Raw genomic sequence first — 41,581 nt, forward strand, 5'->3', positions numbered from 1 at the left:
CACCAGCGCCTGACCAAGGCCCAGATGCGCCATCAGCCCGGCGCTCAGCCGCAGCCGCCCGTCGCGCTCCAACTGCCAATAGAGCGCATCGCCCCGGCGGATACGCTGCGCCCGCTGGCTATGCTTGGCCCCGCCGCCCAGCCGCTCGACCAGCCGATGCGCCGACGCCAGCGCGGCGCGCAACGCCGCGTCGGCAATGGGGGCCAGCAGGAAATGTGTCGCTCCCGCTTCCATCAGCGCGGGCACCCGGCTCACATCGCCCGGATCGACCAGCACGATCAGCGCGCCGCCGCCCGCCTCCATCGCCGGGACCAAAGGGGCCATCAACCGCGCGGCATCGCCGCCCTGTCGCATATCGACCAGCGCCACCTGCGCCTCGCTGCGCAAAAAGCGTTGCGGCGCATCGCCTGGACGCCGTGCGCCGATCGCGCGCCATCCTGCCAGCCGCGCCGCATGGCACAGCCCGTCGCGGTCGTCCGGCGACAGGATGAACAGGCTGCGCTGGCCGTCTGCGGCACTCTCTCCGCTCACTCTATTCGTCCCCCGGTGCCGTGCATCGAAACGGCATAACAAGAATGCGTTACCGACCTCTTGCCCCCTCTGCAACCGGGGTGCTTGCACGGCTCCTGCCCATCGCCTACCTATGCCCCATGCTGCCAGCCGATCCCCCGCGCACGCCGCTGACCGACGGCCTTGGTCGCCGGATCAGCTATCTGCGCATTTCCGTGACCGACCGGTGCGACCTGCGCTGCCGCTATTGCATGGCCGAACGGATGCAGTTCCTGCCCAAAAGCCAGGTGCTGACCCTCGAAGAGATCGCGCTGCTGGCCGACCTGTTCATCGCGCGCGGCATCACCCGTATCCGCCTGACCGGCGGGGAACCGCTGGTGCGCCGCGACATTGGCGATCTGGTGCGGCGGATCGGGCGGCATCTGGGCAACGGGCTGGACGAACTCACCCTCACCACCAACGGCACCCGCCTCGCCGATCATGCCACCATGTTGTTCGACGCCGGGGTCCGCCGCATCAATGTCAGCCTCGACAGCCTCGACCCGGCGCGCTTTGCCCATATAACGCGCGGCGGCGACATCGCCACCGTCTTCCACGGCGTCAGGGAAGCCCGCGACGCAGGCCTCGCCATCAAGATCAACATGGTCGCGCTCAAGGATTTCAACGAGGATGAAATCCTCCCCATGCTGCGCTGGTGCGATGCGGAGGGGCTGGACCTCACCCTCATCGAAACCATGCCGCTGGGCGACACCGGCGAAGACCGCACCGACCAATATCTCCCGCTGACGCAGGTCGCCGCCGCGATCGACGCCGCCCACCCCTTGACGCCCGTGCCCGACCGCACCGGCGGCCCGGCCCGCTATCACCGTGTCGATGGCCTGCGCGCCAAACTCGGCCTCATCACCCCGCTCACCCAGAATTTCTGCGCCGACTGCAACCGCATCCGCATGACCTGCGAAGGCAAGATCTTCATGTGCTTGGGGCATGAGGATCATGTGGATTTCAAGGCAGCCCTGCGCGACGGTGGCCTGGACGCAGTCGAACCGCTGATCGACCGCGCGCTGCGCTTGAAGCCCGCCCGCCACGACTTCCGCATCGGCGCGGGCGAAACCGGCCCCGCCACCCGTCGCCACATGAGCGTTACCGGCGGATGATCGACGAACCCCGGCGTGCCCTCGTCGCGTCCCCGACCCAGGCCGCCAGAGCCGCCGAAGAGCGGCTCCGCGCCGCCTATGACTTCGTCCCCATCGAACAGGCCGACATGGTCATCGCGCTGGGCGGCGATGGCTATATGCTGCAAACCCTCCACGCCATGCTGGAGGCGCGGCGGATCGTCCCCGTCTTCGGCATGAACTTGGGCACCGTCGGCTTCCTGATGAACGAATGGCGGCTCGAACGGCTCGACCAGCGGCTGGACAAGGCCAAGAGCTTCAAGGTCCACCCGCTGCGCATGGTCGTCGATACCGTCGATGGCGAACAATTTTCCATCCCCGCCATCAACGAAGTCTCGCTGCTGCGCGAAACCCGCCAGACTGCCAAGCTGGAGGTGCAGGTCAATGGCCGCGCCGTCCTGCCCGAACTGGTCTGCGACGGCGTACTGGTCGCCACCCCGGCCGGCTCCACCGCCTACAACCTCTCCGCCCATGGCCCCATCCTGCCGCTGGGGTCGGGCCTGGTTGCACTCACCCCGATCAGCCCCTTCCGCCCCCGCCGTTGGCGCGGCGCGATCCTGCCCGAAAACACCGTTATCCGCTTCACCGTGCTCGACCCGGTCAAGCGCCCGGTCAGCGCCGTCGCCGACCAGCGCGAAGTGCGCGACGTCGCCCAGGTGGAGGTCCGCATCGACCGCGCGACCCCGCTCACCCTGCTGTTCGATCCCGAACATACGCTCGACGATCGTATCGCCGCCGAGCAGTTCATCGCCTGATCGCACCGTAAAAAAATCATCAGATTAACCCTTGCCATTGCGCAAAACCCGCTGCTATAGGCGCGCTCTGCCCGGTGAGAGCCGGGCTGCTCCCTGATAGCTCAGCGGTAGAGCATTCGACTGTTAATCGAATGGCCGTAGGTTCGAATCCTACTCAGGGAGCCAAATTTTTCCCGCCGCAATGGCGCAGGATCATACCGGCGCACTGGCAAGCCAGACCCTCTCAGGCCCGATCGCCTCAGGCAATCCCTGCCCCGCCGGTCACACCATAAACCTCCCCTGTGATATAGCTGCCCTCCTGCGACGCCAGCAGCACATAGACAGGCGCGATCTCGACCGGTTGGCCGGGGCGGCCGAACTGGCTTTGCGCGCCGAATGTCGTGACCTTCTCCTGCGGCTGGCCGCCCGTCGATTGCAGCACCGTCCAGAAAGGACCGGGGGCCACGACATTGGCGCGAATGCCCTTCTCGATCAGTTGCTTGGCCAGCGCCTTGGTATAAGCGACGATGCCCGCCTTCGTCGTCGCATAGTCCAACAATATCGCCGATGGATCATAGGCCTGGATCGACGCGGTGGTGATGACCGACGCCCCGGCCGGAAGATGCGGCACCGCCGCCTGCGCGATCCAGTGCAACGCATAGAGGTTGGTCTTCATCGTGCGGTCGAAATCCGCCGAACTTACCGCCAGCACATCGTCCCGAAACTGCTGACGCCCCGCATTGACGACCAGGATGTCCAGGCCGCCTAGACCCGTCACGGCATCCTCGACCAACTGTCGGCACCAGGCTTCCTCCATGACGTCGCCCGGCAGCGCGACGGCCTTGCGCCCCTCCGCTTCGATCAGCGCGATCACCGCCCGCGCATCCTCCTCTTCGCTCGGCAGATAGGCGATGGCGACATCGGCCCCTTCCCGCGCGTAGGCAATCGCCGCCGCCCGACCGATACCGGAATCGCCGCCGGTGATCAGCGCCTTGCGCCCCTTGAGCTTGCCGGACCCGACATAGCTTTCCTCGCCATGGTCCGGTGTCGGATCCATCTGTGCCGCGATGCCGGGGGCTGGCTGGGGCTGTTTGGGAAAGGGCGGCTGGGGATATTGATTGCGGGGATCCTGCAGGGTGAGACGATCGGTCATGATGGGTCCTTGCTGATGAATGGCGGGCGGACGCGTTCGTCCTCGCCCGCAGCTTGTCGGGCAAACTACGAGCCGCAAAGCCCGCAAGTTCCGACGCCCGGCGTGGCCTTGCCCCGGTTCACCGATCAGCATTGGTCCAGCCCCGCTCGCCGATACGGAACAGGCAAGGCCGCGCTCCGTTTCATGGGAAAGGAAAATTGCATGACCGATAGTATAGCGGCCGATAATGCCGAGCCCTTCCCCCTACCATCGCCGGAACGCATCCAGGCGCTGTTGTTCGACGCCGCAAGGCTGGGCCGGGTCGACGTCATTCCCGCCTTGCTGCAAGGCGGGGCCGATATCGCGGCCAGGGACGCCAAAGGGCATACGGCCTTGATCCTCGCCAGCTACAATGGACAGGAAGACGCGACAGCGCTGCTGCTTCGCCTGGGTGCGCCGGTCGATCAGCCGGACGAAGGACGCGGCAACACCGCGCTGATGGGCGTGGCGTTCAAGGGCTATGATGCGATCGCCGACCTTTTACTGGGTGCGGGGGCTTACCCCCATGCCGTCAACCGCGCAGGCCAGACGGCGCTGATGATGGCATCCTTGTTCGGGCATTATAAGATCGTGGACACCCTGCTTGCCCTCGGCGCTGATCCCTATGCGATGGACGTCGCGGGCAATAGCGCCATCTCGGTGGCGACCGATCAAGGCAATGACGGGATGGCATCGCACCTTGCCACCCATGCGATCCTAGCCAAACCTTAGTCCTGCATCCCCATCAGCCTTGCTTGCCGCGTTTGCGCCGGGGTTGGCCGCCCGTCATCGGATCGGGTTTCTTGGGCGGCGTCCAGCCTGGCGGGGGCGTCATGCGCTGGCGGCTGCTGCCCAATCCCATTGCTCCGGGCTTTTGGCGGACCAGCCCGGTCGGATCGAAGTCGCGCGTTTCGGCACCCGATGCCGCCCCGCGCAACAAACTGATCCGGTCCCGCCACTCGGCCGCCTTTTCAAAATCGCCCCGCGCCGCGGCCTCTTCCATCGCCAGACGCATGGCCTCCAGGCTCATGCCGCTGTCAGCGGTCATCGACCGCCCCGTCGCGCGGTCGGCGCGTCGCTTGCCGCGATGCCACCGACCCCGCGAGGTTCGACTGGACGGATGCCTTTATGCCGCCTGCAGTTCATCGAACACGGCTTCGATCAAAGCGACCTGGCTGTCGTCGTGCAGTGCGATCGACACGGCGATAGGCCCATTATCGGCCGCTTCGTCGCTGTTGGCTTCGCCCGCGCTATTCTGCTCGCCCCGCGCCGACACGAAGATATCGTCGCGTTCGAATCCATGCTCCTGGACCAATCGCTCCACCGCGAGTTCGGCCTGCTGGCGCGTCGCGAAACTCCGCTCGATCGTCTGTGTCATATCATCTCCTGTTGGTAGCATGCCGAACGGCGTCAGGCGGCCGCGATGGTCTTTTCAATGTCGGACGCCGACTGGCCGGTCAGGTCTTTCGCGATCTCGCCGACAAGGATCGCCGACAGCATCTTGTGATAATGTTTGCGCAACTCCCCCAATGTCCGGGGCGCAGCGACGATGATCAGGCTTTCGATCTTGCCATCGAGCACCTGCTTGTTGAGGAACGCGGCAGTGCCGGCGGCAAAACTATCTTCCTCCAGCTGGCTTTCCGACGGGTTCGCCGAACTGCTGTGATGACGGCCGCCCGACCCCTTATTGTCGGACGAAATCGCCGCATCGGGCAACGCGCTCAGCCTGGGTGCCGACTCATCGCCGCTATTCTGAAACAGGTTCAGCAATTCACCATCGGCAACTGCGACGGTCGTACCCTTGGGGATCTTCATGCTATTTCCTTTGACGTGATGGCGCATCAACGTCCGAACCGCGCGGAAGGGGCCGAACAGTTTGCGCGGCCCGAGCGAAAGAACGCTCCGCCCACCGCCTCTCCCGAGTTTGCGCGAGGCCGGCTAAGCCGCCGGGCCGCTGCGACCTGCGCTTCCACCCGATGTCGCGATCAACCGTTCGCGCAGCCAGGACAGGCCCCGATCAGCGGCCCGCGCGCTGTGAAACTGCATCATCTCGCGCATCGAGGGCAGCGGAAAGGGCGGCTCGCACAGGACCAGCGATAATTGCGGGGCCAGTTCGCGCGCCAGCCGCTCATGCATCAACGCCAGCCGCGTGGTGCCGGGCAGCATCCAGGGCACCTGGGTAAAGGCCGCGCAGATGATTTCGATCCGCCGCTGCCGCCCATGATCGCGCAGCACATCGTCGATGAACGTCCCGTCGCGCGACACGCTCACCACGATATGCCCGCTATTGTAGAAGGTGTCGGCATCCAGCGGCTTTTGCAGCACCGGGTTATTGGTACAGCCCACCACCACATGCCGTTCCTCGAACACCAGTTCGCGGGGATGATCGGGGCTGAGATATTTCTCCGGCGAGATGATGAGGTCGATGTCGCCATCGTCCAGCCGCTCCAAAATGTCCGATCGCGGCAGCGTGATCTCGATCTGCACGCCCGGCGCTTCCGCCTGCAACGACCGCAGCGCCGGACCCAGCAGCACGGTCGTGATATAATCGGACGCAACGATGCGAAAGCGCCGCCGCGATTGGGCGGGATCGAAATGCATCCCGCTCGCCAATATGCCGCGTAAATTCAGCACCGCCGCCGCGACATGCGGGGCCAGTGACAGGGCTCCGGGCGTCGGCACCATCCGCTTGCCATGCTGCACCAATATGTCGTCGGAAAAAGCCTCGCGCAGCCGCTTCAGCGCCGCGCTCATCGCCGATTGGGTCAGGTTCAGCCGCTCCGCCGCCCGCGTGACGCCCCGCTCCTGGATCAGCACGTCGAAGGCGATGAGCAAATTCAGGTCAAATTGGTCGAGCCGCATCCATCAATCCTATTTGTGGAAAGCCATTGAAACAAATCGTTATGATAATTTTACTGAACTTGCCACATGTCAATCCGAAGGCGCGGTCGAACACAACGCGCCGCATGGGGAGGATAGCATGAAAAAATTGCTTCTGGCGGGAACCGCCATAATGTTGACGTTGAGCACGCAGGGCGTATCGGCCCAACAGGCTGGCGCGGACGCGCCGGATACCGCCGAAGCCGCCAATGAAGGCCTGGCCGACATCGTCGTCACCGCCCAGCGCCGCTCGGAATCACTGCAGCGCGCCGCGCTCGCCGTATCGGCCGTGACCGGTGACGATCTCGCCAAGTCGGGCATCACCGAAACCGCCAATCTCGGCAAGCTGGTCCCCTCGCTGGTCGTGCAGCCCACCGGCGGCACCACCAGCTTCTTCCTCCGCGGCGTCGGCACCAATTCGCAGAACAGCTTCTCCGAAAACGCCATCGCCTTCAACTTCAACGGCGTCTATGTCGGCCGCCCGACCGCACCGGCGGGCGTCTTCTACGATCTGGAACGGGTCGAAGTGGTCAAGGGGCCGCAAGGCACCCTCTATGGCCGCAATGCCACGGGCGGCGCCATCAACGTGCTGCCGAAAAAGCCGGAACTCGGCAAATTCGGTGCCGAAGGCCTGTTCGAATATGGCAATTACGACAGCAAGAAGGGCTTTCTGGCGCTCAACGTGCCGATCGGCGACACCGTCGCCCTGCGCGTCGCTGGCCAGATCGTCGATCGCGACGGCTATATCTCGGACGGCTATGATGACGACAAGGGCGAAGCCGTCCGCGCCTCGCTGCTGATCGAACCGTCCGACATGTGGTCGATGACGCTGGTCGCCGACTATTATCGCCAGCATGGCAAGGGGTCGGGCGCCGTCCTGCTGCCCAGCGCCGCGTTCGCCGTGCCGGACCTCAATGACCGCGTCAGCATCTCCGATCCGCGCGCCCAGGCCGCGATTGCGGGCTATGCCGCCACCATCTTCGCGCCGCCCTTCTGCGGTGGCTTTGGCGGTTTCGTGCGCAGCGGCTGCGTCGCGCAGGCCGGCACCGACGGTTTCCTCGACAATAAATTCTACGGCCTCAGCGCCACGATCGTCGGCGACATGGGCTTTGGCACGCTGACCGTCGTTCCCGCCTACCGTAAGTCGGACGTGAAGTTCCGCACCTATCTGCCGGGCTTTGCAGGCGACTTCACTGATCTGGCGGAACAGGCGTCGCTCGAAGTCCGCTTGTCGTCGAAGGAAGATCAGCGGCTGCGCTATGTGCTGGGGGCCTTCTACTTCGGCGAAAACCAGTCGACCGAAAACCTCTTCCGCCAGGGTACTATCTCGACCACCCGCTTCACCCCCCGGCTGGACACCGAAAGCCTCGCCGCTTTCGGTCAGCTGACCTTCGACGTGACCGACGCCCTGCGCCTGGTCGCAGGTGGTCGTTTCACCCGCGAAGACAAGCGGCAGCTGACCTCGACCGCTGCTGGCGGCCTGCCCGGCCCGGTCAACCCGCCGCTCAGCGCGCCCTTCACCGGCGACCTGAGCTTCGAGAAATTCACCTGGAAGGCAGGCGTGGAGTTTGACGCAGGTCCGGCCTCGCTGATCTACGCAAACGTCGCGACCGGCTTCAAATCGGGCGGCTTCTTCGTTGCCCAGCCGCCAAACAACACCTTCGCGCCCGAAACGCTGACCGCTTATACGGTCGGTGCCAAGAACCGCTTCTTCGACAACAAGCTGCAGCTGAACTTCGAAGCCTTCTACTGGGATTATAAGGACCAGCAGATCACCTTCGTCGGCGGCGTCCCCACCGGCAATGGCTTGTTCGCGCAAGGGTCCACCACCGTCAATGCGGGCAAGTCGAAAATCTATGGTGCCGAATTCGAAGCCCGCTTCGCGCCGAGCCGCAACGATCTGTTCAACCTGAACGTCCAGTTCCTCAAGGGCAAATATGACGAGCTGGTCACCGCCAACTTCTCGCCCACCGGTGCGCCGGTGACGACGGGTTGCACCACGCTGGGCAGCCGCCTCGCCAATCCCGGCGTCAATGGTGCGCGCTTCTACGACATTGATTGTTCGGGCAAGCCGACCGTCAATTCGCCCAAATGGGCGATCAATGTCGGCTATGAGCGGACCTTCCCCCTGTCGGACGAGCTGTCGCTGGTTGCGGGCGCCCGCGCCAATATCGAAACCAGCCGCTTCATGAACACCAACTACCGGCCGGAAGAAAAGCAGGACGGCTTCATGATGGCGGACGCCTTCCTGACGCTCGACAGCCGGGGTGGCTGGAACATCACCGGCTTCATCAACAACATCACCGACAAGGAAGTGTTGGCCCGCGCCGGAACCCGGCCGATCCTCGACTTCCCGGTCGGCACCCTGCGCCCGCCGCGCACCTATGGCGTCCGCCTCGGGTTCGACTTCTGATGCGCGCGCGTCTCTCCCGGCTGGCCCTTGCGGCACTGATGGCGACCTCTCCCGCCGTCGCGCAGCAAGCGCCATCCGGGGGAGACGCTTTCGTCACACTCGGCACGATGGGCGGCCCGGTCCCCAGCCGGGACCGGTCGCAGCCCGCCAATGCGCTGACCCATGACGGCCGCGTCTATCTGGTCGATGTGGGTGACGGCACGGTGCAGCAGATGGCGCGGGCGGGCATCGCCCTCCCCACCGTCAAGGCGGTGTTTCTCAGCCACCTTCATGTCGATCATACCGGCGGTCTGTCGGCTGTGCTGGGCCTGCGCAATCAGACCAACGTCGCCGATCCGCTCACCGTCTATGGCCCGCCGGGCACGCGCGAACTCGTCGCGGGCATGGTCGCCTCGATGCAGCCCGCCGCCCGCGTCGGCTATGGCATTCCCGGCAAGCCCTGGACCCCGCCTGCGCAGACCGTGGACGTGATCGAACTCACCGATGGCGAGCGCATCAGCGTCGATGGCATGACCGTCACGGCGGCGCAAAATACCCATTATGACTTCGCCCCCGGCAGCGTCGATGACCGCAACTACAAGTCGCTGTCGCTGCGCTTCGACCTGCCCGGCCGGTCGATCGTCTATACCGGCGACACCGGCCCCAGCGCGGCAGTGGAAAAGCTGGCCAAGGGCGCGGACCTGCTGGTCAGCGAGATGATCGACATGGACGGCACGCTCGCCACTGTCGCGCGCAATTCGCCCAACATGCCAGCGCCCGCGCGGCAACAGCTCGAACAGCATCTGTCCACCCACCATCTGACCCCGGACGCGGTCGGACGGCTCGCGGCCAGCGCCGGCGTCAAGTCGCTGGTGGTCACCCATTTCGCCGCAGGCACGCCCGATCCGGCGCGCACCCGCAGCTATGTCACCCAGATCCGCGCGCATTTTCGCGGGCCGATCGCCATCGCCAATGATCTCGACCGTTTCTGAAAGGCACCTCATGCAAGCCTGTAATATCCTTGTCATCGGTGGCGGCATCGGTGGCCTGACCGCCGCCATCGCCCTGCGCGCGCGCGGCTTCGCCGTCACGGTGATCGAACGCGATCCCAACTGGTCCGTCTATGGCGTTGGCATCATCCAGCAATCGAACGTCATCCGCGCCATGTCGCAACTTGGCCTCATCGACGAATATGTCTCGTCAGGCGTCGGCTTCGACGCGGTCGAAATCTATACCCCCACCGGCGTGCGCGTGGCGCGTGTGCCCACGCCCCGGCTGGTCGATGGCTATCCCGCCAATATGGGCATCGGCCGTCCCGCTCTGCACAAGATGCTGGGCGACCGCACCATCGCCAGCGGCGCGCATGTGCTGCTCGGCGTCACCGCGACCGAACTGAACGACGATGGCGAAGGCGTGGACGTCCGCTTCTCGAACGGATCGTCCGAACGCTATGATCTGGTGATCGGCGCCGACGGCGTCTATTCGCAGACCCGCGCGATGCTCTTCCCCGACGCCCCGCGCCCGGAATTCACCGGACAGGCGGTATGGCGCTACAACCTGCCACGCCCGGCTGATTTTGACGCCTTGCACGTCTATAACGGACCCACCGGCGTGGGACTGGTGCCCATCTCCGATGACCTGATGTATATCTATGTCACCACCCCTGAACCCGGCAACCCGCGCTACCCGCGCGAGGGGCAGGCGGCGCTGATGCGCTCGAAGATGACCGGCTGCGCGCCCTTCATTCAGGAACTGGCCGAACAGATCGTCGATGACGCAGGCGTCGTCTATCGCCCGCTCGAAGCGATGATGATCGACGGTCCCTGGCACAAGGGCCGGGTCGCGCTGCTGGGCGATGCCGTCCACGCCACCACCCCGCATCTGGGCCAGGGCGCAGGCATGGCGATCGAGGACAGCCTGGTGCTGGCCGAGGAACTCGCCACCCATGACGATATCGAAACGGCGCTGAGCGCCTATCATGACCGTCGCCTGGAGCGCTGCGCCTATATCGTCCGTTCCAGCGTCGCCATCTGCATGGGCCAGATCGGCAAGGGGCCACCGGTCGACAATGCCAAGGCGACCCAGGAAATGTTCGACGTCGTCGCTCAACCGATCTGACATCGAAGCAGGAGCAGGCCGATGCGACAAGCGACAACCCGCCATGGGGTGATCCTCATGCTGACGGCGGTGATGCCGACCATGGCGATCATCGCGCTGGTCCCCGTCCTGCCCCTGCTGTTGCGCGAATTTGCCGACGTGCCGGGCGCGGCCGTGCTGGTGCCGATGGCGCTGACCGTGCCCGCCCTGTGCGTGGCATTATTCTCGCCGCTCGCGGGTTGGCTGTCCGATCGGGCCGGGCGCAAACGCCTGCTGATCGGCGCGCTGCTCGCCTATGCGGGCTTTGGCCTGCTCCCGCTCCTGCTCGACAGCCTCTATGCCATCTTCGCCGTGCGCGTCGCGCTGGGATTGGCGGAAGCGGTGATCATGACCGTCGCCACCGCCATGGTCGGTGATTATTTCGAAGGCGAACGGCGCGAACGCTGGGTCTCGATCCAGATCGCGACCGCCAGCGTCAGCGCCATCGCGCTGATTGCCATGGGCGGCGCGCTGGGCGAAATCTTCGGCTCGCGCGGGCCGTTCTGGATGTATCTGCTGGCGCTGCCGGTGGCTGCCGCCGCCGCCATCATCCTGTTTGAACCCCACAAGGTAACCAAGGCACGGTCTGGACTGCCCGACCCATCGGTGCTGCGGAGTATTGGTGGCCTTGTCGCCATCACCTTCGGCATCGGCCTGCTCTTCTACACGATCGTCGTGCAACTCGGCCCGGTGATCGAAGCGACCGGCGTGACGTCGCCCGCGCTGATCGGCGTCGCCGGTGCCGCCGCCAATGTCGGCGTCATGCTCGGCTCGCTGCTGTTCGGACGGGTCAAGGCCCGGCCTGCCCCGCATCTCCTCGCCTGGGGCCTGCCGCTCGTGGCGCTTGGCTATGTCGGCGTCGCCCTCTCAACGGCCTTCGCCCTGACGGTCGCGTCCGCCGTCGTCATCTGCATCGGCAACGGGCTGATGCTGCCGACCATGCTGGCCTGGGTATTGCGCCGATTGCCGCCCGCCACGCGCGGGCGCGGCACGGGCGTATGGACCGGCGCTTTCTTTCTGGCCCAGTTCATCGCCCCGATCGTAGCGACCGCCCTGTCCAGCCTGTTTGGCGGGATGGCGGGCACCTTCCTCTTCTTCAGCGCAGCCGCCGCGATCGGTGCCGGTGTCGCCCTGCTGCGCTACCGCCATGCACAGCCCAATGTTCAAGGAGTACCATCATGACAACCCCCATCCGCCGCGTCGTGACCGGCCATAATGCCCAGGGCCTGGCCATCATTCAGGAAGACGGCCCCGCGCCACGCGTGCAGCAGATCGGCGGCCCGGCCGGGCCGATGTTCCACGAAATCTGGAACACGCAAGCCACCCCCGTGCCGATCGATGCTGCGTCGGGCGAACCGGCCGAAGACGGCATCAAGCTCGCCCCGCCCAAGGGCGGCACCCGCATCCGCGTGCTCGACATCCCGCCCGAAGGCGACACCATCCGCACCATGTCGCCCGAAGAGGCGCGCGCCCATTTCGCCGAAGTCGGTGCCGGCGACGCCTCCGCCCATAGCGGCGAAACCACCCGCCACGCGCTGATGCACCGCACCGAAACCATCGACTATGGCATCGTGCTCGAAGGCGAACTGGTGCTGATCGTCGATGAAGGCGAAACCACCGTCCGCGCCGGCGATATCGTTATCCAGCGCGGCACCAACCATGGCTGGTCCAACCGCTCGGACAGCAATTGCCGCATCGCCTTCATCCTGATCGACGGCACGTTCGAGCCAGACCTGCAGCAATAATGCGGATCGCCATCACCGGGGCGGCCGGGTTCGTCGGCCAAGCGGTCATCCGCCAGCTGCGCCAGAGCCGCCCCGATGTGGATCTGCTGCTGGCGGATCGCGCCTTCGCCGCGCCGTCGCCCTGCGCGACACTCGTCGGCGACCTGACCGACCCGGCGATCGTCCGCGCCCTATGCGGCCCGGAAACCGACATCCTGCTGCATCTCGCCGCCCTCCCCGGCGGCGCAGCGGAACGCGATCCGCAGGCATCGCGCGCGATCAATCTGGACGTGCCCCTGGCCCTTATCGAGGCGATGGCGGGCCGCCGCCTGATCCTTGCCGGGTCGATCGCGGTGTTCGGCGGTTCGCTGCCGACGCCCGTCGATGACACCACCCCGCCCGCCCCGGCCAGCGTCTATGGCGCACACAAGCGCATGGTCGAAATCGCCTTTGCCGATGCCGTTCGGCGCGGTGCGATCCAGGGCATGGCGCTGCGCCTGCCCGGCATCGTCGCCCGCCCGGCGGCCGCTGGCGGCTTTGGCTCGGCCTTCCTCAGCGACATCTTCCACGCGGCAAAGGCGGGCACGCCCTATGCCATCCCCGTCGCCCCCGATGCGACCAGTTGGCTCCTGTCCGCCCGGACCTGCGCGGCCAATCTCGTCGCCGCCGCCTTGAGCGACGCAACCGCGCAACATGCCGTCACCCTCCCCGCCTTGCAGGTCAGGATCGGCGATCTGGTCGATACACTCGGCCGCTTCGGCGACGTTGGCGCACTGACCTTCCAGGAGGAAGCCGCCACTCGCCGCACCTTTGGCAGCTATCCGCCGCTGACGACCCGCCGCGCCGATGATCTCGGCTTCCAGCATGACGGCAGCTTGACCCAGTTGGTGGAGACCGTGCTTGCCGACCTCTGATCCGCTTGGCGCCTTCCGACTGGAGGGCAAGACCGCGCTCATCACCGGCCCGACGCGCGGCATCGGCCTCGCCATCGCTCGCCTGTTCGCAGGCGCGGGCGCAGGCCTGGTCCTGGCCGATATCGACGCCCCGGCCTGCGACGCGCTCGCCGCAACGCTCGGCGCGATATCGCTGCCCACCGATGTCAGCGACGCTGCCGCGCTCGCACGTCTGGCGGACCAGGCCGAAGCCCAAACCGGCGGCATCGACATATTGGTGTGCAATGCAGGCATCGCCGGAACGCCAGCGCCGATGCACGCCATGGCAGAGTCCGACCGCGATACGCTCTACGCCGTCAACCTGCTCCACCCCCTCCGCCTCACCGGCCTCATCGCGCCCTACATGGCCGCGCGCGGACGCGGCAGCATCGTCCTGCTGTCCAGCATTGCGGGCCTGCGCGGCAACGCCATGCTCGGCCATTATGGCATGACCAAAGCGGCGCTGGCGCAACTCGCGCGCAATCTCGCGGTCGAATGGGGACCATCGGGCGTCCGCGCCAACGCCATCGCGCCGGGCCTCATCGAAACCGAATGGGCGGGCGCGATCCTCTCCAGCCCCGACCGCGCCGAACGCCGCCTCGGCCTCACCCCGCTCCGCCGTGCAGGCTCCCCCGAAGAAATCGCCGCCACCGCGCTCTATCTCGCCAGCGACGCGGGCGGCTTCACCACCGGCCAGACGATCGTGGTCGATGGCGGCACGCTGATTTCCGACGGCAGCTAAGGACCAACGCCTCCGGGAATGTCAGCCGATCGGCGCTTCGATCGACACCGGCGGCTTGGAAAACCACGCCGGCCCCCGCGCCGTCATATGGAAACAATCCTCCATCCGCACCCCCATCGTGCCCGGCAGATACAGGCCCGGTTCGTTGGAGAAACACATGCCTACGTCCAGCTTGGTGGTTTCGCCATGGACCAGATTGACCGGCTCATGCCCCTCCATGCCGATGCCATGGCCGGTGCGGTGGGACAGGCCCGGAAGCGCATAGCCCGGACCATAGCCACGGCTCTCATAATGCGCCCGCACCGCGTCATCGACTGCCCCCGCTGGCGTATCCAGTTTCGCGGCGGCAAAGGCGATCGTCTGCCCCTGCGCCACATCGTTCCAGACGGTCCGCTGCTGCGCTGTGGGCGCAGCGCCGTAAACGAAGGTCCGGCTGATATCGGACTGATAATCGCCCACGGTACAGCCGCAATCCATCAGCACGACCTCGCCTGCCCGCACCGCCTGCGGCTTGCCGGAGCCATGCGGATAAGCCGCCGCCTCGCCGAGCAGCACAAGGTTGAACTCACTCTTGCCGCCCAGCGCCGTCGTCGCGGCAGTCATCAGCGCACCGATATCAGCCGGGGTCATCCCTGCCTTCACTTGGCGGTAGGTCCAGCGATAGGCGGCCATGGTGACATCGGCGGCGGTCTGCATCAGCGCGATTTCAGCCGGCGTCTTGCGCATCCGCAGCGCGCGGGTAACGGGGTCAGTCGTCAGCCGCGCCTGTGGCAGCGCCGCCTTGAGGCCATCGACCGCGAAATAGCGCACCGTCTCCTCAATGCCGATCCGTCCCTTCGCCAGCCCTTTTTCGGTCAGGAAGGCGGCGACCAGCGCATGGGGGCTTTCATGCTCCTGCCACACCCGCACCTCCGCCGATATGCCGAGCGATTCGTCGATCGAGGGCTTTTCGAAAAAGGGGCAGAGGATGAGCGGCGCGCCCGTCGCCGGAATGACGAGCGCCGTCAGCCGCTCGCTGCGCCACCAGCGCACACCGCTATAATAAATCAGGCTCGCCCCCGGCTCGATCAACAGCGCGTCGATGCCCTTGGCCTGCATCATCGCCTGCGCGCGGGACAGGCGATCGGCGCGTTCGGCCCGGCGGATGGGCTTGATCCCCTGGGTCAGGGACGTCAGCGCCTCGGCCGCCCGCTCCTGCGCAAACAGGCGCGGAGTGACGGCGGCGGCGATGCCAGCGGCGGCATAGCCCAGCAGGCCGCGGCGATCAGGCGTAAGCATAGGGACCACCCGCCTGCAGCGCGGCCTGATAGGCGGGACGCGCATGTATGTCGCCCAGCCAGCGCAGGATATTCGGCCGGCTATCGTTGAGGCCGCCGCGCGAGCAGGCCGCTTCCAGCGGGAAGCTCATCATCATGTCGGCGGCCGTGAAAGCCTCGCCCGCAAAATAGGGGCGGCTCGCCAATTCGCTTTCGATCCAGTCGAGATGATCGTCCAGCATCCGCTGCACCGTCGGCCGCGCGGGACGACCCAGCAGGCCGAGCTTGCCGATGATCAGCAGCGCGAGCAGCGGCGGCATCATCGATCCTTCGGCATAGTGCAGGAACTGGCGATAGCGGATCGTGCCCTCCGCATCGGCGGGCGCGCCAAAGCGATTACCGGCGCGCCCGACCATATAGTCCATGATCGCGCCTGTCTCGATCAGGCGGTGGCCATCCACCTCCACCACCGGCGACCGACCGAGCGGATGAATGGCGCGCAGCGATGCGGGCGCGCGCATCGTCTTGCGATCGCGTTCGTAGCGGCGCACCTCATAAGCCTCGCCCAATTCCTCCAGCAGCCAGAGGATGCGTTGCGAGCGGCTGTTGTTGAGATGGTGGACGATGATGGTCATGACGGCTCCGATGCTGCGTGGCGGTAAGGGCTAACGCAGCCGGGAACGCGCGACAACATCCGTTCGCTTCGAGCGTGTCGAGAAGCGTTTCTCGACGTAGTTTATCCAGAGCGACGCCGCAGGCGGCGTCGAGGGGCTCGAAACAAACGGGCGTGGGTTAAGCCGCTTCCAACTCTGCCCCCGCCTTCTGCTTAGCGCGATAGGCGTGGAGCAGCGGTTCGGTATAGCCGTTGGGCTGCGCGACACCCTCGAACACCAGCGCACGCGCCGCCTGGAACGCCAGGCTCTCATCCTCGCGCCCACTCATCGGCTGATACAAAGGATCGCCCGCATTCTGCGCATCGACCTTGGCCGCCATGCGCCGAAGCGCGGCATCGACCTGTTCGCCGGTGCAGACACCATGCAGCAGCCAGTTGGCCATATGCTGCGAGGAAATGCGCAGCGTCGCGCGGTCCTCCATCAGGCCGATGTCGTGAATGTCAGGCACTTTGGAACAGCCAACCCCCTGATCGATCCAACGAACAACATAGCCCAATATGCCCTGCGCATTATTGTCCAGTTCCTGCGCGATCTCATCCTCCGACCAGTTGCGCCCGGTGGCGACCGGGATGGTCAGCAGCTTTTCGAGCGGCGCGATACCCTCCGCCGCCCGCTCCGCCTGCCGCGCAAAGACGTCGAAGCGGTGATAATGGGCCGCGTGGAGCGTCGCGGCCGTCGGCGATGGCACCCAGGCGGTGTTGGCCCCGCTCTTGGGATGCCCGATCTTCTGTTCCAGCATGTCGGCCATGCGGTCGGGCGCGGCCCACATCCCCTTGCCGATCTGCGCGCGACCCGACAGGCCGCAGGCAAGGCCGATCTGGACGTTGCGATCCTCATAGGCGGTGATCCAGTCGCTGCTCTTCATCTCGCCCTTGCGGATCATCGGCCCGGCCTGCATCGACGTATGCATCTCGTCCCCGGTGCGGTCGAGGAAGCCGGTGTTGATGAAGACGATACGGTCGCGCACGGCATGGATGCAGGCGGCGAGATTGGCCGAGGTGCGGCGCTCCTCATCCATGACGCCGACCTTGAGCGTGTTGCGCGCCATCCCCAGCATATCTTCGATTCCGTCGAACAGGCGATTGGTAAAGGCGGCTTCGTCGGGGCCGTGCATCTTGGGCTTGACGATATAGACGCTGCCCGCACGGCTGTTGCCGCCCTCGCGGGCCAGGTCGTGCAGCGCGATCAGGCTGGTGACGATGCCGTCGAGAATGCCTTCGGGCGCTTGCGAACCATCGGGCAGCAGGATGGCCGGCGTGGTCATCAGATGGCCGACATTGCGGACGAACAACAGGCTGCGGCCAGGTAGCGTGAAGCCGTTGCCGTCCGGTGCGGTATAAGCGCGGTCGGGGTTGAGCGCGCGGGTCATCATCGTGCCGCCCTTCTCGAACGTCTCGGTCAGGTCGCCCTTCATCAGCCCCAGCCAATTGGCATAGGCCGCAACCTTGTCCGCCGCATCGACCGCCGCGACCGAATCCTCCAGATCGCAAATGGCGGTCAGCGCCGATTCGAGGATGACGTCGGCTATGCCCGCCGGGTCGGTCGCGCCGATCGGGTGGCTGCTATCGAAAACGACTTCGATATGCAGGCCGTTGTGGCGGAACAGGCGGCCCTTCTCGCTGCGGCCTAGATATTGGCTCGGATCGGCGAGGATGATGTCGTCTATAGCCAGGTCGGCCCAACGCCCATTGGCGAGCGGGATGGCATCGTCCAGAAACGCCTTGGCCCAGGCAATGACCTGCGCCCCGCGCGCCGCGTCATAGCCCTTGCCCGCCGCCGCGCCGGGAATCGCGTCGGTGCCGTACAGCGAGTCGTACAGACTTCCCCAACGCGCATTGGCGGCATTGAGCAGGAAGCGGGCGTTGAGGATGGGGACGACCAATTGCGGTCCGGCGAGGCGCGCAACCTCATCATCGACATTCTCGCTGCCGATCGTGAAGGGCGCGGGTTCGGAAACCAGATAGCCGATGGCGCGCAGGAAGGCCTGATAAGCCTGCGGGTCATGCGGCTGGCCTGCGCGCTGCTCATGCCAGTCATCGATCTGCGCCTGCATCGCGTCGCGGGTTTCCAGCAGCGCGATATTGTCAGGGGTGAAGCGTGCGAAAATGTCCGCAGCCCCGGCCCAGAAGGCGGCCGGTTCGATCCCGGTGCCGGGCAGTGCCTGATTGTCGATGAAGTCGGCGAGCGATGCCGCGACCTGAAGGCCGGATTTGTCGATCATGTGGTCGGTCATCAATCTGCTCCTAAATATTTTCGTCATCCCCGCGAAAGCGGGAATGACCATGCTGTATGGAAACATGTACCCCATTCCCATTATGTCGTATATTCACTATTATACGAACATAGTCATTCCCATGGTGAACGAATATGATGGACCCCGACCATGAACTCTTCGTCGCGATCGTGGACGAAGGCGGCCTCGCCGCCGCCGGTCGGCGCCTCCACATCTCGCCAGCCATGATGTCCAAACGGCTCGCGCGGCTGGAGGAGCGGCTGGGCACGCGCCTCGTTCACCGCACGACGCGGCGGCTGGCGCTGACCCCGGCGGGCGAGCGGCTCCATGCCGATCTGCGCGGCATATTGGCGGCGCTGGACGAGGCCGAGCGGCGCGTGTCGGGCACGTCGGCGATCGTCGCGGGGCCGCTGCGCATCACCGCGCCCACTTCCTTTGGCCGGATGCATCTCGCGCCCTGGCTGCCGCGCTTCATGGAGGCCCATCCCCGTGTCGATCTCGCCATCAACTTGTCGGACGATTTCGCCGACCTGATCGACACCCGCGCCGACCTCGCCATCCGCATCACCGGCGATCCGGGGCCGGGCCTGGCCGCACGACGGCTGGCGACCAACCGCCGCATCCTGTGCGCCGCGCCCGCCTATCTCGACCGCTACGGCACGCCCGCCACCCTCGCCGATCTCAAAACCCACCGCCTGCTCGCCGCCGATGGCCAGATGCCCTGGCGCCTCGTCGGCCCGAAAGGCCCGGTGACGGTCGAGGGCCGCAGCCACGTCCGCACCAACAGCAGCGAAGTGGTCCGCGAACTGGCGCTGGCGGGCGGCGGCATCGCCCTGCGCTCGCTCTGGGATATCAGCGACGCGCTGGCGCGCGGCGATGTTCGGCAGATCGTGCCGGACCATGAAGGGTCGGCGGATGTCGGCCTGTTCGCGGTGCAACTGCCACAGCATAATCCGCCCGCCGCCATCACCGCCTTCGTCGATTTTCTTGTCGGACTATATGCGCCAACACCCCCCTGGGCGCGTTCCACCATTGCCCTTGCGGAACGCAGCCCTTAAGGCCCATCGCATGGACGATAATACCCGCCGCGCCGCCCTCGACTATCACCGCTTTCCCCAGCCGGGGAAGCTGCGGATCGAGCCGACCAAACGCATGGTCAACCAGCGCGATCTCGCGCTGGCCTATTCGCCCGGCGTCGCCGCCCCCTGCATGGAGATCGCCGCCGATCCCGACAAGGCGCTCGATTATACCGCGCGCGGCAATCTGGTCGCGGTCATCTCCAACGGCACCGCCGTATTGGGCCTGGGCGCGATCGGCGCGCTGGCGTCCAAGCCGGTGATGGAGGGCAAGGCGGTCCTCTTCAAGAAATTCGCCGATATCGACGTGTTCGACATCGAACTCGACACCACTGACCCCGAAAAATTCATCGAAGCCGTCGCCCTGATGGAGCCGACCTTCGGCGGCATCAACCTGGAAGACATCAAGGCACCCGAATGTTTCGCCATCGAAGCACGGTTGAAGGAACGGATGAATATTCCGGTCTTTCACGATGATCAGCATGGCACCGCCATCGTCGTCGCCGCCGCCGTGCGCAACGCGCTGGTGATTCAGGGCAAGACGCTGGCCGATGCCAAGCTGGTGACGTCGGGCGCGGGCGCGGCGGCGCTCGCCTGCGTCGACCTGCTCGTGTCGATGGGCCTGCCGGTCGACAATGTCACCATGACCGACAAGGATGGCGTCATCCATTCGGGCCGCGAAGGCATGTTGCCCAATATGGCGCGCTACGCCCGCGTCACCAACGCGCGCACCCTGCCCGACGTGCTGCCGGGCGCCAATCTGTTCCTCGGCCTCTCCGCGCCCGGCGTATTGAAGCCCGAATGGTTGCCGTTGATGGCGCCCAATCCGCTGATCTTCGCGCTCGCCAACCCCGAACCCGAAATCCGCCCGGAGGCCGCGCGCGAAGTCCGCCCGGACGCGATCATCGCCACCGGCCGCTCGGACTATCCCAACCAGGTCAACAACGTCCTGTGCTTCCCCTATATCTTCCGGGGCGCGCTGGATGTCGGCGCGACCCAGATCAACGAAGCGATGAAGGTCGCGGCCGCCGACGCGATCGCCAGCCTCGCCCGCATGCCCGCGCATGACAGCGTGGCGCAGGCCTATGGCGGGCGCAGGCTGGTCTTCGGCCCCGACTATATCATCCCCACCCCCTTCGACCCGCGCCTGATCGGCGAGATCGCCGTCGCCGTGGCGCGCGCGGCGATGGACAGCGGCGTCGCCCGCCGCCCGATCGACCTGGACGACTATCGCCGTCGCCTGACGCGGCAGAACACTCGGTCCGGCCAGCTCATGCTGCCGGTGTTCGAGGCCGCACGCGGCGGCGCACGCCGCATCGTCTATGGCGAGGGCGAGGATGAGCGCGTGCTGCGCGCCATTCAGGACGCGCTGGACGAAGGCATCGTCCGCCCGACCATCATCGCACGCCGCCGCATCCTGAACCAGAAGCTGCCCGACCTTGGCCTGCGCTTTGAACTCGGCCGCGATGTCGAGGTGATCGACCCCGAAACCGATCATGAGATTATGACGCAACTGGTCGAGGGCTATCGCGCCGTCGCCTCGCGCCGGGGCGTGCCCGCCGCCGAAGTGCTGCGCCATGTCTATCGCCGCCCCAGCGTCACCGCCGCCATGCTGCTGCGCCTGGGCCATGTCGACGCCGCGCTGATCGGTGGCAATTCGGAATATTGGGGCCAGGTCGAACATGCGCTGCGCATCATCGACCGGGTGCCGGGCCGCAACCGCGTCTATGCGCTGTCGGGGCTGATCCTCGATGCGGGCGCGCTGTTCATCACCGACACCCATATGGTGCCCAATCCGACGCTCGAACAGATTGCGGAAATGACGCTGCTGGCGGCGACCGAGCTGGAACATTTCGGCCTGGTCCCGCGTGTCGCCCTGCTGTCCCACTCCAATTTCGGTGCCTCGCACAGCGACAGCGCGCGCAAGATGCGCGCTGCGCTCAAACTGGTGCGGCAGGCCGCGCCCGACCTCGCCGTCGATGGCGAAATGCATGCCGATGCGGCGCTCAGCCAGGCGCTGCGCGAAAAGCTGATCCCCGATTCGCGCTTCGAAGGGCCAGCCAATCTGCTGGTCATGCCCAATCTCGATGCCGCCAACATCACGCTCACCGCACTGTCCGCCTCGTCCAGTTCGCCGACCGTCGGGCCGATGCTGATGGGCCTGACCAAGCCCATTCATGTGCTGACCCCCGGCGTCACCTCGCGCGGAATCCTCAACCTCACCGCCATCGCAGCGGCGGAAGTCGCCCGCGAAGGCTGAGCTTAACCTTTTGCCGCTATTGTAGAGGATGGAGTTCCTCCCCTGTAAGGGGAGGTGGCTGGCGAAGCCAGACGGAGGGGTGTCCCCCTCTCGATAGGACGCGCGCCCTCCCCCTAAATAGGGAGGATCTTATTCGAGGATGATATGGCAGCTCTGCTCAAAGCATTGGCGAAAAGCGCTGGTCCCAAGCTGGCGATCGGCGCGGGGCTGGCGGGCGTCGCCCTGCTGGTGACCGGCTGGATCGACCGGCCCGCAGCGGAAGAACCCGCGCCGCCTGCACCCATAGCAAAGGCACCACCTGCTCCCGCGCCTGCCCCTGCAAAGCCCGCCGAACGGCGCAGCGATCAACCGATGACGATCGATCCGCGCGCCTTGACGGTCAAGCGCGTCCTCAAGATCGACGGCCCGTTCCGCCATGGCGATTATGCCTGGGACGAAAGCGGCGCGCCGCCGACCGGCCCCGTCATCATCACCGTGGACCTGCGCGCGCAGACGCTATCGGTGTTCCGCGCGGGCTATGAAATCGGCGCGGCGGTCATCCTCTATGGCGCGACCGACAAGCCCAGCCCCTTGGGTGCCTTCCCGATCACGCAGAAGGACGCCGACCATTATTCCAACCTCTACGACAATGCGCCGATGCCCTATATGCTGCGCCTGACCAGCGACGGCGTGGCGATCCATGGCAGCGACGTGCAATGGGGCAAGGCAACCCATGGCTGCATCGGCGTGCCGATCGCCTTCGCGCAAAAATTGTTCGGCGTCACCAAATTGGGTGATGTCGTCGTCATCACCAACGGCAAGCGCCTCGACGTCAGCAAGGCGCAGGTCGGTGCGTAAGCGCCTCCGCCCTGCCCCGGATCAACGCGGCGGCGGCGGTTTGCTCGCCAGCACTTCGGCAAAGGCGGCGACGCCCGCCTTCGGGCCTTCCGGGTGCGCCCAAACCGCGCTGCTGACCGCCAGGAAGTCCGCACCCGCCATCACCAATGGCCCGGCATTGTCAGCGGTCACGCCGCCAATCGCGACGCAGGGCAGTTCGAACAGCGTCGTCCACCAGCCCAGGATCGAGGGTTCGGCGCGATGCTGTGTTTCCTTGGTCGTGGTCGGGAAGAATGCGCCGAACGCGACATAGTCGGCCCCCGCCTCGCCTGCTTCCATCGCCAGGTGACGGCTGTCATGGCAGGTCACGCCGATCTGAACATTGGGACCAAGCTGCTTGCGCGCATCGCGCGGGTCGCCATCCTCCTGCCCCAGATGGACGCCATCCGCGCCCAACCGCTTGGCGAGGCCGATGCTGTCGTTGATGATGAAGGCAACCTCATGCTCGGCGCAGATCGCCTGCAGCGGCGGCGCGAGCGCGGCGATGGCATGGTCGTCCAGCCCCTTGAGCCGCAACTGAAACGCCGCAACCTTGCCGCCTTCCAGCGCCTGCGCCAGGCGCGGCGCAAAATCCGCGTCGATCGCGGGCGGCGAGATCAGATAGAGTTGGCAAGCCGGGCGAAAGCCCGTCTGGAACTGATCGGCAAAATGCGGATCGAGCGCCAGTTCTTCATCGGTAAAATCGGTCATGGCCGGGTGTTAGCCCAGCCAGCCCCGTAACGAAAGCCTGTCGCTTTCCTTCCTGCTCCTCTCCCTGTGGAGGATCGTCGCGAAATTCATCACCCACAGATTTTTACGTCATCCCCGCGAAGGCGGGGACCATCTCCGGGCCTAAAATCAAGACGATAAGGTGGGAGATGGGTTCCCGCTTCCGCGGGAATGACGATGATTTGTACGATCCGCGTTTCGCAACGATCCCCTGTCAGAGGAGGATCAGGCGATAGTCAGGCTACCCCGTTATGCCGCAACCGCCGTCTTGGTGACCGATGCGCCGTGGATTTCGTCGATCGCTTCGCCCAGCGCCGCGTTGAACTCGTCATCGCTCATCTGATGGCGCAGGTCGTTGAGCAGTGCGCGGCTGAAGCTGGCGATGATGCCGCGATTTTTGGCCAGCTCGACGCAGGCTTCGGGACGGGCAAAGCCACCCGATAGCGCAACGACGCGCAGGACGCGGGGATGATCGACCAGCGGGTCGAACAGGCCCGCCTGCACCGGCAGCGACAATTTCAGCATCACCTGCTGGTCGTCGGGCAACGCATCGAGCGCCTTGACCAGTTCGTCGAGCAGGATCGCATCGGCTTGCGCGCGTTCGGGCGACTTGATGTTCACTTCCGGCTCGATGATCGGCATCAGGCCAGCGGCGAGAACCTGCTGCCCGGTTTCGAACTGCTGCTTGACCACAGCCGCGATGCCTTCGCGGTTGGCGAGGTTGACGACCGAGCGTTCCTTGGTGCCGAACACGCCCAGCGCCTTGGCGCGGTGGAGCAGGATGTCGAGATCGGGGTTCGGCTTCATCAGCTGAACGCCATTGACTTCGTCTTCCAGCCCCTTGTCGATCTTGATGAAGGGCACGACGCCCTTGTCGATCAACGCCTGCGGGGTCGGCTTGCCATCGACGGTGCCGTCCATGGTGCGCTCGAACAGGATCGCGCCCAGCACCTTGTCGCCGGTGAACATGGGCGAGGAGATGATGCGGCTGCGCATGGCGTGGATCAGGCCGAACATCTCTTCCTCGGAGCCCCACGCCCCTTCTTCGATGCCATAGCCCTTGAGCGCCTTGGGCGTCGATCCACCACTCTGGTCGAGCGCGGCGATAAAGCCATTACCGTCGGCGATTTTCTGTTTCATGGTCTGATCCAGCATCTGCACATACCTTCTTTTTGATAAAGGCCCCGCCCCCTCGGCGACACCTGGTCAATGTTTGGTCAGCGCTGCCCTCTCCCTGGAAGCGCGAACCAATGCCGAACCGTCAGGCCATCAACGCCTTGACGCCCGGCAAGTCCTTGCCTTCCATCCATTCCAGGAACGCGCCGCCAGCGGTCGATACGAAGGTGAAGTCGGCGGCTGCGCCCGCATGGTTGAGCGCGGCGACCGTATCGCCGCCGCCCGCGACCGAGGTCAACTGGCCTTCCTTGGTCAGCGCCGCCGCCGTGCGCGCCAGCGCGACCGTGGCGGTGTCGAACGGCGCGATCTCGAACGCGCCGAGCGGGCCATTCCATACCAATGTCCGGCAGTTTTTCAGCACATCGGCCAGCGCCTCGACAGCGGCCGGGCCAACGTCCAGGATCATTTCATCCGCCGCGACTTCATGCACGTTGCACGTCCGCACCGATGGCGGGTTGGCGGCGAATTCCTTCGCGACCACCACATCATAGGGCAGATGGATCGTGCAACCCGCCGCTTCGGCCTTGTCGAAAATGGCCTCCGCCGTGTCCGCCAGATCCTTCTCGCACAGCGACTTGCCGACATCGACACCGCGCGCATGCAGGAAGGTATTGGCCATGCCGCCGCCGATGATCAGATGATCGACCTTGGTCACCAGATGGTTGAGAACGTCGAGCTTGGTCGAAACCTTGGCCCCGCCCACGACCGCCGCGACCGGCTTGACCGGCGTGCCCAGCGCCGCCTGCAGCGCATCCAGTTCGCGCTCCATCGCGCGTCCGGCAAAGGCGGGCAGCTTGTGGGCGATGCCCTCGGTCGAGGCATGGGCGCGGTGCGCGGCGGAAAAGGCGTCGTTGACATACATGTCGACGATCGCCGCCATCGCATCGGCCAGCGCCGGGTCATTGCTTTCCTCGCCCGCATGAAAGCGCGTATTTTCCAGGATCGCAATGTCACCCGGGCGCATCACCGCAATGCCGTCGATCGCGGACTGGCCGGCGCAATCGGGGATGAACTGCACTTCGCGGCCCAGCACCTGGGTCAAGGGCCGGGTAATCTTCGACAGCGAAAATTCGGGGTTCTTCTGGCCCTTGGGGCGGCCGAAATGGGCCAGGATCAGTACCTTCGCACCGCGATCGGCCAGTTCCAGCACGGTCGGCATCGCCGAACGCAGGCGGGTATCGTCGCTGACCGACCCTTCATGCATCGGCACGTTGAGGTCTTCGCGCACCAGCACGGCCTTGCCGCTGATGTCGCCCATATCGTCGAGTGTCTTGAACGGCTTGGTCATGTTGGCTTCCTGATTAATCCGTCATCCCAGCGAAAGCTGGGATCACTCTTCCTGTATCGCCGAAGAGAAGAAAAGCGGGATCCGGCGTCCGCCGGGATGACGAAAAAGGGGGCAAGTCGCCCTGCCCCCTCAGTGATTTACAGGAACTTCGCCACCACGCCGCTGGTGTCGATCATGCGGTTGGAAAAGCCCCATTCATTGTCGTACCAGCTCAGCACACGGACCAGCGTACCGTCGATGACGGCGGTTTCCAGGCTGTCGACGGTGGAGCTGCGCGGGTCGCCATTATAGTCGATCGAGACCAATGGTTCGTCCGAATAGCCCAGCACGCCCTTGAGCGGCCCTGCTTCCGAAGCGGCCTTGAGCAGAGCGTTGACTTCCTCGACGCTCGTGGCGCGCTTGGCGTCGAACTTCAAGTCGACCACCGACACATTCGGGGTCGGCACGCGGACCGACGAGCCATCCAGCTTGCCCTTGAGTTCGGGCATGACCTCACCCACCGCACGGGCAGCACCGGTCGTGGTCGGGATCATCGACAGGGCAGCGGCGCGGGCGCGGCGCATATCCTTGTGGATCTGGTCCAGCGTGTTCTGGTCGTTGGTGTAGCTGTGGATCGTCGTCATGAAGCCGCGCTCGATGCCGATCGCATCGTGCAGCACCTTGGCGAGCGGGGCCAGGCAGTTGGTGGTGCAGCTGGCATTCGAGATGACGATATCGTCGGCGGTCAGCGCGTCATGGTTGACGCCGAACACGATCGTCTTGTCCACGCCGGTCGCGGGCGCGGAGATGATGACGCGCTTGGCACCAGCGGTCAGATGCGCGCTGGCCTTGCCCTTGTCGGCGAAGATGCCGGTGCATTCGAGCGCGATTTCCACACCCTGCGCGGCGTGGGGCAGGTTGGCGGGGTCGCGCTCGGCGGTGACGGCAATGCGCTTGCCGTCGATGACCAGGAAATCGCCGTCGACGCTGACGTCACCCTTCCAGTTACCATGAACCGAATCGCGCTTGAACAACAGGGCGTTGGCCTTGGCGTCGCCCAGATCGTTGATGCTGACCAGTTCCAGATCATGGTCGGTGCGCGAGAGGATGGCGCGCGCCACCAGGCGGCCGATACGTCCGAAACCGTTAATTGCTACCTTCGTTGCCACTGCACTAGCCTCCCTTAAGGTGTTGATTGTCGATCAGTTGTCGAGCGCGGCCACGATCTGCGGCGCGATCTTCACGGCGGTCAGGCCGAAATGGTCGTAAAGCGCTTCGGCCGGCGCGGACGCGCCGAAGCTGTCGATGCCAAAGCGCAGGCCACCGATGCCGGTATGCCGTTCCCAGCCAAAGGTCGTTCCCGCCTCGATCGACACACGCAGCACATCATAGGGCAGCACGTCATCCTTGTAGGATTGCGGCTGCGCCTCGAAATGCGCCCAGCTCGGCATCGACACGACATCGGCCCCGATGCCCTGTTCTTCCAGCAGCTTGGCGGTGTCGACGGCGATCTCGACTTCCGAACCGGTGGCCATGATCACCACGCGGCGATCGCCCGTAGCGGCCCGCAAGCGATAGGCGCCCTTGGCGCACAGATTCTCGCTCTTCTCGGTGCGCAACTGCGGCAGATTCTGGCGGGTCAGCGCCAGCACCGACGGCCCGGTCATGTCCTTCAATGCCAGTTCCCAGCATTCCGCCGTCTCGACGATGTCGGCCGGGCGATAGACGTCCAGGTTGGGGATCATGCGCAACGACATGACATGCTCGATCGGCTGATGGGTCGGCCCATCTTCGCCAAGGCCGATGCTGTCATGCGTCAGCACATGGATCACCCGCTGCTGCTGCAGCGCGGCGAGGCGGATGCCACCGCGCATATAGTCGGAAAAGACCAGGAACGTGCCGCCATAGGGGATCACGCCGCCATGCAGCGCCATACCGTTCATCGCGCAGGCCATGCCGAACTCGCGAATGCCATAATAGACGTAACGGCCGGAATAATCATCCTTGGTCAGCGGGCCGGTCGATTTGGTCTTGGTGTTGTTCGATCCCGTCAGATCCGCCGAACCGCCCAGCGTTTCGGGCAGCAGGTCGTTGATCGCGCCCAGCGCCAATTCGCTCGCCTTGCGGGTCGCGACCTTCTGCGGCGCGGCGATCAGCCCGTCGATATAGGCGTCGAGCGAGAAATCGGCGGGCAGGTCGCCGCCCATGCGACGGGCAAATTCGCCGCCCTTCTCGTCACTGGCAAGGCGCGCTTCCCACGCGGTGCGCGCATCGCCGCCCTTGGCGCCGATCGCCTTCCAGGCCGCCGCAATATCCTCGGGGATGACGAAGGGTTCGGCGGTCCAGCCAGAAATTCGCGGGCGGCTGCGACTTCATCCGTGCCCAGCGCGGAGCCATGCACGCCCGACGTGCCCGCCTTGTTGGGCGAACCATAGCCGATCTTGGTGGCGCAGGCGACGAGCGAGGGCCGCGGGTCGGCAATCGCTTCGGCCAGCGCGCGCCGGACGTCGGCGGCGTCATGGCCGTCGCACGACACCACATGCCAGCCGGTGGCGACATAGCGCGCGCGCACATCTTCGCTGCTCGACAGGTCGACCGCGCCGTCGATGGTGATCTTGTTATCGTCCCACAGCACGATCAAACGGCCAAGGTTCAGGTGCCCCGCCAGGCCGATCGCCTCATGATTGATGCCTTCCATCAGGCAGCCGTCACCCGCAATCACCCAGGTCCGGTGATCGACCAGATCGTCGCCGAACTGCGCATTCAAATGCCGTTCGGCAATCGCCATGCCAACGGCGGTGGCAAGGCCCGAACCCAGCGGGCCAGTGGTCGCTTCCACGCCAGCCAGCTCGAAATTCTCCGGGTGCCCGGCGCAGGGGCTGTGCAACTGGCGGAAATGGGCGATATCTTCGATCGTCGGCCGCGCATAGCCGGTCAGGTGCAGCAGGCTGTAGATCAGCATCGAACCATGCCCGGCGGACAGGACGAACCGGTCGCGGTCGGCCCATTTGGGCTGGGTCGGATCGAACTTCAGATAATCGCTGAACAACACCGTCGCCACGTCCGCCATGCCCATCGGCATTCCCGGATGGCCGCTATTGGCGGCCTGCACCGCGTCCATGGAAAGCGCCCGAATGGCGTTGGCGAGCGACGTTTCAGTAACGGTCATTATGGGCGGGCGTCTTTCCTGATCGAATTATGCGCAGTCTATACGCGAGTCGAGGTCGCGCTTCCTTTGTCGCGTCAAGCCCCATGCGTCAACCATAGCAGGCCGCAATGCCCGGTCCATCGGTCAAACTCCGCTTTTGCGCCGCGCCGAATCGGGCTATATGATCGCCATGGCAAGCGAGCGTATGATGCTGGCGATCGGCACGCTGGAGCGGGCGATCGGTCGGCTGGAACAGGATGTGGCCCATTTCGTCGCGGCCATCCCGCCACCCCCGTCGCCCGACACGCCCCAGATCGACCTGCCCGCTGCCCGCGAAGCCTTGCGATCGCTCGATGCGCTGATCGATGAGCTCAAGGCCAAAGCCCATGGCTGAAACCACGCTGCACATTGCCGGGCGGCACTATGACCTACGCTGCCGCGATGGCGAGGAAGCGCATATGGCGCAGCTTGCCGCGATGATCGATGACAAGCGCGCGCGGCGCAGCAGGGCATGGCGGGCATGACCGAAGTGCGCAACCTGCTCTTCGCCGCGCTCTTCCTGGCCGACGAGGTGACCGACCTGCGCCGCGAGCTTGCCGGGCGGCAGGAAAAGCTGGCGCTGGAAACGCAGGATGACGACGCGGCGCAGGCGGTCGAGGCGCTGGCCGCCCGGATAGAAAAGCTGCGCGCCGGACTTGCCGCGCGCGCCACGGACGCCTAGATTGGGGATGACGGGTACTGCCTGGTACGAGCTTTAGCGAACATCCCTGAGGCGATAAGCACATCCTAGGGGGCTGTCCCTGGGCGGGCTCCGGCCCGATCTACATGGTCCCCACCTGACGTTGAGGCGTCAGAGGATCTTCCAGCACACGGCCAAGGTGGTCCCGTCACCCCCCTTTCCCGTCCGATTGCGAAAGTAGGATGATGAGCGACGACCCTAACGCCGCCGATAAAGCCGACCTGCGCGCCCTCGCCCGCGATCAGCGGCGCGCCTTCGTCGCCACGCTCGATCCGCTGGCCCATCGGCTGGCGTTCAAGGTGCTGCCCTCGCCGCTCGCCCGGCGTCTCGCCGACGCCCGCACCGTCGCCCTTTATATGGGCCTCGACGATGAAGCCCCGGCGCAGCGGCTGGCGGCCCCCTTGATCGCCCTGGACAAGCAGGTGGCGCTGCCGCGCGTGCTGGACCGGCTGGGGTCGATGGATTTCCTGCCCTGGACGCCTGACGCCCCGCTCATCCCCGGTCCCTTCCGCACCAGTCATCCCGAACCTGGCGATGGCCCCGTCATCCCCGACGCGATCATCGCGCCGCTCGTCGGGTTCGACCGCGCGCTCAACCGGCTGGGCCAGGGCGGCGGCTATTATGATCGCGCCTTCGCCCGCTTTCCCGACGCGCTGCGCATCGGCCTGGCCTGGTCGGCGCAGGAACTGGACGCTGTGCCCGCCGACCCGTGGGACTTGCCGCTGGACATCATCCTGACCGAAGCCGAACTGATAGAAGGACCGGACGCATGAGCATCGACCCGCGCCATTATCATCAGCCCAGTTGGCGCAAGCCGGTCGGAATGTTCATCATTTTGGCGCTGATCCTGGGCTGGGCCGTGCTCGTCGGCAGCCTGTCGGGACCGATCGGCACCTTGCCGATGTGGCTGCAGGTGCCGGTCTATATCGTGCTTGGCCTTATCTGGATCTGGATATTGCCGCTCAAGCGCCTGCTCGCCTGGATGGAAACCGGGCGCTGGCGTCGCTGGTAACAGCAGAGGCTTTAAGGGGAAAGCGGCATCGGGCTGTTCGATCGGCCCGATCGTCTGCGCGGTCTGCGCCACTTCCCGCATCGGCAGGAAATGGCGCGAGTGACGGGGCTCGAACCCGCGACCTCCGGCGTGACAGGCCGGCACTCTAACCAACTGAGCTACACCCGCGCAGGGTGGCATCTATTCCAAACCTAAGGTTCGCCAGACGATGCTGATCTGGAAACCTTCGCACTTTCCGGTCATGGAAAGTGGCGCGAGTGACGGGGCTCGAACCCGCGACCTCCGGCGTGACAGGCCGGCACTCTAACCAACTGAGCTACACCCGCGTTCGGTGTGGAAGCGCCGTCTATGGGCGTCCGCCAAAACTGTCAACCGTCCGTTTCGGCTGATTTGCCATTCTCGTCATTTTCTTTGCGCGGGGCAACCGTCAACGTCCCCTGCTCGAACAGGAAACCGGCGATATCGGGCGTTCCCGCCGCCTGCACCACGGTCTGGACGATGATCAGCAGCGGCACGCCCAGCAGCGCGCCGGGCGTGCCCCAGACCCACCCCCAAAAGGCGAGCGACACCAGGATCAGCAGCGGGTTCATCGTCAACCGTCGCCCCAGCACGGTCGGCGTCACCACATTGGCCTCGACCATGTGAAACCCCACCTGCAAGGCAGCGGGCAGCAACGCCACCCAGATATCGTCAAACACCATCAGGCCGCCCAGTCCCAGCAGCACGGCGGCCAGCATCGGCCCGAAATAGGGAATGAAGTTCAGCAGCGCGACGATGCCGCCCCACATCCAGGGCGACGGCATGCCGATCAGCCACAGCGAGACGGCGACCGCCAGCCCCAGTCCCAGGTTGATCGTCGCGATGGTGATGACATAGGCCGACGTTGCATCGACCACATTCTGGATCACCCGCGCGACCGCCAGCGCGCCATCGAAACTGTCGCGACTGCTGATCGTGCGACGGCGCAGGCGCGTCCATCCGGCGAGGAAGAAATAGATGATGAGCAGCGCGAACACCATCTGGACGATGGCCGACGGGGCAGAAGCCGCCGCGAACTGCAGCAGCGAGCGCGGCGTGTCGATCGCCGCGGTCTGCGCGGCCGCAACTGGCCCGGTGGCCAGCATCCGCACCGTTTCATCCACGAACCGCTGCAGGTTAGCGTAGAAGTCGATCAGCGGCGCGAGATTGGCCTGAATCTGCGGCAATCGTTCGGGCAGGATGCGGAACCAGTCGGTCGCCGGCACGATGATCAGCACCAGCGCGGTATTGGCGACCAGCAGGAAGCCGATCAACGCCAGCAACGCCGCCAGCCCCGATGGCAGGCGACGCCGCTCCATCCATTCGAGCAACGGCACCAGCGCGATCGCAATCACCAGCGCGGCGGTCAGCGGCAGGAAAAACTCCGCCCCCGCCCGCAACGCGAAGGGGAGCGCGATGATGAGGCCAATGCCCGCCGTCAGCGCGATCGACGCCAGCAGCCGATCGCGCCTGCGGTTGATTTCCTGTTGTTCGCCGACTGTCACGACTGTCCGATTCGCCCCATGTTTCGCCAAGATGTGCGCTGCCCGTCACGAACCGTCAATTTGCAAAGCGACACAGGCGCAGTTGCAGGAAAATCAGCCCCTTAACCAAATATTGGGCGGCGGGGTCTATGTCCGCTTTCGGGCAAGAGACAACGGGGCTTTGGCATGAAGGCAGCCATAGGATCAGCGCTGGGCGCGCTGGCGATCATCATGGGGACGCAGGGCGCGCTGGCGCAGCCTGCGGTGCGGGTCGACACGCAGATGTTCGTCGAACGCGTCAGCACCGACATTAACGGCCGCACCCGGCGCGTTCTGGCCAGCGCCGAACGCGTCGCGCCGGGCGATCAGCTGATCGTCATCGTCCATTGGCGCAATCAGGGCGGGGAACCGCTGCGCGACTATGCGCTCGTCCGGCCACTGCCCAAGGGGGTCGAACTCGACCCGTCCGATCCCGCGCTGCAGGTGTCGGTCGATGGCGGCACGCGATGGGGCCGCATGGCGCAACTCTGGCTACCGACGCCGCTCGGCGGCGTGCGCCGGGCCGTTCCCGCCGACATCACCCATGTCCGCTGGACGCTGCCCGACAGCGTGCCGCCGGGCCAGGCCGGGCGGCTCAGCTATCGCGCGACGATCCGCTGACAGCACCCGCCCGACCCACCATAGGTCCGCTCAATCCACGAACAGAAAAGCGGGCGCTTCCAGCAGCTTGCGCACCGCCTGCACGAAACTCGCCGCGTCGAAGCCATCGACCACGCGATGGTCGCAACTGATCGACAGGTTCATCAGCTTCGCCGCGACGATCTCCTTGCCCCTAAACATCGGCCGTTCGATCACCCGGTTGGGACCGATGATCGCCACTTCAGGCCGATTGATGACCGGCGTCGTGGCGATGCCGCCCAACGGCCCCAGCGAGGTCAGCGTCAGCGTGGAACCGGACAGTTCCTCCGACTTCGCCTTGCCGGTGCGCGCGGCCTCGGCAAGGCGGCGGATTTCGCTGGCAAGCTGCCACACATTGCGATTCTGCGCATCGCGGATCACCGGCACCATCAACCCCGCATCGGTCTGCGTCGCCAGGCCCAGATGCACCGCACCATGGCGCGTGACCACGCCCGCTTCGTCATCATAGCGGGCATTGAGCATCGGAAAGTCGGGCAACGCCTTGCACAAAGCGACGATCAACAATGGCAACATGGTGAGCTTGGGCCGGTCCCCCCGCCCGTCGTTCAACTGTGCCCGCAAGTCTTCCAGCGCAGTCACGTCGATTTCCTCGACATAGGTGAAGTGGGGAATGTGGCGCTTGGACGCGGCCATATTCTCGGCGATGCGGCGACGCATGCCGATCACCTTGATCTGCTCGTCCGGCCGCGTGGCGGACCGCCCCGCCGGACGATAGCCCTGCCCTTCGCCATAGAGCAGGAAGGCATCGAGATCAGCATGACGAACATGCTCGCCACTCGCCTTCACCTGCGCCAGGTCGATCCCCAGATCCTTCGCGCGGGCACGGACTGCGGGGGAGGCGAGGATGGGCGAGGCGTGCGACTCCACCGAACTTATAGGTCCGTTCGGGCTGAGCTTGTCGAAGCCCTGCCCTTCTTCCTTGGCGATTTGCGCGGAAGAAAAGGACGGCTCCCTTCGACTGCCCGCCTGCGGCAGGCGCTCAGGACGGGCTTCGACAGGCTCAGGGCGAACGGGTTGAGAAGGTGTCGGATCGATGACCGCTTCACCGGGAACCTCCGCCTCGATCGCCTCGACCGAAGGCGGCGACGGCGCAGCTACATCTTCGCCCTCCACCTCGATCTCCACCAGCATCGCGCCGATGGGAATCTGGTCGCCCGGCTCACCCGCCAGACGGACGACGATGCCCGCCACTGGGCTTTCCATCTCGACCGTCGCCTTGTCGGTCATCATGTCGGCAATCGGCTGGTCTTCCTCGACCCGATCCCCGACCGCAACGTGCCAGCCGACGATCTCGGCTTCCGAAATGCCTTCGCCGATATCCGGCAGCTTGAATGTAAAAAGGGCCATAAAAAGCTCCGTTCGTGTCGAGCAAAGTCGAGACACTTGACTTGAAACTGCGCTTCCGTTTCTCGACTTCGCTCGAAACGAACGGAAGCTGGGTGAAGGCTTAGTCCTTCATGATCTTGGTAATGGCTTCGCGGATGCGCACCGGGCCGGGGAAATAGGCCCATTCCAGACTGTGCGGATAGGGCGTGTCGAAGCCGGTGACGCGCTCGATCGGCGCTTCGAGATGATAGAAGCAACGCTCCTGCACCTGGGCCAGCAATTCGGCGCCAAAGCCGCTGGTCCGCGTCGCCTCATGCACGATCAGGCAGCGACCGGTCTTCTTCACCGACGCTCGATCGTGTCGATGTCGAGCGGGATCAGGCTGCGCAGATCAACGATGTCCGCGTCGATGCCCATCGCCTTGACCGTATCTTCGACCACATGAACCATCGTGCCATAGCAGAGGATGGTCAGCGCCTCGCCCGGTCGCACGATGCGCGCGGTGCCGAGCGGAATGCGATAATAGCCGGTCGGCACCTGCGCATCTGCATGCCCAGCCCAGCTTTTGGCCGGTGTGTCATAATGGCCGTCGAACGGGCCGTTATAGATGCGCTTTGGCTCGAAGAAGAGCGTCGGATCATTATCCTCGATCGCCGCGATCAACAGCCCCTTGGCATCATAGGGAGTGGACGGAATCACCGTCTTGATCCCCGAACAATGGGTGAAGATGCCTTCGGGACTTTGGCTATGCGTCTGCCCACCGAAAATGCCACCGCCAAAGGGCGACCGCACCGTCATCGGCGCGGTAAACTCGCCCGCCGACCGATAACGCAACCGTGCCGCTTCCGACACAAGTTGGTCGAGCGCGGGATAGATATAGTCGGCGAACTGGATCTCCGGCACCGGCCGCAACCCATAAGCCCCCATGCCCACCGCCACGCCGATGATCCCGCATTCGGTGATCGGCGTGTCGAACACGCGGTTCTTGCCATATTTATCCTGCAGGCCCGCCGTGGCGCGAAACACCCCACCGAAAAAGCCGACATCCTCGCCCATCACCACAACGGTAGGGTCGCGCTCCATCATCACGTCCATGGCGCTGTTGATCGCCTGGATCATGGTCATCTGTTGCATATCTGATGTGTCAGTCATGGGATATCCCCAATGCCGTCATCCCAGCGAACGCTGGGATCTCACTGCCTTCCGGCGCGACGATGAAGAAAAGGGCGATCCCAGCCTTCGCTGGGATGACGGTTGTGCTGATGGTCCCCATCACAACCCCGCCGCCTTCCACTCATCCAGCATCTGTTGCTGCTGGTCCTTCAAATGCCGGGGCATTTCCTCGAACACATCCTCGAACATCGTTTCCATCGGGTGATGGTGCAGGCCGTGGCCAAGAATGCCGTTCTTCTCCGCCTCGCGCGCGGCGTCGCGGACATGTTCGGCCAATTCCTTGTCCATCGCGGCATGCCGCTCCTCGTCCCAGATCCCCAAGCCAATGCAATGCTGCTTCAACCGCGCGATCGGGTCACCCAGCGGCCACAGGCTGCTTTCCTCGGCGGAGCGATAGGCGGTCGGATCGTCCGAGGTGCTATGCCCTTCGACGCGATAGGTGAAATGTTCGATCAGTGTGGGGCCAGCATTCGCCCGCGCCCGGTCGGCGGCCCAGCGCGTGGCGGCATAGACCGCCAGCACGTCATTGCCATCGACCCGCAGGCCCGCAATCCCATAGCCGATCGCGCGCGCCGCGAAGGTCGTCGATTCTGCTCCCGCAAAACCTGAAAAACTACTGATAGCCCATTGATTATTAACGATATTAAGGATCACCGGCGCGCGATAGACGCTGGCAAAGGTGCAGGCCGAATGGAAATCGCCCTCCGCCGTCGATCCCTCACCGCACCAGGTCGCCGCGATCCGCGTGTCACCCCGCGCCGCGCTCGCCATCGCCCAGCCGACCGCCTGGGGATATTGGGTGGTCAGATTGCCGGAGATGGAGAAGAAGCCCGCCTCGCGCGCCGAATACATGATCGGCAGCTGGCGGCCCTTCAGCCGATCGCCCTTGTTGGAATAGATCTGGTTCATCATGTCGATGATGGGCCAATCGCGCGCGATCAAAATCCCCTGCTGGCGATAGCTTGGAAAACACATATCGTCGCGCGACAGCGCCAGCGCCGCGCCGATCGACACGGCTTCCTCGCCGGTCGACTTCATATAGAAGCTGGTCTTGCCCTGCCGCTGGGCGCGGAACATGCGCGCGTCGAACGCACGGGTCAGCGCCATGGTGCGCAACATCCGCAGCAGCGTTTCGGGCGGCAGCTTGGGGTTCCACGCCCCCACCGCCGCGCCCTCTTCGTCCAGCACGCGTACCAGGCCATAGGCCATGTCGCGCATGGTCGCGGGCTGCGCCGCCTCGTCCGGGCGCGGCGCCGCATCGGCGGCGGGAATGTCGAAATGGGTGAAGTCCGCGCTCTCGCCCGGCCGGGCTGGCGGCTCGGGCACATGCAGGCGCAACGGAGGCAGATTGCGCCCCGGCTCGCCTTGCGTGGCTCCGATATCGAGAGGATCGGTCATCCTGCCTCCTATGCTGCGTTGCAATAATATTGCTTAGCTTGGATATTAAATTACAACACAGAGAAAGGCAAGCCTCCCTTACCCAATTTTTCTCAAACCTATGTCCGCCTCGCTGTCCGCTTCACACGGCGACGGGCGCGGAAATATGGGCCTGCGGCGCATAATCGACCACCTCGAAATCCTCGATGGCATAGTCGAAAATGGATGAAGGCCGGTTTTTGATCCGCAATTTCGGCGCACCCGCCGGAATGCGACTCATCTGCTCCTCCACCAGCGCGGCATGGTTCAGATAGAGATGCACATCGCCCCCCTGCCAGACCACTTCGCCCGGCTCCAAGTCGCATTGCTGCGCCAGCATCCGGGTGATCATCGACAGGCCGAATATGTTGAAGGCAAAGCCCAGGCCCAGGTCGCAACTGCGCTGGAACAACAGGCCGTTCAGCTTCCCGTTCGACACCTGGAACTGATAGGTCATGTGGCAGGGCGGCAGCGCCATCTGCGCCACTTCGGCGACGTTCCAGCCGGTGAACAGCAAGCGGCGCGATCCCGGCGTCGCCCGGATCGCCTCGACCAGCGCGGCAATCTGGTTGTGCCCCTTCTCCGCCCGGCGATACAGCCCCTCGCCCGCCGGTTCGTAGCGCGGCCAATTGACCCATTGCGCGCCATAGACCGGCCCCAGATCGCCCCACTCCAGCGCAAAGCCCTCATCCGCGATGATCCGCGCCTCGAACACCTCCCGGTCGATCGCTTCGCCCGTCGCCTTGCGATAGGCGTCGAGCGGCCAGTCGGTCCAGATATGCACCCCCTGCCGCACCAGTTCGCGGATATTGGTGTCGCCGGTCAGGAACCACAGCATTTCGCGCGCCGCGACCTTCCAATAGACCCGCTTGGTGGTGAGCAGCGGCACCGCATCGTCGGCCAGAGAGAACCGCATCGTCGCGCCCAGGATCGACCGGGTGCCGACCCCGGTGCGGTCGATCCGCTCGTCCCCATGCCGCCAGATATGCCGCATCAGGTCGAGATATTGCTGCTCATAATGGGGCGTATCGGGCAAAGCGCTGGTCCTGTCGGAATCGAATCTGTGATCCACAGGCTTTAGCGCATCGGGGCACCGCTACGGCCGTAAAAAAAGCGTCACTGGCCGCTTGCCAGCCCGAAACCCCGTCTCTATAGGCTGCGGCCTGCCTTACGGGGTCGCTTCACGGCGGCGTCGGCATCGGTCGGGGAATAGCTCAGCCTGGTAGAGCACTGTCTTCGGGAGGCAGGGGCCGGAGGTTCGAATCCTCTTTCCCCGACCACATTTTCTTACAGCTTTGAAAAGATCATCCCCTGCTGGGGACGCTCATCCTGTGCGCCTCATATCCTGCGCGGGCTCGCGCGATTGGTGCGCCTGACACCCTATGGCCAGCCGCTTTCGACAGATGTCATATGTCGAAAGCGGCGACCCCCATGTTGTTCGATTGTAAAAGATATTTGACCCGCCGCGTCCACCCGGCGATGATCCTGCGCATCGGACGGCCGACCGGCCGCTTCCCAATCACTATCCGACCCGCATCATGCGGGCGTTCCGCAGGTGGGAGACGAACCTTGCACAGACGTGATTTTCTGGCTTTTGGGGCCATGGGTGTTGGGGGGCTTGTCCTCCCTTCGATGTTCGGCAAAGTCATTGCCGCCGAAGAATTGAACAGCGCGATCGACGTCGCGGCCAAGAAGGCGCTGGCCGACGCGGCGATGAACGCGGCCAAGAGCGCGGGCGCATCCTATTGCGACGTGCGCGTCGGCCGCTACCTGCGTCAATTCGTCATCACCCGTGAACGCAATGTCGAAAATGTCGTGAACACCGAATCCAGCGGCGTGGGCGTTCGCGTGCTCGCCAATGGCGCCTGGGGGTTCGCCGCCACCAATGCGATGACCACCGATGCCGTCGCGAAAGCCGCACAGCAGGCCGTCGCCATCGCCAAGGCGAACGCCCCGACCCAGACCGCCCCGGTTCAGCTGGCCCCGGTCAAGGGCGTTGGCGAAGTATCCTGGCGCACGCCGATCGCCAAGAACAGCATGACCGTGCCAATCAAGGACAAGGTCGACCTGCTGATGGGCGTCAACGCCGCCGCCATGGATGCGGGCGCGGACTTCATCCGCTCCATCCTGTTCCTGGTGAACGAGCAGAAATATTTCGCCAGCACCGACGGCAGCTATATCGACCAGGATGTCCATCGCATCTGGGCACCGATGGAGGTCACCGCCGTCGACAAGAAGACCGGCAAGTTCCGCGTCCGCGACGGCCTGTCCGCGCCGATGGGCCTCGGCTTTGAATATCTCGACGGTCGCGCGGCGGACAAGACCGTCGGCCCCAATGGCATCATCAGCTACGGCATGTCCTACGACATGAAGGAAGACGCGATCGCTGCGACGAAGCAGGCGCGCGAGAAACTGACCGCCAAATCGGTGAAGCCTGGCAAATATGATCTGGTGCTCGACCCCAATCATCTCGGCCTCACCATCCATGAAACGGTCGGCCATCCGCTCGAACTGGATCGCGTGCTGGGCTATGAGGCCAATTATGCTGGCACCAGCTTCGCGACGATGGACAAGCTCAAGGCCAATTTCCAATATGGCAGCGACAAGGTCAACATCGTCGCCGACAAGACCCAGCCAGGCAGCCTGGGCGCGGTCGCCTATGACGATGAAGGCGTGAAGACCAAGAAGTGGGATCTGATCCGCAACGGCAAGCTCGTCGGTTATCAGGCCACCCGCGATCAGGCGCATATCGAGGGCAAGAGCGAGAGCGACGGCTGCTCCTACGCCGATAGCTGGTCCAACGTTCAGTTCCAGCGCATGGCCAACATCTCGCTGGAACCCGGCAAGGACAAGATGAGCGTCGCCGACATGATCGGCAATGTCGAGGATGGCATCTACATATTGGGCCGCGGTTCCTTCTCGATCGATCAGCAGCGCTACAACGCCCAGTTCGGCGGCACTTTGTTCTACGAGATCAAGAACGGCAAGATCACGCAGCCGCTGGAGGATGTCGCCTATCAGATCAGGACGCCCGAATTCTGGGCCGCCTGCTCGGCGATCTGCGATTCCAGCGACTATCGCATGTTCGGCTCCTTCTTCGACGGCAAGGGACAGCCTTCGCAGGTTTCCGCCGTGTCGCACGGGTCGTCGACCACCCGCTTCGACGGCATCAACGTCATCAACACCGCGCGTTCGCTCGGCTGATCGCTCAGGGGAGTTAGTATAATGGGCATCTTTACCGAAGCACAGGCGAAGGACATTTTGACCAAAGTGGTCGCCATGTCGAAAGCCGACGAATGCACCGCGCAACTGACCGGCCAGATCCAGGGCAATGTGCGCTTTGCGCTCAACAATGTCTCGACCGCCGGCCTGACCGACGACACCGACCTGCAGGTCCAGGTCGCCTATGGCAAGCGGGTCGGCATCGCCACGATCAACCAGTTTGACGACGCCTCGCTCGAACGGGTCGTGCGCCGCGCCGAAGAATTGGCCAAGCTCGCCCCGGAAAACCCGGAATTCATGCCAGCCGTGGACAAGCAGGTCTATAAGACCAGCCCGACCTTCAGCGAAGCGACCGCCGCGATCACCCCCGTCTATCGGGCCAAGGTCGCCGCCACCTCCATCACGGCCTGCAAGGCGCAGAATCTGATCGCCGCCGGTTTCCTGGAGGACGGCCAGAGCTTCGTCGCCTTCGCCAACAGCAAGGGCAATTTCGGCTATCAGCGCTCGACCGTGCTGGACTATACCTGCACCGTCCGCACCGAAGACGGGCGCGGGTCCGGCTGGGTCGGCACCGATACGCAGGACGCCACCCGCTTCAAGGTCGAGGATGATATCCAGATCGCAATGCGCAAGGCATCTGCCTCGTCCGAAGCCAGGGCGCTGGAGCCGGGCAAATATACGGTCATCCTCGAACCCATGGCGGCCGCTGGTCTGATCGGCTTCATGTTCAACTTCTTTGGCGCGCGCGAAGCCGACGAAGGCCGCAGCTTCCTGTCCAAGGCAGGCGGCGGCAACAAGATCGGCCAGCAGGTGTTCGGGCCGCAGGTCAATTTCTACACCGACCCCTGGGATCCGATCGCGCCGAGCCTACCCTGGGACGAAGAAGGCCTGCCGCGCCAGCGCCGGGATCTGGTAAAAGGCGGCAAGGTCGTCGCGCTGGATTACAGCCGCTATTGGGCACAGAAACAGGGCAAGGTGCCTGTCGGCCAGATGGGCAATATCCTGATGACGGGCGGCACCAAATCGACCGCCGAACTGGTGCGATCGACCCAGCGCGGTGTGCTGGTCACCCGCACCTGGTATATCCGCATGGTCGATCCGCAGACGGTATTGCTGACCGGCCTGACCCGCGACGGCACTTTCTACATCGAAAACGGGCAGATCAAATATCCGATCAAGAATTTCCGGTTCAACGAAAGCCCCGTGATCATGCTCAACAATGTCGAGGAACTGGGCAAACCTGTCCGCGTGCCGCCAGACGAAGTGTCGATGAACATCATGGTGCCGCCGATGAAGCTGCGCGACTTCACCTTCACCTCGCTCTCGGACGCGGTGTAATATTGGCGCTGATGATGAACAGATGCACGATCCTCCCCCGGCGGGGGAGGTGGCAGCCCGCAGGGCTGACGGAGGGGTTTCACCCTG

35 protein-coding genes, 4 tRNA genes, 1 other RNA gene and 4 pseudogenes are annotated in these 41,581 nt (G+C 64.8%); 23 read left to right on the forward strand and 21 right to left on the reverse strand.

Features of this window, described 5'->3' with window-relative positions; all coding sequences use genetic code 11:
- A pseudogene (locus tag BF95_RS16260) lies at positions 1 to 531 on the reverse strand (putative bifunctional diguanylate cyclase/phosphodiesterase); the annotation flags it as partial.
- Between the two features lie 119 nt (positions 532 to 650).
- On the opposite strand from BF95_RS16260, the gene moaA reads away from it, so the two are divergent.
- The 3 genes from moaA to BF95_RS16275 all read left to right on the forward strand — a co-directional run bounded on the left by moaA (position 651) and on the right by BF95_RS16275 (position 2,602).
- The gene (moaA, locus tag BF95_RS16265) at positions 651 to 1,664 is read left to right on the forward strand and encodes a GTP 3',8-cyclase MoaA (RefSeq protein WP_043152589.1); all 1,014 of its coding nucleotides are present in this window, start codon (positions 651 to 653) and stop codon (positions 1,662 to 1,664) included.
- Positions 1,661 to 2,437, forward strand: a complete 777-nt coding sequence (locus BF95_RS16270) for an NAD kinase (protein WP_043152591.1) — start codon at positions 1,661 to 1,663, stop codon at positions 2,435 to 2,437. Before moaA ends, BF95_RS16270 begins: the two co-directional genes overlap by 4 nt.
- Positions 2,438 to 2,527: 90 nt before the next feature.
- Positions 2,528 to 2,602: transfer RNA gene (locus BF95_RS16275), tRNA-Asn, on the forward strand.
- Positions 2,603 to 2,675: 73 nt separating this feature from the next.
- On the opposite strand, the gene BF95_RS16280 is transcribed toward BF95_RS16275, so the two are convergent.
- Entirely contained in the window at positions 2,676 to 3,569 is an 894-nt protein-coding gene (locus tag BF95_RS16280) for an SDR family oxidoreductase (protein WP_043152593.1), read from the reverse strand.
- Between the two features lie 201 nt (positions 3,570 to 3,770).
- On the opposite strand from BF95_RS16280, the gene BF95_RS16285 reads away from it, so the two are divergent.
- The gene (locus tag BF95_RS16285; protein ID WP_200866990.1) at positions 3,771 to 4,319 is read left to right on the forward strand and encodes an ankyrin repeat domain-containing protein; all 549 of its coding nucleotides are present in this window, start codon (positions 3,771 to 3,773) and stop codon (positions 4,317 to 4,319) included.
- Between the two features lie 13 nt (positions 4,320 to 4,332).
- Here BF95_RS16285 and BF95_RS16290 read toward each other — a convergent pair whose 3' ends face one another.
- From BF95_RS16290 to BF95_RS16305, 4 genes are all read right to left on the reverse strand, one after another.
- Positions 4,333 to 4,635 (reverse strand): UvrB/UvrC motif-containing protein, encoded by a 303-nt coding sequence (locus BF95_RS16290; protein WP_235209808.1) that lies wholly within the window; start codon positions 4,633 to 4,635, stop codon positions 4,333 to 4,335.
- A gap of 78 nt (positions 4,636 to 4,713) precedes the next feature.
- A complete protein-coding gene (locus BF95_RS16295; protein WP_043152598.1) occupies positions 4,714 to 4,965 on the reverse strand; it encodes a hypothetical protein in 252 nt (83 codons plus the stop codon).
- Between the two features lie 32 nt (positions 4,966 to 4,997).
- Positions 4,998 to 5,402, reverse strand: coding sequence for a host attachment family protein (locus tag BF95_RS16300; protein ID WP_043152600.1), 405 nt, complete (start codon positions 5,400 to 5,402; stop codon positions 4,998 to 5,000).
- A 123-nt stretch (positions 5,403 to 5,525) separates the two neighbouring features.
- Positions 5,526 to 6,449: a LysR family transcriptional regulator gene (locus tag BF95_RS16305; protein ID WP_043152602.1), complete on the reverse strand. Its 924-nt coding sequence runs from the start codon at positions 6,447 to 6,449 to the stop codon at positions 5,526 to 5,528.
- Between the two features lie 118 nt (positions 6,450 to 6,567).
- On the opposite strand from BF95_RS16305, the gene BF95_RS16310 reads away from it, so the two are divergent.
- The 7 genes from BF95_RS16310 to BF95_RS16340 are packed head-to-tail and all read left to right on the forward strand — an operon-like array spanning position 6,568 to position 14,393.
- Positions 6,568 to 8,880, forward strand: a complete 2,313-nt coding sequence (locus tag BF95_RS16310) for a TonB-dependent receptor (protein ID WP_043152648.1) — start codon at positions 6,568 to 6,570, stop codon at positions 8,878 to 8,880.
- Positions 8,881 to 8,918: 38 nt separating this feature from the next.
- Complete coding sequence (locus BF95_RS16315; protein WP_235209809.1) at positions 8,919 to 9,851, forward strand: MBL fold metallo-hydrolase; 933 nt, start codon at positions 8,919 to 8,921, stop codon at positions 9,849 to 9,851.
- Between the two features lie 10 nt (positions 9,852 to 9,861).
- Positions 9,862 to 10,977 carry an FAD-dependent oxidoreductase gene (locus BF95_RS16320; protein ID WP_043152605.1) on the forward strand — a complete coding sequence of 372 codons (1,116 nt, stop codon included), beginning with the start codon at positions 9,862 to 9,864 and terminating at the stop codon, positions 10,975 to 10,977.
- A 21-nt stretch (positions 10,978 to 10,998) separates the two neighbouring features.
- On the forward strand, positions 10,999 to 12,177 hold the full coding sequence (locus tag BF95_RS16325) for an MFS transporter (protein WP_043152607.1): 1,179 nt from the start codon (positions 10,999 to 11,001) through the stop codon (positions 12,175 to 12,177).
- Entirely contained in the window at positions 12,174 to 12,740 is a 567-nt protein-coding gene (locus BF95_RS16330) for a cupin domain-containing protein (protein WP_043152609.1), read from the forward strand. Before BF95_RS16325 ends, BF95_RS16330 begins: the two co-directional genes overlap by 4 nt.
- Positions 12,740 to 13,633, forward strand: coding sequence for an NAD-dependent epimerase/dehydratase family protein (locus tag BF95_RS16335; protein WP_043152610.1), 894 nt, complete (start codon positions 12,740 to 12,742; stop codon positions 13,631 to 13,633). Before BF95_RS16330 ends, BF95_RS16335 begins: the two co-directional genes overlap by 1 nt.
- On the forward strand, positions 13,620 to 14,393 hold the full coding sequence (locus BF95_RS16340) for an SDR family NAD(P)-dependent oxidoreductase (RefSeq protein WP_043152613.1): 774 nt from the start codon (positions 13,620 to 13,622) through the stop codon (positions 14,391 to 14,393). Before BF95_RS16335 ends, BF95_RS16340 begins: the two co-directional genes overlap by 14 nt.
- 21 nt (positions 14,394 to 14,414) lie before the next feature.
- Here BF95_RS16340 and BF95_RS16345 read toward each other — a convergent pair whose 3' ends face one another.
- The 3 genes from BF95_RS16345 to BF95_RS16355 form a co-directional block, all read right to left on the reverse strand.
- The gene (locus tag BF95_RS16345) at positions 14,415 to 15,671 is read right to left on the reverse strand and encodes a M24 family metallopeptidase (RefSeq protein WP_043152615.1); all 1,257 of its coding nucleotides are present in this window, start codon (positions 15,669 to 15,671) and stop codon (positions 14,415 to 14,417) included.
- A complete protein-coding gene (locus tag BF95_RS16350; protein ID WP_043152617.1) occupies positions 15,658 to 16,284 on the reverse strand; it encodes a glutathione S-transferase family protein in 627 nt (208 codons plus the stop codon). Before BF95_RS16350 ends, BF95_RS16345 begins: the two co-directional genes overlap by 14 nt.
- Positions 16,285 to 16,441: 157 nt before the next feature.
- On the reverse strand, positions 16,442 to 18,556 hold the full coding sequence (locus tag BF95_RS16355; RefSeq protein ID WP_043152619.1) for a malate synthase G: 2,115 nt from the start codon (positions 18,554 to 18,556) through the stop codon (positions 16,442 to 16,444).
- 134 nt (positions 18,557 to 18,690) lie between these two features.
- On the opposite strand from BF95_RS16355, the gene BF95_RS16360 reads away from it, so the two are divergent.
- The 3 genes from BF95_RS16360 to BF95_RS16370 all read left to right on the forward strand — a co-directional run bounded on the left by BF95_RS16360 (position 18,691) and on the right by BF95_RS16370 (position 22,729).
- Positions 18,691 to 19,614, forward strand: coding sequence for a LysR family transcriptional regulator (locus tag BF95_RS16360; RefSeq protein WP_043152621.1), 924 nt, complete (start codon positions 18,691 to 18,693; stop codon positions 19,612 to 19,614).
- Between the two features lie 10 nt (positions 19,615 to 19,624).
- Positions 19,625 to 21,892: an NADP-dependent malic enzyme gene (locus BF95_RS16365; RefSeq protein ID WP_043152624.1), complete on the forward strand. Its 2,268-nt coding sequence runs from the start codon at positions 19,625 to 19,627 to the stop codon at positions 21,890 to 21,892.
- 144 nt (positions 21,893 to 22,036) lie between these two features.
- The gene (locus BF95_RS16370) at positions 22,037 to 22,729 is read left to right on the forward strand and encodes a L,D-transpeptidase family protein (RefSeq protein WP_043152626.1); all 693 of its coding nucleotides are present in this window, start codon (positions 22,037 to 22,039) and stop codon (positions 22,727 to 22,729) included.
- Between the two features lie 21 nt (positions 22,730 to 22,750).
- On the opposite strand, the gene thiE is transcribed toward BF95_RS16370, so the two are convergent.
- From thiE to tkt, 5 genes and pseudogenes are all read right to left on the reverse strand, one after another.
- Positions 22,751 to 23,458 carry a thiamine phosphate synthase gene (gene thiE, locus BF95_RS16375; RefSeq protein ID WP_043152628.1) on the reverse strand — a complete coding sequence of 236 codons (708 nt, stop codon included), beginning with the start codon at positions 23,456 to 23,458 and terminating at the stop codon, positions 22,751 to 22,753.
- Positions 23,459 to 23,725: 267 nt separating this feature from the next.
- Positions 23,726 to 24,631 (reverse strand): fructose bisphosphate aldolase, encoded by a 906-nt coding sequence (locus BF95_RS16380; protein WP_043152630.1) that lies wholly within the window; start codon positions 24,629 to 24,631, stop codon positions 23,726 to 23,728.
- Between the two features lie 106 nt (positions 24,632 to 24,737).
- Positions 24,738 to 25,940, reverse strand: coding sequence for a phosphoglycerate kinase (locus BF95_RS16385; RefSeq protein WP_043152631.1), 1,203 nt, complete (start codon positions 25,938 to 25,940; stop codon positions 24,738 to 24,740).
- A 137-nt stretch (positions 25,941 to 26,077) separates the two neighbouring features.
- The gene (gene gap, locus BF95_RS16390; RefSeq protein WP_037473927.1) at positions 26,078 to 27,088 is read right to left on the reverse strand and encodes a type I glyceraldehyde-3-phosphate dehydrogenase; all 1,011 of its coding nucleotides are present in this window, start codon (positions 27,086 to 27,088) and stop codon (positions 26,078 to 26,080) included.
- A gap of 33 nt (positions 27,089 to 27,121) precedes the next feature.
- Positions 27,122 to 29,088, reverse strand: a pseudogene (gene tkt / locus BF95_RS16395) (transketolase).
- Positions 29,089 to 29,257: 169 nt separating this feature from the next.
- Here tkt and BF95_RS16400 point away from each other — a divergent pair.
- The 5 genes and pseudogenes from BF95_RS16400 (at position 29,258) to BF95_RS16415 (ending at position 30,818) form a co-directional block, all read left to right on the forward strand.
- Positions 29,258 to 29,461 (forward strand): hypothetical protein, encoded by a 204-nt coding sequence (locus BF95_RS16400; protein WP_327195474.1) that lies wholly within the window; start codon positions 29,258 to 29,260, stop codon positions 29,459 to 29,461.
- Positions 29,454 to 29,788, forward strand: a pseudogene (locus BF95_RS16405) (cell division protein ZapA). Before BF95_RS16400 ends, BF95_RS16405 begins: the two are co-directional and overlap by 8 nt.
- 11 nt (positions 29,789 to 29,799) lie before the next feature.
- A non-coding RNA gene (ssrS, locus tag BF95_RS31135) (6S RNA) lies at positions 29,800 to 29,956 on the forward strand.
- 35 nt (positions 29,957 to 29,991) lie between these two features.
- Positions 29,992 to 30,579, forward strand: a complete 588-nt coding sequence (locus tag BF95_RS16410; protein WP_043152651.1) for a 5-formyltetrahydrofolate cyclo-ligase — start codon at positions 29,992 to 29,994, stop codon at positions 30,577 to 30,579.
- Positions 30,576 to 30,818, forward strand: a complete 243-nt coding sequence (locus BF95_RS16415; RefSeq protein WP_043152633.1) for a DUF2842 domain-containing protein — start codon at positions 30,576 to 30,578, stop codon at positions 30,816 to 30,818. Before BF95_RS16410 ends, BF95_RS16415 begins: the two co-directional genes overlap by 4 nt.
- A 91-nt stretch (positions 30,819 to 30,909) precedes the next feature.
- On the opposite strand, the gene BF95_RS16420 is transcribed toward BF95_RS16415, so the two are convergent.
- From BF95_RS16420 to BF95_RS16430, 3 genes are all read right to left on the reverse strand, one after another.
- A tRNA-Asp gene (locus BF95_RS16420) sits at positions 30,910 to 30,986 on the reverse strand.
- Positions 30,987 to 31,067: 81 nt separating this feature from the next.
- Positions 31,068 to 31,144: transfer RNA gene (locus BF95_RS16425), tRNA-Asp, on the reverse strand.
- Positions 31,145 to 31,186: 42 nt separating this feature from the next.
- The gene (locus tag BF95_RS16430) at positions 31,187 to 32,341 is read right to left on the reverse strand and encodes an AI-2E family transporter (RefSeq protein ID WP_043152634.1); all 1,155 of its coding nucleotides are present in this window, start codon (positions 32,339 to 32,341) and stop codon (positions 31,187 to 31,189) included.
- 165 nt (positions 32,342 to 32,506) lie between these two features.
- Between BF95_RS16430 and BF95_RS16435 the strand changes: the two genes are divergently transcribed.
- Positions 32,507 to 32,980: a hypothetical protein gene (locus BF95_RS16435; RefSeq protein WP_043152635.1), complete on the forward strand. Its 474-nt coding sequence runs from the start codon at positions 32,507 to 32,509 to the stop codon at positions 32,978 to 32,980.
- A 30-nt stretch (positions 32,981 to 33,010) separates the two neighbouring features.
- Here the strand turns inward: BF95_RS16435 and BF95_RS16440 are convergent, their stop codons facing one another.
- The 4 genes and pseudogenes from BF95_RS16440 to thyA all read right to left on the reverse strand — a co-directional run bounded on the left by BF95_RS16440 (position 33,011) and on the right by thyA (position 37,970).
- Positions 33,011 to 34,366, reverse strand: a complete 1,356-nt coding sequence (locus tag BF95_RS16440; RefSeq protein WP_043152638.1) for a dihydrolipoamide acetyltransferase family protein — start codon at positions 34,364 to 34,366, stop codon at positions 33,011 to 33,013.
- A 100-nt stretch (positions 34,367 to 34,466) separates the two neighbouring features.
- A pseudogene (locus BF95_RS16445) lies at positions 34,467 to 35,470 on the reverse strand (alpha-ketoacid dehydrogenase subunit beta).
- Positions 35,471 to 35,617: 147 nt separating this feature from the next.
- On the reverse strand, positions 35,618 to 36,916 hold the full coding sequence (locus tag BF95_RS16450; protein WP_043152641.1) for a 3-methyl-2-oxobutanoate dehydrogenase (2-methylpropanoyl-transferring) subunit alpha: 1,299 nt from the start codon (positions 36,914 to 36,916) through the stop codon (positions 35,618 to 35,620).
- Between the two features lie 121 nt (positions 36,917 to 37,037).
- A complete protein-coding gene (gene thyA, locus BF95_RS16455) occupies positions 37,038 to 37,970 on the reverse strand; it encodes a thymidylate synthase (RefSeq protein ID WP_043152653.1) in 933 nt (310 codons plus the stop codon).
- Positions 37,971 to 38,137: 167 nt separating this feature from the next.
- Between thyA and BF95_RS16460 the strand changes: the two genes are divergently transcribed.
- The 3 genes from BF95_RS16460 (at position 38,138) to BF95_RS16470 (ending at position 41,494) form a co-directional block, all read left to right on the forward strand.
- Positions 38,138 to 38,214: transfer RNA gene (locus tag BF95_RS16460), tRNA-Pro, on the forward strand.
- A 289-nt stretch (positions 38,215 to 38,503) separates the two neighbouring features.
- Positions 38,504 to 40,138 carry a TldD/PmbA family protein gene (locus BF95_RS16465; protein WP_043152643.1) on the forward strand — a complete coding sequence of 545 codons (1,635 nt, stop codon included), beginning with the start codon at positions 38,504 to 38,506 and terminating at the stop codon, positions 40,136 to 40,138.
- Between the two features lie 21 nt (positions 40,139 to 40,159).
- Positions 40,160 to 41,494, forward strand: coding sequence for a TldD/PmbA family protein (locus tag BF95_RS16470; protein WP_043152645.1), 1,335 nt, complete (start codon positions 40,160 to 40,162; stop codon positions 41,492 to 41,494).
- Positions 41,495 to 41,581 lie beyond the last annotated feature (87 nt).

This window comes from Sphingobium sp. Ant17 (assembly GCF_000588875.1).
GTDB lineage: Bacteria > Pseudomonadota > Alphaproteobacteria > Sphingomonadales > Sphingomonadaceae > Sphingobium.

Excerpts from the sequence above, each read along its gene's own strand:
- BF95_RS16450 (WP_043152641.1), bottom strand. The coding sequence starts at position 36,916 with ATGACCGATCCTCTCGATATCGGAGCCACGCAAGGCGAGCCGGGGCGC.
- BF95_RS16380 (WP_043152630.1), bottom strand. The coding sequence starts at position 24,631 with ATGCTGGATCAGACCATGAAACAGAAAATCGCCGACGGTAATGGCTTT.
- BF95_RS16365 (WP_043152624.1), top strand. The coding sequence starts at position 19,625 with ATGGACGATAATACCCGCCGCGCCGCCCTCGACTATCACCGCTTTCCC.
- BF95_RS16440 (WP_043152638.1), bottom strand. The coding sequence starts at position 34,366 with ATGGCCCTTTTTACATTCAAGCTGCCGGATATCGGCGAAGGCATTTCG.
- BF95_RS16285 (WP_200866990.1), top strand. The coding sequence starts at position 3,771 with ATGACCGATAGTATAGCGGCCGATAATGCCGAGCCCTTCCCCCTACCA.
- BF95_RS16370 (WP_043152626.1), top strand. The coding sequence starts at position 22,037 with ATGGCAGCTCTGCTCAAAGCATTGGCGAAAAGCGCTGGTCCCAAGCTG.
- BF95_RS16385 (WP_043152631.1), bottom strand. The coding sequence starts at position 25,940 with ATGACCAAGCCGTTCAAGACACTCGACGATATGGGCGACATCAGCGGC.
- BF95_RS16270 (WP_043152591.1), top strand. The coding sequence starts at position 1,661 with ATGATCGACGAACCCCGGCGTGCCCTCGTCGCGTCCCCGACCCAGGCC.
- BF95_RS16435 (WP_043152635.1), top strand. The coding sequence starts at position 32,507 with ATGAAGGCAGCCATAGGATCAGCGCTGGGCGCGCTGGCGATCATCATG.
- BF95_RS16330 (WP_043152609.1), top strand. The coding sequence starts at position 12,174 with ATGACAACCCCCATCCGCCGCGTCGTGACCGGCCATAATGCCCAGGGC.
- BF95_RS16360 (WP_043152621.1), top strand. The coding sequence starts at position 18,691 with ATGATGGACCCCGACCATGAACTCTTCGTCGCGATCGTGGACGAAGGC.
- BF95_RS16320 (WP_043152605.1), top strand. The coding sequence starts at position 9,862 with ATGCAAGCCTGTAATATCCTTGTCATCGGTGGCGGCATCGGTGGCCTG.
- BF95_RS16290 (WP_235209808.1), bottom strand. The coding sequence starts at position 4,635 with ATGACCGCTGACAGCGGCATGAGCCTGGAGGCCATGCGTCTGGCGATG.
- BF95_RS16295 (WP_043152598.1), bottom strand. The coding sequence starts at position 4,965 with ATGACACAGACGATCGAGCGGAGTTTCGCGACGCGCCAGCAGGCCGAA.
- BF95_RS16470 (WP_043152645.1), top strand. The coding sequence starts at position 40,160 with ATGGGCATCTTTACCGAAGCACAGGCGAAGGACATTTTGACCAAAGTG.
- BF95_RS16350 (WP_043152617.1), bottom strand. The coding sequence starts at position 16,284 with ATGACCATCATCGTCCACCATCTCAACAACAGCCGCTCGCAACGCATC.
- BF95_RS16400 (WP_327195474.1), top strand. The coding sequence starts at position 29,258 with ATGGCAAGCGAGCGTATGATGCTGGCGATCGGCACGCTGGAGCGGGCG.
- BF95_RS16345 (WP_043152615.1), bottom strand. The coding sequence starts at position 15,671 with ATGCTTACGCCTGATCGCCGCGGCCTGCTGGGCTATGCCGCCGCTGGC.
- BF95_RS16415 (WP_043152633.1), top strand. The coding sequence starts at position 30,576 with ATGAGCATCGACCCGCGCCATTATCATCAGCCCAGTTGGCGCAAGCCG.
- BF95_RS16335 (WP_043152610.1), top strand. The coding sequence starts at position 12,740 with ATGCGGATCGCCATCACCGGGGCGGCCGGGTTCGTCGGCCAAGCGGTC.
- BF95_RS16410 (WP_043152651.1), top strand. The coding sequence starts at position 29,992 with ATGAGCGACGACCCTAACGCCGCCGATAAAGCCGACCTGCGCGCCCTC.
- BF95_RS16355 (WP_043152619.1), bottom strand. The coding sequence starts at position 18,556 with ATGACCGACCACATGATCGACAAATCCGGCCTTCAGGTCGCGGCATCG.
- thiE (WP_043152628.1), bottom strand. The coding sequence starts at position 23,458 with ATGACCGATTTTACCGATGAAGAACTGGCGCTCGATCCGCATTTTGCC.
- BF95_RS16325 (WP_043152607.1), top strand. The coding sequence starts at position 10,999 with ATGCGACAAGCGACAACCCGCCATGGGGTGATCCTCATGCTGACGGCG.
- BF95_RS16310 (WP_043152648.1), top strand. The coding sequence starts at position 6,568 with ATGAAAAAATTGCTTCTGGCGGGAACCGCCATAATGTTGACGTTGAGC.
- BF95_RS16280 (WP_043152593.1), bottom strand. The coding sequence starts at position 3,569 with ATGACCGATCGTCTCACCCTGCAGGATCCCCGCAATCAATATCCCCAG.
- BF95_RS16305 (WP_043152602.1), bottom strand. The coding sequence starts at position 6,449 with ATGCGGCTCGACCAATTTGACCTGAATTTGCTCATCGCCTTCGACGTG.
- BF95_RS16315 (WP_235209809.1), top strand. The coding sequence starts at position 8,919 with ATGGCGACCTCTCCCGCCGTCGCGCAGCAAGCGCCATCCGGGGGAGAC.
- moaA (WP_043152589.1), top strand. The coding sequence starts at position 651 with ATGCTGCCAGCCGATCCCCCGCGCACGCCGCTGACCGACGGCCTTGGT.
- BF95_RS16300 (WP_043152600.1), bottom strand. The coding sequence starts at position 5,402 with ATGAAGATCCCCAAGGGTACGACCGTCGCAGTTGCCGATGGTGAATTG.